General features: G+C 72.0%; 47 protein-coding genes and 2 pseudogenes (2 of these 49 running past the window's edge). 30 read left to right on the forward strand and 19 right to left on the reverse strand.

The window, feature by feature from the left end; genetic code table 11:
* Positions 1-1,905 carry the 5' portion of a WD40/YVTN/BNR-like repeat-containing protein gene (locus ACYQ77_RS27150; RefSeq protein ID WP_459716148.1) on the reverse strand. It extends 435 nt beyond the left edge of the window, so 1,905 of the gene's 2,340 nt are visible here — the first part of the coding sequence; its start codon is at positions 1,903-1,905; the stop codon falls past the left edge of the window.
* Between the two features lie 120 nt (positions 1,906-2,025).
* Here ACYQ77_RS27150 and ACYQ77_RS27155 point away from each other — a divergent pair, with 120 nt between their 5' ends.
* Complete coding sequence (locus ACYQ77_RS27155) at positions 2,026-2,490, forward strand: hypothetical protein (protein WP_459716149.1); 465 nt, start codon at positions 2,026-2,028, stop codon at positions 2,488-2,490.
* A 1-nt stretch (position 2,491) separates the two neighbouring features.
* Here ACYQ77_RS27155 and ACYQ77_RS27160 read toward each other — a convergent pair whose 3' ends face one another.
* Both ACYQ77_RS27160 and ACYQ77_RS27165 read right to left on the reverse strand, forming a co-directional pair.
* The gene (locus tag ACYQ77_RS27160; protein ID WP_459716151.1) at positions 2,492-3,049 is read right to left on the reverse strand and encodes a dihydrofolate reductase family protein; all 558 of its coding nucleotides are present in this window, start codon (positions 3,047-3,049) and stop codon (positions 2,492-2,494) included.
* Between the two features lie 81 nt (positions 3,050-3,130).
* Positions 3,131-4,456 carry an aminotransferase-like domain-containing protein gene (locus ACYQ77_RS27165; protein ID WP_459716153.1) on the reverse strand — a complete coding sequence of 442 codons (1,326 nt, stop codon included), beginning with the start codon at positions 4,454-4,456 and terminating at the stop codon, positions 3,131-3,133.
* 87 nt (positions 4,457-4,543) lie between these two features.
* Between ACYQ77_RS27165 and ACYQ77_RS27170 the strand changes: the two genes are divergently transcribed.
* Positions 4,544-5,332, forward strand: a complete 789-nt coding sequence (locus tag ACYQ77_RS27170) for an alpha/beta fold hydrolase (RefSeq protein ID WP_459716154.1) — start codon at positions 4,544-4,546, stop codon at positions 5,330-5,332.
* A complete protein-coding gene (locus tag ACYQ77_RS27175) occupies positions 5,329-6,054 on the forward strand; it encodes an SDR family NAD(P)-dependent oxidoreductase (RefSeq protein WP_459716156.1) in 726 nt (241 codons plus the stop codon). Before ACYQ77_RS27170 ends, ACYQ77_RS27175 begins: the two co-directional genes overlap by 4 nt.
* 48 nt (positions 6,055-6,102) lie before the next feature.
* Here ACYQ77_RS27175 and ACYQ77_RS27180 read toward each other — a convergent pair whose 3' ends face one another.
* The gene (locus ACYQ77_RS27180) at positions 6,103-8,244 is read right to left on the reverse strand and encodes a DUF6351 family protein (protein WP_459716157.1); all 2,142 of its coding nucleotides are present in this window, start codon (positions 8,242-8,244) and stop codon (positions 6,103-6,105) included.
* A gap of 296 nt (positions 8,245-8,540) precedes the next feature.
* Here ACYQ77_RS27180 and ACYQ77_RS27185 point away from each other — a divergent pair, with 296 nt between their 5' ends.
* From ACYQ77_RS27185 to ACYQ77_RS27210, 6 genes are all read left to right on the forward strand, one after another.
* Positions 8,541-8,954: a hypothetical protein gene (locus tag ACYQ77_RS27185; protein WP_459716159.1), complete on the forward strand. Its 414-nt coding sequence runs from the start codon at positions 8,541-8,543 to the stop codon at positions 8,952-8,954.
* 3 nt (positions 8,955-8,957) lie between these two features.
* A complete protein-coding gene (locus ACYQ77_RS27190; RefSeq protein ID WP_459716160.1) occupies positions 8,958-9,599 on the forward strand; it encodes a DUF3558 domain-containing protein in 642 nt (213 codons plus the stop codon).
* 2 nt (positions 9,600-9,601) lie between these two features.
* Positions 9,602-10,840 carry a hypothetical protein gene (locus ACYQ77_RS27195; RefSeq protein ID WP_459716162.1) on the forward strand — a complete coding sequence of 413 codons (1,239 nt, stop codon included), beginning with the start codon at positions 9,602-9,604 and terminating at the stop codon, positions 10,838-10,840.
* Between the two features lie 141 nt (positions 10,841-10,981).
* Positions 10,982-11,389 (forward strand): hypothetical protein, encoded by a 408-nt coding sequence (locus ACYQ77_RS27200; RefSeq protein ID WP_459716163.1) that lies wholly within the window; start codon positions 10,982-10,984, stop codon positions 11,387-11,389.
* Positions 11,367-12,038, forward strand: a complete 672-nt coding sequence (locus ACYQ77_RS27205) for a DUF3558 domain-containing protein (protein ID WP_459716165.1) — start codon at positions 11,367-11,369, stop codon at positions 12,036-12,038. Before ACYQ77_RS27200 ends, ACYQ77_RS27205 begins: the two co-directional genes overlap by 23 nt.
* A gap of 2 nt (positions 12,039-12,040) precedes the next feature.
* Positions 12,041-13,273, forward strand: coding sequence for a hypothetical protein (locus tag ACYQ77_RS27210; RefSeq protein WP_459716167.1), 1,233 nt, complete (start codon positions 12,041-12,043; stop codon positions 13,271-13,273).
* Positions 13,274-13,327: 54 nt separating this feature from the next.
* Here ACYQ77_RS27210 and ACYQ77_RS27215 read toward each other — a convergent pair whose 3' ends face one another.
* The gene (locus tag ACYQ77_RS27215; protein ID WP_459716168.1) at positions 13,328-14,077 is read right to left on the reverse strand and encodes a ZIP family metal transporter; all 750 of its coding nucleotides are present in this window, start codon (positions 14,075-14,077) and stop codon (positions 13,328-13,330) included.
* Between the two features lie 177 nt (positions 14,078-14,254).
* On the opposite strand from ACYQ77_RS27215, the gene ACYQ77_RS27220 reads away from it, so the two are divergent.
* From ACYQ77_RS27220 to ACYQ77_RS27240, 5 genes are read left to right on the forward strand one after another with little or no spacing between them, the layout of a single operon-like run.
* Entirely contained in the window at positions 14,255-15,874 is a 1,620-nt protein-coding gene (locus ACYQ77_RS27220; RefSeq protein ID WP_459716170.1) for an ABC transporter substrate-binding protein, read from the forward strand.
* A complete protein-coding gene (locus tag ACYQ77_RS27225) occupies positions 15,871-16,827 on the forward strand; it encodes an ABC transporter permease (RefSeq protein WP_459716172.1) in 957 nt (318 codons plus the stop codon). Before ACYQ77_RS27220 ends, ACYQ77_RS27225 begins: the two co-directional genes overlap by 4 nt.
* A complete protein-coding gene (locus ACYQ77_RS27230) occupies positions 16,827-18,773 on the forward strand; it encodes a dipeptide/oligopeptide/nickel ABC transporter permease/ATP-binding protein (protein WP_459716462.1) in 1,947 nt (648 codons plus the stop codon). The genes ACYQ77_RS27225 and ACYQ77_RS27230 overlap by 1 nt, the downstream gene beginning before the upstream one ends.
* The gene (locus tag ACYQ77_RS27235) at positions 18,760-19,719 is read left to right on the forward strand and encodes an oligopeptide/dipeptide ABC transporter ATP-binding protein (protein ID WP_459716173.1); all 960 of its coding nucleotides are present in this window, start codon (positions 18,760-18,762) and stop codon (positions 19,717-19,719) included. Before ACYQ77_RS27230 ends, ACYQ77_RS27235 begins: the two co-directional genes overlap by 14 nt.
* An 11-nt stretch (positions 19,720-19,730) precedes the next feature.
* Positions 19,731-22,670, forward strand: a complete 2,940-nt coding sequence (locus tag ACYQ77_RS27240; protein WP_459716175.1) for an exo-alpha-sialidase — start codon at positions 19,731-19,733, stop codon at positions 22,668-22,670.
* Between the two features lie 136 nt (positions 22,671-22,806).
* Here ACYQ77_RS27240 and ACYQ77_RS27245 read toward each other — a convergent pair whose 3' ends face one another.
* The gene (locus ACYQ77_RS27245; RefSeq protein WP_459716176.1) at positions 22,807-24,792 is read right to left on the reverse strand and encodes a beta-galactosidase; all 1,986 of its coding nucleotides are present in this window, start codon (positions 24,790-24,792) and stop codon (positions 22,807-22,809) included.
* 97 nt (positions 24,793-24,889) lie between these two features.
* Between ACYQ77_RS27245 and ACYQ77_RS27250 the strand changes: the two genes are divergently transcribed.
* From ACYQ77_RS27250 to ACYQ77_RS27265, 4 genes are all read left to right on the forward strand, one after another.
* Positions 24,890-25,792, forward strand: a complete 903-nt coding sequence (locus tag ACYQ77_RS27250; protein WP_459716178.1) for a dihydrodipicolinate synthase family protein — start codon at positions 24,890-24,892, stop codon at positions 25,790-25,792.
* 21 nt (positions 25,793-25,813) lie between these two features.
* On the forward strand, positions 25,814-26,530 hold the full coding sequence (locus ACYQ77_RS27255) for a FadR/GntR family transcriptional regulator (protein ID WP_459716179.1): 717 nt from the start codon (positions 25,814-25,816) through the stop codon (positions 26,528-26,530).
* A 601-nt stretch (positions 26,531-27,131) separates the two neighbouring features.
* On the forward strand, positions 27,132-27,443 hold the full coding sequence (locus ACYQ77_RS27260) for a hypothetical protein (RefSeq protein ID WP_459716181.1): 312 nt from the start codon (positions 27,132-27,134) through the stop codon (positions 27,441-27,443).
* On the forward strand, positions 27,440-27,994 hold the full coding sequence (locus tag ACYQ77_RS27265; protein WP_459716182.1) for a D-alanyl-D-alanine carboxypeptidase family protein: 555 nt from the start codon (positions 27,440-27,442) through the stop codon (positions 27,992-27,994). Before ACYQ77_RS27260 ends, ACYQ77_RS27265 begins: the two co-directional genes overlap by 4 nt.
* A 2-nt stretch (positions 27,995-27,996) precedes the next feature.
* Here the strand turns inward: ACYQ77_RS27265 and ACYQ77_RS27270 are convergent, their stop codons facing one another.
* The 9 genes and pseudogenes from ACYQ77_RS27270 to ACYQ77_RS27310 form a co-directional block, all read right to left on the reverse strand.
* Positions 27,997-29,583: a PucR family transcriptional regulator gene (locus ACYQ77_RS27270; RefSeq protein WP_459716184.1), complete on the reverse strand. Its 1,587-nt coding sequence runs from the start codon at positions 29,581-29,583 to the stop codon at positions 27,997-27,999.
* Between the two features lie 16 nt (positions 29,584-29,599).
* Complete coding sequence (gene menC / locus ACYQ77_RS27275; protein WP_459716186.1) at positions 29,600-30,712, reverse strand: o-succinylbenzoate synthase; 1,113 nt, start codon at positions 30,710-30,712, stop codon at positions 29,600-29,602.
* A complete protein-coding gene (locus ACYQ77_RS27280) occupies positions 30,709-31,554 on the reverse strand; it encodes a GNAT family N-acetyltransferase (protein WP_459716188.1) in 846 nt (281 codons plus the stop codon). The genes menC and ACYQ77_RS27280 overlap by 4 nt, the downstream gene beginning before the upstream one ends.
* Positions 31,551-32,660, reverse strand: a complete 1,110-nt coding sequence (locus ACYQ77_RS27285) for a M20 family metallopeptidase (protein WP_459716190.1) — start codon at positions 32,658-32,660, stop codon at positions 31,551-31,553. Before ACYQ77_RS27285 ends, ACYQ77_RS27280 begins: the two co-directional genes overlap by 4 nt.
* Before the next feature lies 1 nt (position 32,661).
* The gene (locus tag ACYQ77_RS27290; RefSeq protein WP_459716191.1) at positions 32,662-35,955 is read right to left on the reverse strand and encodes a serine hydrolase; all 3,294 of its coding nucleotides are present in this window, start codon (positions 35,953-35,955) and stop codon (positions 32,662-32,664) included.
* A gap of 17 nt (positions 35,956-35,972) precedes the next feature.
* Positions 35,973-36,680 (reverse strand): annotated as a pseudogene (locus ACYQ77_RS27295) (ABC transporter ATP-binding protein); the annotation flags it as partial.
* Positions 36,680-38,509: a dipeptide/oligopeptide/nickel ABC transporter permease/ATP-binding protein gene (locus tag ACYQ77_RS27300; protein ID WP_459716193.1), complete on the reverse strand. Its 1,830-nt coding sequence runs from the start codon at positions 38,507-38,509 to the stop codon at positions 36,680-36,682. The pseudogene ACYQ77_RS27295 and the gene ACYQ77_RS27300, both read right to left, overlap by 1 nt.
* Position 38,510: 1 nt before the next feature.
* Positions 38,511-39,488: an ABC transporter permease gene (locus ACYQ77_RS27305; protein ID WP_459716194.1), complete on the reverse strand. Its 978-nt coding sequence runs from the start codon at positions 39,486-39,488 to the stop codon at positions 38,511-38,513.
* On the reverse strand, positions 39,488-41,023 hold the full coding sequence (locus ACYQ77_RS27310; RefSeq protein WP_459716195.1) for an ABC transporter substrate-binding protein: 1,536 nt from the start codon (positions 41,021-41,023) through the stop codon (positions 39,488-39,490). Before ACYQ77_RS27310 ends, ACYQ77_RS27305 begins: the two co-directional genes overlap by 1 nt.
* Positions 41,024-41,362: 339 nt before the next feature.
* Here ACYQ77_RS27310 and ACYQ77_RS27315 point away from each other — a divergent pair.
* The 3 genes and pseudogenes from ACYQ77_RS27315 to ACYQ77_RS27325 all read left to right on the forward strand — a co-directional run.
* A pseudogene (locus ACYQ77_RS27315) lies at positions 41,363-42,166 on the forward strand (S1 family peptidase); the annotation flags it as partial.
* Positions 42,167-42,238: 72 nt separating this feature from the next.
* Entirely contained in the window at positions 42,239-42,529 is a 291-nt protein-coding gene (locus ACYQ77_RS27320; protein ID WP_459716464.1) for a proprotein convertase P-domain-containing protein, read from the forward strand.
* Between the two features lie 105 nt (positions 42,530-42,634).
* Positions 42,635-43,036 carry a hypothetical protein gene (locus tag ACYQ77_RS27325; RefSeq protein ID WP_459716197.1) on the forward strand — a complete coding sequence of 134 codons (402 nt, stop codon included), beginning with the start codon at positions 42,635-42,637 and terminating at the stop codon, positions 43,034-43,036.
* Positions 43,037-43,050: 14 nt separating this feature from the next.
* Here the strand turns inward: ACYQ77_RS27325 and ACYQ77_RS27330 are convergent, their stop codons facing one another.
* From ACYQ77_RS27330 to ACYQ77_RS27345, 4 genes are all read right to left on the reverse strand, one after another.
* Positions 43,051-43,767 carry a hypothetical protein gene (locus tag ACYQ77_RS27330; protein ID WP_459716198.1) on the reverse strand — a complete coding sequence of 239 codons (717 nt, stop codon included), beginning with the start codon at positions 43,765-43,767 and terminating at the stop codon, positions 43,051-43,053.
* A 100-nt stretch (positions 43,768-43,867) separates the two neighbouring features.
* Entirely contained in the window at positions 43,868-45,295 is a 1,428-nt protein-coding gene (locus ACYQ77_RS27335; protein ID WP_459716199.1) for an ATP-binding protein, read from the reverse strand.
* Positions 45,292-46,947 (reverse strand): NAD(P)/FAD-dependent oxidoreductase, encoded by a 1,656-nt coding sequence (locus tag ACYQ77_RS27340; RefSeq protein ID WP_459716465.1) that lies wholly within the window; start codon positions 46,945-46,947, stop codon positions 45,292-45,294. Before ACYQ77_RS27340 ends, ACYQ77_RS27335 begins: the two co-directional genes overlap by 4 nt.
* Positions 46,948-46,959: 12 nt before the next feature.
* Complete coding sequence (locus ACYQ77_RS27345) at positions 46,960-47,217, reverse strand: ubiquitin carboxyl-terminal hydrolase 14 (protein ID WP_459716201.1); 258 nt, start codon at positions 47,215-47,217, stop codon at positions 46,960-46,962.
* Between the two features lie 680 nt (positions 47,218-47,897).
* Here ACYQ77_RS27345 and ACYQ77_RS27350 point away from each other — a divergent pair.
* The 9 genes from ACYQ77_RS27350 to ACYQ77_RS27390 all read left to right on the forward strand — a co-directional run.
* The gene (locus ACYQ77_RS27350) at positions 47,898-48,893 is read left to right on the forward strand and encodes a LacI family DNA-binding transcriptional regulator (protein WP_459716203.1); all 996 of its coding nucleotides are present in this window, start codon (positions 47,898-47,900) and stop codon (positions 48,891-48,893) included.
* Positions 48,890-49,789 (forward strand): carbohydrate ABC transporter permease, encoded by a 900-nt coding sequence (locus ACYQ77_RS27355; protein ID WP_459716205.1) that lies wholly within the window; start codon positions 48,890-48,892, stop codon positions 49,787-49,789. The genes ACYQ77_RS27350 and ACYQ77_RS27355 overlap by 4 nt, the downstream gene beginning before the upstream one ends.
* The gene (locus ACYQ77_RS27360; protein ID WP_459716207.1) at positions 49,786-50,676 is read left to right on the forward strand and encodes a carbohydrate ABC transporter permease; all 891 of its coding nucleotides are present in this window, start codon (positions 49,786-49,788) and stop codon (positions 50,674-50,676) included. Before ACYQ77_RS27355 ends, ACYQ77_RS27360 begins: the two co-directional genes overlap by 4 nt.
* 20 nt (positions 50,677-50,696) lie before the next feature.
* Positions 50,697-51,989, forward strand: coding sequence for an ABC transporter substrate-binding protein (locus ACYQ77_RS27365; protein ID WP_459716209.1), 1,293 nt, complete (start codon positions 50,697-50,699; stop codon positions 51,987-51,989).
* An 81-nt stretch (positions 51,990-52,070) separates the two neighbouring features.
* Complete coding sequence (locus ACYQ77_RS27370) at positions 52,071-53,201, forward strand: ADP-ribosylglycohydrolase family protein (protein ID WP_459716210.1); 1,131 nt, start codon at positions 52,071-52,073, stop codon at positions 53,199-53,201.
* The gene (locus tag ACYQ77_RS27375; protein WP_459716467.1) at positions 53,201-54,553 is read left to right on the forward strand and encodes an ADP-ribosylglycohydrolase family protein; all 1,353 of its coding nucleotides are present in this window, start codon (positions 53,201-53,203) and stop codon (positions 54,551-54,553) included. The genes ACYQ77_RS27370 and ACYQ77_RS27375 overlap by 1 nt, the downstream gene beginning before the upstream one ends.
* 133 nt (positions 54,554-54,686) lie before the next feature.
* On the forward strand, positions 54,687-55,544 hold the full coding sequence (locus tag ACYQ77_RS27380; protein ID WP_459716212.1) for a ribokinase: 858 nt from the start codon (positions 54,687-54,689) through the stop codon (positions 55,542-55,544).
* A complete protein-coding gene (locus tag ACYQ77_RS27385; protein ID WP_459716214.1) occupies positions 55,510-57,525 on the forward strand; it encodes a formylglycine-generating enzyme family protein in 2,016 nt (671 codons plus the stop codon). Before ACYQ77_RS27380 ends, ACYQ77_RS27385 begins: the two co-directional genes overlap by 35 nt.
* Positions 57,522-57,671, forward strand: partial view of a CaiB/BaiF CoA transferase family protein gene (locus tag ACYQ77_RS27390; protein WP_459716216.1) — the start only. 1,026 nt of this gene lie beyond the right edge of the window; 150 of the gene's 1,176 nt are visible here — the first part of the coding sequence; the start codon lies at positions 57,522-57,524; its stop codon lies beyond the right edge, outside the window. Before ACYQ77_RS27385 ends, ACYQ77_RS27390 begins: the two co-directional genes overlap by 4 nt.

A 57,671-nucleotide genomic window follows, 5' to 3' on the forward strand; every position in this document is an offset into this window, starting at 1 on the left:
CGCGGCCATCGCGTTGCGGCTCACCCACACCAGTCCGCTGTCCGTGCCCGCGTACACGAGGTTCGGGTCGTCCGGTGTGGTGCCGATCGCCGTGATCGTGCCGAAGCCGGGCGCCCGCGGCTCGGTGCCCTCGGTGAGGTCCGGGCTGATCCGCTGCCACACCCGCTGACCGGGGTCGGTGTTGATCCGGTTCACGAACTCGCTGCCGCCGAACAGGAACCGCGGGTCGGCCGCGAACTCGAGCGGCGCCACCCAGTTCTTGCGGGCGCCCGGGATCGTCATGCCGAATCCCGCACCGTCGACGAAGCCGCGGCAGCCGCCGTTCTGCGAGCAGCCGTAGTACTTGCGGTCGTTCGTCGGGTCGATGCGGTTCATCATCCCGTCGCCGCCGACGAAGCCGAACCAGTCGCCGTTGACGGTGTTGTCGTTCGCCCACGACTTGAGCGAGCCGTTGTCCTGCGAGCCGGCGTTGACCCGCGCGCCGTCCTGGACGGAGACGTCCATGGCGTAGAACTGAGTCACGGCCAGGTGCGGCGTCTTCGCCCACAGGCCACGTGCGGCGCCGTTCTCGTTGGACCAGTAGAAACCGCCGTCGTTGCCCAGGTACACCTTGCCGGGCGTGAACGGGTCCCACTCGAGGCCGTGCTGGTCGGCGTGCGGCGTCTGCGAGGTGACCCAGGTGAGGCCGCCGTCCTTGCTCTCCGCGAGGCTCACGCCCGCGACGAACACGTGTGCGGGATCCGCCGGGTCGACGTACACGCGGCCGAACCACCAGGCGAACCCGCCGCTGATGCTCTGCAGCGTGCCACCGCTGGTCGGACCGACCGGCGTCCACGTGGCACCCGCGTCGGTGCTGGTGAAGAAGCCGTTGAAGTTGCCGCCCGCGGTGCTGGAGATGAGGTACGCGCGGTTGGGGTCGGTGTCGGAGAAGTCGACGCCCATGCGGCCGACGTAGGTCGCGGTGACCGGCTGCCCCTCGACGTCGACGCTCTGCGGGAGCGGCGGGTTGTGGATGTTGGTCCACGTGCGGCCGCCGTCGGTGGAGCGGTACAGGAAGGAGTTCTTGCCGTAGATGCGCGACTTCTCGTCCCGGATCTTGTCCCACGTGGTGGCGAGCATGATGTCCGGGTTCGACTTGTTGATCGTCACGTCGATCGCGCCGGTGGCGGCGCTGTCCGGGACGATGACGCGGGTCCAGGTGCGGCCGCCGTTCTCGGTCATGAACAGGCCGCGGGTCGGTTCGGTGTCGTGCAGCGCGCCCATGACGGCGACGAACACGCGGTCGTCGTCGCGGGGGTCGATCACGATCTGGCCGACGGTGTCGCCGGACTGGAGGCCGACGTTCTGCCAGGTCTCGCCACCGTCGGTGGACTTGTAGACGCCCTTGCCGTAGTAGGCGGAGCCGCCGCCGTGGTCGGGTTCGCCGGTGCCAGCCCAGACGACGCCCCGGGAGTCCACCGCGACCGCGCCCATCGACTGGGGCAGCTGGTCGTCCCACGCGGTGGCGAAGGTCGCGCCCGCGTCGTCACTGCGCCACAGCCCGCCCGTGCCGGTCGCGATGTAGACGACGTTCGGTGTGGTGGGGTCGGCGGCGATGTCGCGGATGCGGCCGCCGATGTTGCTCGGGCCCAGCTGCTGCCACACCTGGTCGGTGGCCGGCGAGCCCATGGCCGCCGTGCCCATCTGCTCGGACTGCGCGATCGCCTCGGTGATCGCGGCGTCCGGGATCGTCCCGTCGGGGTTGGCGCGCTGGAGGTACATCCACTCCTCCGCGCCGAGCGGGTCGGCGGCCGGCGCGCCCACGGGTGCCGCTTCGGCGCCGTACTCCCGGTCGGCGACGACGCCCGCACCCAGGAGGACCACCAGTGCCGCGGCCACGATGGGGACAGGTCTTTTCTTGCGCAAAGCGGTTCCTCCTCGGGTGAGCCGTACCCCGCGTCACGGTAACACCCGAGAAGTCCGATTCGTCTGCCTCCGAATGGCCGCTGTTTTCCCTGTTTTCCCAGCGCTGCCTAGAGTTGCGCCATGGTCGCACGTGGACTCGCACTGTCCGTGGTGGTGGCGTCGCTGCTCGTCACCCCGGGCTGCTCGACCGGGGACGGCGCCGCGGCGTGCCCCGAACCGGCCGCCGCCCCGGCGGCCGAGACCGCGCTCATGCCCGACGGGCTGTCGTTCGACCGGATCGGCACGGTCACGCACGTCGTCAGCACGGACGGGCACGTCACCGTGCAGGCGGTCACGGACAAGCCGATCGACGAGGTCACGGTCCTGATCCAGGACGCGGTGACCGCCGCGGGCTACCGCCCGGCGGGCATGGACAACGAGGGCTTCGAGGCGGAGGTCTTCTTCACCGCCGGGGACTACGCGGCGGGACAGGCCCTGGTCCGCGAGGGCGACTGCGAAGGTCGCTGGGACGTCGACCTGGTGCTGGTCGAACCCGGCGCGGTGCCGTCGACGACGACGAGCACGACGAGCACCACCCCGTCGTAGGTCACCCCACGACGAACCGCAGGTGCGTCACGTCGCGGTCCTCCAGCCGCCGCACCAGCCGCAGCTCGACGTGCCCGGTGTCCTCGAACAGCCGCCGCCCGGCGCCGAGCAGCACGGGGACGAGGTGGATCTCCATCTCGTCGAGCAGGCCCGCGCGCAGCAACGACCGCGCCGCCCCCGCGCCGTGCACCATCACCGCGCGGTCCCCGGCCGCCGCCCGCGCGCCTGCGACGCACTCGGCCACGTCGGTGAAGAACCGGGCGCTGCCGGGCGGCACGTCACCGGGGTCGACGTGGTGGGTCAGCACGTGGATCGGCACGCCGTCGTGGTGGTCGCCCTGCCAGCGGCCGGCCAGCTCGAAGGTCCGCCGCCCCGAGATCAGGGCGCCGGTCGCCAGCGCCTCCCGGTACACCTGCCCGCTGGGGCCGTCGCCCATCCGGTCGTCGAGCCAGTTGAACAACCGCCCGCCGCCGCGGCCGAGCTCCTGCCCGGGACGGTCGTCCGGGCCCGCGATGTACCCGTCCAGCGACATCGACATGTACAGGACCACCTTGGCCATGACGTCAGCTCCTCACGTGTCGGCATACCTCGCCGACGCGTCGAACGACCCGGCCCGGGATCGACACGTGCGCCGGAACTCCTAGTCCACCGTGGTGTCCTCGGGGCGGGTGCGGGCGAGTTTCGCCAGCGTGTCCAGCGTGGCCGCCAGCACCTCGGGCGGCGGGGCGGACAGCGCGAGCCGCACCGCGTTGGGCGCGCGGCCCTGGCCCGCCGCGAACGCGGCGGCGGGGGTGACGGCGATGCCGAGGCGGGCGGCCGCCGCGACGAACGTCTCCGCGCGCCACGGTTCCGGCAGCTCCCACCAGCAGTGGAACGCGCCGGGGTCGGCGTGGACGGTGCACCCCGCGAGGCGTTCGGCGACCAGGCGCTGGCGGGCGGCGGCGTCGGCGCGCTTGGCGGTCACGATCTTCTCGACGGTCCCGTCGGCCGTGCACCGGGTCGCCGCCTCCAGCGCGAACCTCGTCGCCGCCCACCCGCCCGAGCGGATCGCGCCCGCGACCGCGTCCACGGCCCCGGGCGGGGGCACCAGGTAGCCGAGTGAGAGCCCGGGGGCGATCCGCTTCGACATGCTGTCCACCAGCGTGACCCGGTCGGGGGCGTACGCGGCGAGCGGGGGCCGGTCGTCGCGCAGGAACGTGTAGATGCCGTCCTCGATCGCGGGCAGCGCGCGGTCCGCCAGCACGTCGGCCAGTTCGGCGCGGCGCGTCTCGGACATGCTGACGCCCAGCGGGTTGTGCAGTGTCGGCTGGACGTAGACCGCGCGGACGTTCGCCGCGCGCACCGCCGACGGCAGCACGCCGTCCGCGTCCATCTCCAACGGCACCACCGTGACCCCGAGCCGCGCGGCCACGGCCTTCACCACGGGGTACGTCATCGCCTCCACGCCGAGACGGCCGCCGACCGGCACCAGTGCGGCGACGGCGGCGGCGATGGCCTGCCTGCCGTTGCCCGTGAACAGGATCGCGGCCGGGTCCGGGGTCCAGCCGGTGCGGCTGAGCAGCGTCACCGCGGCCGCGCGTGCTGCCGGGGTGCCGTCGACGGCCACGGGCCACAGGGTGTCGGCCAGCGCGTCCGGGCGGACCAGGCGCGTGAGGCTCGCCGACAGCAGTTCCGCCTGGTCCGGCAGCAGCGGGAAGTTCAGCTCCAGGTCCACGCGCGCGGTCGCGGGTTCGGCCAGCGCCGGTTCGGGTGCGGGCGCGCCGGCGCGGACGAACGTGCCGCGGCCCACCTCCCCCACCGCGAGGCCGCGGCGCACCAGCTCGCGGTACACCCGCGCGGCGGTCGACGCGGCGATGCCGTGCTGCCGGGCGAACCTGCGCTGCGGCGGCAGCTGGTCCCCCGCGCGCAGCCGGCCCGCGGCGATGTCGTCGGCGACGCGGTCGGCGATCAGGCGGTAGTCGTCCACGGTTCCCCATATTGCACCGAGAGCATTGTTTTGATTGCACTGACATTTTGCACCGAATAGCCTCGGTACGGCAAGGGAGGAGCACCCATGAGCACCGCTGCCGTCAACGGCATCACCATCGGCTACGACGACGAGGGCGTCGGCGACGACGTCCTGGTCCTCGTGCACGGACACCCGTTCGACCGGTCCATGTGGCGGCCGCAGCTCGCGTACGCCCGTGACCTCGGCTGGCGCGTGATCGCCGCCGACCTGCGCGGCTACGGCGAGTCGACCGTCGTGCCGGGCGTGACGCCGCTGTCGACGTTCGCCGAGGACGTCGCCGCGCTGGCCGACCACCTCGGCGCCGGGCGGTTCGTGCTCGGCGGGCTGTCGATGGGCGGGCAGATCGTGCTCGAGTGCGTGCGGCAGTTCCCGGACCGCGTCCGCGGGCTGGTGCTGGCGGACACGTTCGCGCAGGCCGAGACGCCCGAGGGCCGCACGGTGCGCAACGACATGGCCGACCGCCTGCTGCGCGAGGGCATGGCCGGCTACGCCGAGGAGGTGCGGTGGAAGATGGTGGCGCGGCGCAACCCCGACGTGGCCGGGTTCGTGGCGCGGATGATGCTGGCGGCGCCACCGGAAGGCGCGGCCGCCGCGTTGCGGGGCCGGGCGGAGCGCCCCGACTACACCCCGGTACTCGCGGAGATCACCGTGCCGACGCTGGTGGTCGTGGGCGCTGACGACGAGTTCACCCCGGTCGCCGACGCCGAGTACCTGCACGACCGCATCGCGGGCTCGACGCTGCGGGTGGTCGACGGAGCAGCGCACATGCCGAACCTGGAGCGCCCCGCCGAGTTCAACGCGGCCCTCGCGACGCTGCTGGGGCGGGTCCGATGAGCCCGGCCGTGTTCGTGACCGGCGCCAGCAGCGGTTTCGGCGCCGCGATCGCCCGCCGGTTCGCCGCCGAGGGCGCGACCGTGTTCGCCGCCGCGCGCCGCGCCGACCGGATTCCCGCGCACGAGCGGATCCGGCCGGTCGCGCTCGACGTGCGGGACGCCGGCGCCGTGCGCGCGGTGGTCGGCGGGCTGCCCGCGATCGACGTGCTCGTCAACAACGCCGGTCTCGCGAAAGGGCTCGAACCGGCGCAGCGGGCCGACCTCGCGGACTGGGACGACATGCTCGACACCAACTGCCGCGGTCTTGTGCACTGCACCCGCGCGGTCCTGCCGGGGATGGTGGCGCGCGGCCGCGGCCATGTGATCAACCTCGGTTCGGTGGCGGGCACGTACCCGTACCCCGGCGGCAACGTCTACGGCGCGACGAAGGCGTTCGTGCGGCAGTTCAGCCTGAACCTGCGCAGCGACCTGCACGGCACCGGCGTGCGCGTGACGTGCGTCGAGCCGGGGATGTGCGAGGGCACGGAGTTCTCGGTGGTCCGGTTCGGCGGTGACACGGACCGCGCGGCCGCGGTGTACGAGGGCATGCGGGCGCTCACGGCCGACGACATCGCCGAGACCGTCCACTGGGCGGCGGCGCAGCCACCGCACGTCAACGTGAACACGATCGAGCTGATGCCGGTCGCGCAGTCGTCCGGTCCGTTCGAGGTGCACCGGGGATAGCGCGACGCACGTGCCCGCCGCGGGTGCCGGTCCGCGTGCACGCCGCGGTCATCGCAGCGAACGCGGCCTGCCCACGTCGGGCCTGCGGTAGTCGCAGACCCCGGTCGGGAAGATCTGCTCCAGCCGCGCGCGCTCGGCCGCGCTGGGCCGCCACGACCCGTACACGCCGCGGTCGATCGCCGTGTCCACCGGCTGCAGCGCGCACTTGTAGTGCTGCTCGTCGAACGGGCCGCCCGCGACCGTGCGGGACGTGCCGTGGATCGGGAACCGCCGCGTGCACGGGCCGGCGGGGCCGCGGTCGATGATGCCGCGCCAGGCGTCCTTGCCGCGGTACAGCAGGGTGCCGTCGGTGGCGAAGCAGCTGTCGACGGCGGCGGCCGGCTTGGCGGCCGCGACACCGCGCGACGGGTGCGCACGCAGGTTCGCCATCCACTCGTCCATCACGGCGAGCGCCATCGGGGTCTGGTCGAACGCGCGGGCCGGGCGGGCGTCGGTGAACCAGACGACCTGGTTGGCGGCGGTCCCCTTCGCGTCGAGCATGCGCTGGCGCGAGGCGAACGACTGCCGCGCGTTGTGCATGTCCAGCTCGGCGTCGAGGTAGTGCCGCCAGTCGATGACCGGGATGTCGATCTTCCCGTCGAACACGAGCCCGGACCGGTAGGCGGCCTTCATGGCGGCGACGCTGCCCTCGGTGCGCGGCCGCACCCCGTCGGCGTTCTTCGGGGTGATGTTCCGCGCGCTCCAGACGTCCACGTCGGCCGGGCAGGCCTGGGTGACGAACGGGCACCCCTCCCGCACGGCGTCCTCGGGTTGCTTCCACCCGCCGACGTCGGCGTTGAGGTCGAGGAACTCCGCGGGCGTGAGGTCGCCGTCGACCAGCGCCTTCAGCCCGTACTGGACGCCGACGTTGTCCCAGGTGGACCGGGCGTAGCCGGTCTCGGGGTCGCGGCCGTAGACGTTGACGGCGTCGTTCCAGTGCGTCCACTCCACGGCGGCCTGCTGCTCGGGCGTGATCCCGGGCGCGGTGCCGTACTTCGGGTTGAGCGCCAGCGGCGACAGCCCGCGCCACCCGTTGACGCACTCACTCGACCCCGGCGTCGCGAGCCAGGGCGTGAGCTGCGCGTACGGGTTGGCGACGGTGTCCGAGGCGGCCAGCCCCTCGATGAGGGTGCGGTTGGTCCACTGCCGCCACCGGGAGGTGGGGTCGGCGAGGACCTTCTGGTCCATCCAGCGTTCGAGCAGCTCGCAGTCGCCGACGTGGATGGTCTGGGTGACCATGTCGGGGTAGGAGTACTGCGGGATCGCGGCGTCGAGCAGGCCCCGGTGGTTCTGCCCGTACACGTACTGCTGGATCCCGCCCCCGGACCCGCCGAGCCCGACGGTGTAGAGGGGGTCGCCGTACTCGGTGACGAAGCGGGACTTGACCATCATGGCGGTCTCCCCGCCGAGCACCAGGTTGTAGTGCGTGTTGGTCTTGGTCCCGGTCGACCAGGCGATCGCGTACCCCTCGCCGAGCCCGTACACGTAGCGGGACTCGCTCTGGTTGTTGGAGCCCTGGTAGTGCCCGATCGCCACCCCGCCACCGAAGTAGTAGATGAGCTTGCGGTTCCAGTGCGGCAGCGCCGCGGGCCCGGTGCCCTCCGGATCAAGCACGGCGATCGTGTAGATGAAGCGGTTGATGGTCCCGCGTTCCCAGCGGATCACGAAGTCGAGGCCGCTTGGCGTGGTCGCCATGTCCGCGGGCCGTGGCGCCGACGCGTCGTAGGGCCGCCAGGTGTTCGCGGTGCTCCGGTAGTAGCGCCCGGCACGCGTGGCGAGGGAACAGTCGTCGTCGAGGAAGGGCCCTGCGAGGTCGAAGCCCGCGAGGTGCGCCGGGGTGGAGCAGAAGAAGTCGGGCTGCCGCGGCCCGGAGAACATCGGCCCCGTGACGGGGTGGTTGGTGAGCCTGATCCCGGCCCGATCCCGCGGCACAGCGGCGGTCACGGTGCTCTCCCCGAGAGGAAGACCCCGCACGACGCCCTCGAGCGCGTGCGGCACCTGGTCGTCGGGCACGAAGTGGTCGGTCACGTCGGTGCCGTTCACCCGCACAGTGATGTCGTCGAGCGACGCCGACCGGGGGACGACCACCCGCAACCGGGCAGCGCCACCGCTGACGTACTGCGCGGGCCCGGACAAGGTCTCGATCCGCAACCCGTGCCGGTGAGGCGTCCCATCCGCGACGGCCGCACCAGCGGCCAAACAAGCGAAAACGGTAGCCACAACAGCGATACGACGCCTCATCGCGTCCTCCCCAGGGTGTGGGCGGCTACGCAACGCTATGCACGACGACACGCGTCGTCAATGCTTGTCGTGAAACCGATTCGCACTCCGCAGGACATCGTCCTTGCTCGCAATCCCCCGCCGCGACGAACACGCATGTCGTATCCTCGACTACGGAGCGTTCCGAACCGTCAACGCTCCGATGACAAGGGGGAGCGACCAGCACGATGAACAGGCAACAGCACCGTCACGCCATCTCGGCCGAGCTGTCCGGCTGGTTCAGCAGCACGAGCACCGAGAGTTCCTCGGCGACCGGCAGCTTCGCCTTCACCGAGGACCAGATCCGCGCGGTCGTGACGAACTACCTCGACCTGGCCGACAGCTACAACGAGGCGATCGACAAGGCCGGCCGGATGACCATCGTCGAAGGCCCCGGGCTGGATTTCGCCAGCGACGCCTTCGCCAGCGCGGCCAACCGGTCGGGGAAATCCCTCATCGAGTCCTTCCAGCAAGCCCGGGACTACTGCACCGAGCAGGCCCAGTTGGCCCAGAACGCCCTGGACGACTATCTGGGCGTGGAGCACACGAACGTCACCGAGATCAACAAGCAGGGCCCTCAGGGTCCCCAGGCCGGGATCTGAGGCATGCGCATCCGTCGTTCGGCGCCGTTGGTCGCCATTCTCTGCCTCATCGTCACGGGCTGCACCACCACGAGCCGAGGCGAACCCGCGCCGGCCACCACGACGGAGACCAGCACCGCGGACTCCACGCCACCGTCCACACACGACGACGGCGAGGTGCCGAATCACGGTGCGCCCAAGGTGGCGGTGCCTTACGAGGACACGGATCGTTTCGAGCAGGACCCGTGTGCCGTCCTGACCGCCGGGCAAGCTGAGGATCTCAACCTGCCGACCACCGGCGAGCCCGACGACATTCCCTACGGAGTGGGCTGCAAGTGGCGCAACCCCGACACTCGCGGTCAGGTGACCATTTCGTTGCTCACCGGCAACGACCAGGGGCTCAGTGCTGTCTACGCCGCGGATCAGCGCGGGGACCTCGCATATCTCACCCCGTTGCCGGACATCGACGGCCACCCAGCGGTGGCGAGCGACGTCGAGGATCGGCGATCGGCGGGAACCTGCGTCGTCGATGTCGGTCTGACCGACGAACTGCTGCTGGGTGTTGCCCTGCACCTGTCCAAGGCGAATGTCGGGCAGAGAGAACCGTGTGAGGTCGCCGCGGATGTGGCCGGAATGGCGCTGCGGACGATGAAGGACGGCGCGTAGTCATGGGCAACTGGTTCACTGGCATGACGCCGCACGAGATCTATCAAGCGCTGACGACAGGCCCCGGCAGCGACAAGCTCGACAACGCGCAGGCGGCGGCCAAGATCCTGTGGGAGGACGAGGCCGAACGGGCGGACTTGATTCGCAGGCAGGGTGAGTTGATCCGGTCCGCCTGGCAGGGATCCGCGAGCGATGGGGCGTTCGGAGCCGCTCAGCCCCTCGCGGCGTCCGCGCTGAACAGGGTCGACGAACTGGCTCGTGCCGAGGATCTGCTGGACCGGCAGAGCGGCTCTTTCAACCGGGCGAAGAACGACGTCCGGCCGGTGCCGGAGGCCCCGCCGAGCATCGACCTCACCGACCCGGCGGTGGTGTTCACGGACTACGAGAAGGAGATTGTCGCCTACCAGGCGGACGCAGACCACAACATCGACGTCTTCCGCGGTTACGACGACGCCAGCAACTACAACGAGACGAACATCCCGGAGCGGTATTCGTCCGTAGCCGCGGCAGGCAGCGCCATCAGTGTGGTCGCCGATGACACCCCGCCCGAGGACACCGATGACCACATCGAGGCGCGGGAGCGCGAGCAACAACCGAGGCCAGGGGGCGAGTCCGGTCCCTACGGCGGGTACGCCGGGCCGTACGGCGGCCCCGGCCCCGGTGCCTCCCCGGTCAGTGGACCCCCGCCGGTCAGTGGCCCCGTTCCCGACCCGTCGCTCCCGCAGCAGACCACGCCCAGCACCTACGTACCGCCCTCGACCAACCCGCCGGGCTGGCTGCCGCCCGATCCCCACCAACCGGCACCGGGCCCCAGCCAGCCTGGCTACGTCCCCGGCCTCCCGGTCAGCGGCGTCACCAGTGGCTCGCCCGGCCCAAGCGGACGTGGTGGCTACGGGCCGGGCAGCGGCTACGGCCCACGCGGCGGCTACGGACCGGGCAGCCCGGGAGGCAGTGGCGGTCCCGGCCCCGGCGGACGCGGCCCAGTCCTCGGCCCCGGTCCCGCCGCGGGCGCACTCGCAGCCGAGGAAGCAGCAGCACGACGCGCGGCGGCGGCCGCGGCGCGAGGTGGCGCTCATGGCGCCATGACCGGAGCACCCGTCGGCACCGGCCGCGGCAAGGGCGACGAAGACGAAGAACACCAACGAAAAGTCCTCATCGAAGCCGACGGCGAAGACCTGTTCGGCAGCGACGTGCTCACCGCCCCCCAGGTCATCGGCGACGACGAATACGAGGACGACTGACCCGGTGCACCCCGCGCCGCCGCATCGACCAGCGAGCCCTCCCCCTGCGGCAGAAACGCGCTGATCCGCCCGCACCGCGAACACGGATGTCGTATGCTCGGCTACCGAGCGTTCAGGGGTTGAGCAGGGGGAACACGCGGGATGGACAGCCAGGGCCACCAGGACCGCATTCGAGACCAGCTGTCCATGTTCGGCACGGGCAGCACCGAGGGCACGGTGACCGGCGGCAGTTTCGCCTTCAGCGAGGCGGACATGGTGCGGATCAGGGACAACTGGCTCGACCTCGCGGAGAGCTACCGCACCTCGATGGACAACGCCAACCGCATGGCGCGGATCAAGCCACCGGCCGACGACATGGCCAGCGTGTTTCACGCCAACGCGGCGAACCGGTCCGGCGAGTCGTACCAGAACTACCTGGAACACAACCGTGCCTACTGCGAACAGCAAGCTCAGCTGTTCCACGACGCACTTGCCGACTACCGGGGCGTCGAACACACCAACGTCCTCGAGATCGAGCGGGCCTCGGATGGCCCGCAACATGGGGCTTGACAGCATGCGCATCCGACATTCCCTGGTTCTCACGAGCCTGCTCGGTCTCGTTGTCGCCGCCGGTTGCACGACCACCAGCGAGGGCGAGCCCCGACCGGCCGACACGGGAGCGGCGACGTCCGGCCCGACTTCCGGTGCCTCCGGCGACGATGACGAGCTGCCGTTCGCCGGTGCGCCAGAGGTGGATGATCCGCTGGACACCTCGCGGTACGAACAGGACCCGTGCGCGTCGATCACTGCCGAGCAAGCACAGCAGGATCTCAACCTGCCGCCGGCCGGCCGGCCGATGGACAACGTCGCTCTCGGAGTCGGCTGCGAGTGGAAGAACAACGACACGCGGGCGTACCTGCACATCGTGTTCGTTGTGGACGATCCCCGCGGTCTGAGCCCGGAATACGAGGTCAACGAAAAGGGCGGCTGGGACTTCTTCGAGGAACTCCCCGAGATCGAGGGATACCCGGCAATCGCGAGGGACCGGCCCGACGATCGCAGCCGCGGGTACTGCACTGTCGTGGTGGGGGTCGCCGACGACATGTCGTTCGAATCGACGCTTCAACTACGCGGCTCCAACATCGGGAAGAAGGACCCGTGTGAGATGGCGGCGTTCGCCGCGGGTCTCGCGTTGCGGACGATGAAGGAGGGGGCGTAGCCGTGGGCAAGTGGGTCAAGCACGACATGTCGGCGCACGACATCTACGAGTACTTCGCCAACGGGCGCGGCACCTCCTGGCTCGACGAGGGACAGGACGCCACCCGCGCAGAGTGGGATCTGGAACTCGAGCGCGCGAAGATGATCCACAAGCAGGGAGAACTGATTCGCGGCGGCTGGCAGGGGTCGGCCAGTGACGGTGCGTTCGGGGCCGCCCAGCCGCTCGCCGATTCCGCACAACACGGCGCTGACCTGCTGAGCCGGGCCGAGGATCTGCTCGACCGGCAGAGTGGGTCGTTCCACCGGGCGGCGAACAGCGTCACCCCGGTGCCGGAGGAGCCACCCGGCATCGATCTCACCGATCCGGCGGCCGTGTTCAGCGACTACGAGGCCCAGGTCGTGGCCTACCAGTCGCAGGTGCACCACAACATGGACGTCTACGGCGTCTACGACGGCGCCAGCGAGTACAACGAGACGAACATGCCCGGCGAGTACACGACCGTCAACCACGCGGGCGGCAACGACATCACCGTGACCTCGGGCGAGCCCACCGACACCGGGGACCACATCGAGGCGCGGGAGCGCGACCAACCGAGGACCGGCGGCGACCCCGGCCCGTACGGCGGGCCAAGCGGGCCGTACGGGCCGAGCGGGCCGTACACCGGGCCGAGCGGCCCCGGCAGTCCAGGGCCCGGGCCGGGCAGCCCGGTCAGCGGGCCGGTCCACAACCCGTCCCAGCCGCAGCAGACCACCCCCAGCACCTACGTCCCGCCCCCGGTCACCCCTCCCGGGCAGTACCCGCCGAACCCGTACCAGCCCGTGCCCAACCCCGGTCAGCCCGGCTACGGCCCCGGAGTCCCCGTCGGCGGCGCGGGCCCGGCAGGACGCGGCGGCTACGGCCCGGGCAGCGGGTACGGACCCCGCGGCGGCAATCCTGGCCCCGGCGGCACCCCGGGCCCCGGCGGGCGTGCACCCGCCCTCGGACCCGGTCCCGCCGCGGGGGCACTCGCCGCCGAGGAAGCCGCCGCACGGCGGGCTGCCGCGGCCGCTGCCGTCACCCGGGGTGGCACGTCCGGTGTGGCGGGCGCTCCGATGGGCGCGGGCCGCGGCAAGGGTGACGAGGACGAAGAGCACCAGCGCAAGGTCCTCATCGAGACCGACGGTGAGGACGTGTTCGGCAGTGACGTCCTGACCGCGCCGCAGGTCATCGGCGACGACGACTACGAGGACGACTGACCACGACCGCTCACCGCTTCGCCGGGCGTGCGGCGCGCGGGGAGCCCGCCTGGCTCACACGTGGGACAGGGCGAACGACACCAGGAACCCCGCCACCGTGATCAAGCCGATCAGCAGGTGGGCGTCCTCGAAGGCCTCCGGGATCATCGTGTCGGTGATCATGGCCAGGATGGCGCCGCCCGCGAGGGCGGTCACCGCCGCCAGCACTGCCGGGGACGCGCCGCCGAGCACGGCGTAACCGAACATCGCGGCCAGACCGCTCACGACCGCGATCCCCGTCCACAGACCGAACACGTACGCCTTCGACCGGCCCGCCCTGCGCATGCCGGCCGCACTCGACAGGCCCTCCGGCACGTTGCTGATGAACACCGCCGCCACCGTCACGACGCTCACCGCGCCGCCGCCGAGCAGGCTGGTGCCGATCACCATCGACTCCGGGACGCCGTCCAGCAGCGCGCCGAGGGCGATGGCGGTGCCCGAACCGGACTGGTCGGACTCCGACGGCTGCTGGCCGCCGGACCGCTTGCGGTGCCGGGCACCGCGCCGCGCCAGGAGCACGTTCGCGCCCGTGTAGAGCACGGCACCCACCACGGCGCCGAGTGCCGTCGGGGTGAGGCCGCCCCGCTCGTGGGCCTCCGCGATCAGTTCGAACGAGACCGCGGACAGCAGCACGCCGCTGCCGAACGCCATCACGCTCGCCAGCACCTTCGCGGGCACGCGCACCAGGAAGCCGATCAGCGCGCCGACCACCAGGGCGGCGCCCGCGAGCAGGCCCCACCCTCCCGCCACCAGAACGTCGGGCATGGCCACGATCGTCCCACGGTGCGGGACGGGTCGCGCGACGACACCGTGTTTCCGTTGTGCGGCAACGATGTGTCACCGGCACTTGACCTGCCGCCGACGCGGCCATATGGTTCCCCCATTCATAGGACATCCCATGTCCTATGTCGTCCGATGACGTACGTGTGCTCAGGAGGTGCGGTGTCCAGAACTCCGCCCGGGTCCGGTCAGCCCTTCAACCGGCGGGACATGTTGCGCTTCACCGGCCTCGCCGGCGTCGCCGCCGCCTTCTCGTCCAGTCTCGCCGCGTGTGGCGGTCCCGCCTCCACGAACGCGACCGGGGACACCGCCGAGTCGATCACCGCGGTGATCGGGTACGGCAACAACCAGACGTGGGATCCGCTGCAGACGGCCTCCGCCTTCTCGATGGCGGCCATCCTGCACACCTACGAGTCGCTTGTGGAGGGTGACCCGATCACCCGCGAGCCGTACGCCGGGCTCGCGAAGGAACTGCCAGGCGACGTCTCCGGCACGTCCATCACGTTCGAGCTGCGCGACGGCGCGACGTGGCACGACGGCAAGCCGGTCACCGCCGACGACGTCGTGTTCACCTACGCCCGCGCGCTGGACCCGGAGGAGAACGTGCTCGTCCGCACGTTCCTCACGCCGTGGCTCACCGAGGTGCGGAAGGTCGACGAGAAGACCGTCGAGTTCGTCCTCGCGCAGCCGTTCCCCTATGCGCTGCAACGCATCCAGACCGTGAAGATCTGCCCGAAGCACGTCTTCGACGGCGGCTGGGACGCGGCGGTGTCCGGCAAGGTCGTCGGCTCCGGGCCCTACAAGGTGGTCGAGCAGGCGCCGCTGTCGCACACGCGCTTCGAGAAGTTCGCCGACTACAACGGTCCGCGCCCGGCGGTCTACAAGACGATGCTGTGGAACTCGATCGTCGAAGCGTCGCCGCGGGTCGCGAAGATCTCCGGCGCCAAGCCCGCCGCGCAGATCGTGGAGAACATCCCCGCGGCCAACGCCGACCAGCTGGCCAAGGACGGCAGGAAGGTCGAGTTCGCCGACGGCGGCAACAACCTGTGGCTGATGTTCAACACCACGCACGCGCCGTTCGACAACAAGCTGGTGCGGCAGGCACTGCACCACGCGGTGGACCGCGACAAGATGATCCAGGTCGGCCTCAAGGGCAAGGGCTCGCCGGGCACCTCGTTCATCAACCCGAAGCTGCCGGTGTCGCAGGCCGCCGCGAACGACCTCGGCTACGACCCGGACAAGGCGAAGGACCTGCTGCGCCAGGCCGGGATCGCGAAGCTCTCCGTCACACTGTCCACGACGAACACCACGCTCGTCGCCGACTGCGTGAACGTGATCAAGGAGGGCTGGGACGCGATCGGCGTGACGACCACGTTGGACACGCAGGACACCAAGGCGCTGTTCTCCAAGCTCGACGGCGGGTTCGACTTCCAGGTCGTCGCGACCACGCAGAACGCGGAGCAGTTCGGCAACGACCCCGACCTGCTGGTCCGCTACTACTACGCGGGCGCCGGCGTCGGGGCGAAGTACGCCAAGTGGTCCGGTCCCGACCAGGAGAAGCTGATCGCCCTGCTCGACGAGGCCGCCGCCGAACCCGACGAGGGCAAGCGCGAGGGGCTCACCAAACAGGTCCTGGACATGCTCGCCGACCAGGCCGTGGTGTACCCGCTGGTGTTCACGCAGCTCGGCACCGCGTGGGACCCGGACGCCATCTCGGGGGTGCGCGCACAGGGCTACCCGGGCATCAACCTCAACCAGGCGAAGCCGGGAGCGTCAGCTTGATCATCCTGCGGATGCTGCTCGGGCGCGTCCTGTCGCTCGTGCCGCTGCTGTTGGGCGTCACGTTGTTCGTGTTCATCGTGATGCGCTTCTCCCCCGTCGACCCGGCCCTCGCGGCCTTCGACGGCGCGAACGCCACCGATGAGCAGCTCGAGCAGTTCCGCAGGGAGAACGGGCTCCTCGACCCGTGGCCCGTCCAGTACGGACGGTTCGTGTGGAACCTGCTGCACGGCGACTTCGGCGTCAGCATCATCACCAAGCAGTCGGTGGCGGACACCATCACCACCGCCCTGCCGCTCACCGTGCAGCTGACGCTGATGGGCGTGGTCATCGCGATCGTCGTGTCGCTGCTGCTGGGCATCACGTCCGCGGTGTTCCGGGACCGGTGGCCCGACCAGGTGATCCGCATCGTGTCGCTCGCCGGGGTCGCGGCGCCCGCGTTCTGGATCGCGCTGCTGCTCGTGCAGTGGCTGGCCGTCGGCGAGGGCCTGTTCCCCACCAGCGGGTACGTCAGCCCGCAGGACTCGTTCTCCGGCTGGCTCAACTCGATGACGCTGCCCGCGATCGCGCTCGCCATGCCGGTCGCGGCGCAGCTCACCAGGGTGATCCGCACCTCGATGGTGGAAGAGCTGGACAAGGACTACGTGCGCACCGCCCGTGGCGGCGGGCTGCCGCCGATCGTGGTGGTGGGCCGCAACGTGCTGCGGAACGCGCTGGTCACGCCGCTCACGGTGCTGGGCCTGCGGGTCGGCTACCTGCTCGGCGGCGCGGTCGTCATCGAGACGATGTTCGCGTTGCCGGGCCTCGGGCAGAACATGATCCAGGCCGTCAACGACGGCGACACCTCGAAGGTGCAGGGCTTCGTGATCACCATCGCGATCGGCTTCGTGCTGGTCAACCTGATCGTCGACATCCTCTACGTGATCGCCAACCCGCGCCTGCGGAGCCACTCGTGATGCGCCGGGGCCTCGCCGAGCGGCTCAGCAAGGGCGCGTCGTTCCGGAAGCTGGGCGTCACGTCGTGGATCGCGCTGGGGATCCTCGTGCTGCTGGCGCTGGCGGCGGTGTTCGCGCCGCTGGTCGCCACGCACGACCCGTACCTGACGGGCAGCGACGTGTCCGGGCCGGGCGGCGAGCACTGGTTCGGCACCGACTCGTCCGGCCGCGACATCTACACGCGCCTGATCTGGGGCGCCCGCTGGTCGCTCGCGGTCGGCCTCGGCGCGATCGCCATCGCGCTGGTGGCCGGTGCGCTGATCGGCGCGCTCGCGGCCACGTCGAACCGCCGCGTCGGCGAGACGATCATGCGGGTGCTCGACGTGGTCATGGCGTTCCCCGGCGTCGCGCTGGCCGCGGTGCTGGTGGCGGTGTTCGGCCGCGGGCTGATCGTGCTGATCCTCGCGCTCGCGTTCCTCTACATGCCGTCGATGGCGCGGGTGGTGCGCGCGAACGTGCTCGCGCAGTACGGCGAGGACTACGTGGCGGCCGAGCGGATCATCGGCGCCAAGCGGTTCTTCATCCTCACCCGGCACGTCGCCGTGAACTGCGCGGCGCCGATCCTGGTGTTCTGCACGGTGATGGTGGCGGACGCGATCGTGTTCGAGGCGTCGCTGTCGTTCATCGGCGCCGGCATCCAGGCACCGGACCCGTCGTGGGGCGCGGTCCTCGCGAACGGCAAGGAGCTGGTGCTGACCGGCGGCTGGTGGGCGACCCTGTTCCCCGGCCTGCTGATCCTGATCACGGTGCTGGCGCTGAACGTGCTGTCCGAGGGCATCTCCGACGCGTGGGCCACGCCGTCCGCGCGCCGTGCCAGGGCGGGCCGGGCGGCGAAGAAGGCCGCGGAGGCGCCGCCCGAGGACCGCACCGAGCCCGTGCTGCCGATCGCGGGCCTGCGGGAGGCCGGTGAGCGGCTCGCCGCCCACGCCCGCGACCTGCGCGACCGGGACGCTGTGCTCGACGTGGCACACCTGTCGATCTCGTTCGCCGACCGCCACAACGGCACGCGCGTGGTGGACGACGTGTCCTTCTCCGTGCGATCGGGCGAGGTACTGGGCCTGATCGGCGAGTCCGGCTGCGGCAAGACCATCACCTCGCTCGCGGTGATGGGCCTGCTGCCGGACACGGCCCGGGTCCAGGGGCAGATCCGGTTCGCGCGGCAGGACCTGCTCGCGCTGAGCCCACGCAGGCGCCGCCGCTACCTCGGCCACGACCTCGCGATGATCTACCAGGACGCGCTGAGTTCGCTGAACCCGGCGATGACGATCCGCGGCCAGCTCAAGCAGTTCACCCGGCGCGGCGGCACCCGCACGCCCGAGGAACTGCTCGAACTGGTGAACCTGGACCCGGGCCGCACGCTGCGGTCCTACCCGCACGAACTGTCCGGCGGGCAACGACAACGCGTGCTGATCGCGATGGCGTTGTCCCGCAGCCCCAAGCTGATCGTCGCGGACGAGCCGACCACCGCGCTCGACGTGACCGTGCAGGCGCAGATCATGAAGCTGCTGCTGCGGCTGCAGGAGGAACTCGGCTTCGCGTTGATCCTCGTGTCGCACGACCTGGCGCTGGTGTCCGAAGTGGCCGACCGCGTGGTGGTCATGTACGGCGGGCAGGTCGCGGAGACCGGGGCCATCGCGCAGGTCGTGGGCTCGCCGCGGCACCACTACACGCGTGGCCTGCTGTCCGCGGTGCTGTCACTGGAGGAGAACGCGGACCGGCTCACCCAGATCAAGGGCGTGGTCCCCTCCCCCGCCGATTTCGCGCCCGGCTGCCGGTTCTCCGACCGGTGCCCCGCCGTGCGAGCGGTGTGCCGGGCGGAACGGCCACCCGTGGTCGGCGAGGGCGTCCACCTGACCGCGTGCCACTTCCCCGCCGAGGAACTGGTGGTGTCCCGTGAGTCTGCTTGAGCTCGATGGCGTCCACGTCGTGCACCGGATCCGGGCCCGCCGGTTGTTCGGGCACGACAACGTGTACGCGCTCACCGACGCGCACCTCACCCTCGACCCGGGCGAGACCGTCGGCGTGGTCGGTGAGTCCGGCTGCGGCAAGTCCACGCTGGCGAAGGTCATCGTGGGCCTGCAGAAGCCGACCCGCGGCGTGGTCCGGTACGAGGGCGAGTCGCTGTGGGACATGTCCGCAGGCGAACGGGCCCGGAAGTTCGGGCGCGACGTCGGCATGGTGTTCCAGGACCCGACCACCGCGCTCAACCGGCGCCTGTCGGTCGCGCGGGTGATCCGCGACCCGCTCGACGTGCACTCCGACGGCACGCCCACCGACCGCGACGAGCGGGTGCGCGAGCTGATGTCGCTGGTCGGCCTCCCGGAGAGCGTCGCGGACGCCGTGCCGGGGCAGCTGTCCGGCGGGCAGCGGCAGCGCGTCGCGATCGCCCGCGCGCTCGCGTTGCGGCCGAAGCTGCTCGTCGCCGACGAACCCACGTCCGCGCTGGACGTGTCCGTCCGGGCGCAGATCCTCAACCTGCTCATCGACCTGCGCGAACGGCTGGGGCTCGCGATGGTGTTCGTGTCGCACGACATCCAGACCGTCCGCAAGATGAGCGACCGCATCGTCACGATGTACCTGGGCCGGATCGTCGAGGAGGCGCCCGCGGTCGCGGTGCCCGCCGCGACGCACCACCCGTACATGCGTGCCCTGTTCTCCGCGACGCCGAGCCTCAAGCACGCCGTCGAACCCATCGTCCTTTCTGGACCCGTGCCGTCGGCGACCGACCCGCCGAGCGGCTGCAACTTCCGCACCCGCTGCTGGAAGGCGACCGACGAGTGCGCGGCCGGACTGCCGCCGCTCGCCACCGCCGGAGCGGGGCACACCTATCGCTGCATTCACCCCGAGTCGTAGAGGACTGAGTAGTGAAAGCACTTCTGACCGGTCTCTTATCCGTCGCCCTCGCGGCAGGCCTGACGCAGTCCGTGTCCGCGGAACCCCAGGCCCCGGCACCCGCGTTCGAGCAGCAGACGCTGTTCAAGGCGGCCGAGGAGCAGGGCTACTCCTGCTTCCGCATCCCCGCGATCGTCAAGTCGAAGAAGAACACGCTGCTCGCGTTCGCCGAGGGCCGCGTCGACAACTGCGGCGACACCGGCGACATCGACGTGGTCCTCAAGCGCAGCACCGACGGCGGCCGCACCTGGTCGCCGCTGCAGCTGGTCAACGAGGGCGCCGGTGACACGCACGGCAACCCGGTGCCGGTCGTCGACCGCGTCACCGGTCGGATCTTCCTGTTCACCACGTACAACGCGGGCCGCGACGACGCCGGCCCGTGCGACACGCCGTGTGCGCGGACCCCGCACCTGCAGTACAGCGACGACGACGGCGCCACCTGGTCGGCGCCGGTGGACGTGAGCGCGCAGGTCACGAAGCCCGAGTGGGACTGGTGGGTGGCCACCGGCCCGGTGCACGGCATCCAGCTCACCAAGGGCCGCCACGCGGGCAGGCTCGTGTTCGGCATCAGCGGTGAGGCCAGCGACGGCACCGCTGCCTACGCCAACGACGCCGCGCTCGTCTACAGCGACGACCACGGCCGCACCTGGCACGTCGGCGCGACCGGCCGCATCGACTTCCCCAAGGGCGGCACGTTCACCCAGAAGCCGCAGGAGATCACGGTCACCGAGCTGGCCGACGGGTCGGTGTACGCCGGTGCCCGCGACCAGGGCGGCACCGCGGTCGGCAACCGGTCGTACGCGGTCAGCCGCGACGGCGGGAACACCTTCTCGACACCGTGGACCACGATCCCGGACCTCGTGACGCCGACCGTGCAGGGCGCGGTGCTGCACCTCGACCGGCCCGGGCCGGACCGCACGCTGTTCTCGTCGCCGTCCGACACCGACCGGCGCCGCTGGATGATGATCCGCTCGTCGTGGGACGGCGCCCGCACCTGGGAGAGCGCCGAGCAGGGCAGGAGGATCACGTCCGACTGGTCCGGCTACTCGGACATGGTGCAGATCAGCTCCACCCGTGAGCGCAACGCCGAGATCGGCCTGCTGTACGAGGGCGGCCCGGTCGACGCCCGCGACGAGATCCGCTTCGCCCGCTTCACCGAGGACCACCTGGGCGGCCGCGCCCCCGTCGGCCCGACCACGCCGGACACGTCGTCGTCGAAGGCCGACGCGTACGCACTCGGCGGCGCCACGCTCACCGGCGGCAGGTTCGGCGGCGGCATCGACCTCGACGGCGTCGACGACTACCTGCGCGTCCCGTACGACAGCGCGCAGCTGCCCGGCGACGGCGACCTGACGTTCACCACGTGGTTCCGCTACGGCGCCACCAGCGGCTCGCACGCGCTCGCCTGGCTGGGCGGCATGGGCTCGACCGCGCCGCAGCTGTGGCTGCGTGGCGAACCCGCGAGCAAGCGCCTGGTCGCCCTGATGACCACGGCCAAGGGCACCACCCAGATCACCACGACGTCGGCCTACAACGACAACCAGTGGCACCACCTCGCCCTGCAGCGCGCGAACGGCACGCTGCGGCTGGTCGTGGACGGCACGGAGGTCGCGTCCGCGGCGGCCGTCGCCGGGTCGGTCAGCGAGCGGGTCGCGTGGCAGATCCACCTCGGCGAGCGGCAGGACTACCAGCAGCGGTTCGACGGCACGCTCGACGAGCCGCGCCTGTACCGCCGCGCGCTGACCGCGGCCGAACTGGACGCGATCCGCACGACCAACGCGGACGTGCCGGCCGGGCAGGTGATGCGGTTGCCGCTCGACAAGCTCAAGGGCACCGACGGCACGTGCACGTCCGTCCCGTTCACCTCGGGCACCGAGGGCTACCACACGTTCCGCATCCCGGCCGTGGTCGAGGCGAAGGACGGCACCGTGCTGGCGTTCGCCGAGGGCCGCGTGGAGTCGGCGGGTGACAGTGGCGCGATCCGCGTGGTGCAGAAGCGGTCCGCCGACGGCGGCTGCACGTGGGGCCCGCTGACCGTGGTGTCCGACAACGGCGACGCGACCGCGGGCAACCCCGCGCCGATCGTGCGCCGGAACGGCGAGATCGTGCTGCTGACCACGCGCAACGGGCGGGTCAGCGAGAAGGAGATCATGTCCGGCACGGTGTCGCCGGAGGACAGCCGCCGCGTGTTCGTGCAGCGCTCGGCCGACCACGGCCGCACGTGGTCACCGGAACGCGAGATCACCGACGTCGCGAAGAAGCCGTACTGGCGCTGGTACGCCACCGGCCCGGGCCACGCGATCGAGCTGCGCAACGGCAGGCTGGTGGTGCCCGCGAACCACTCGTCGGCGCCGCAGGCGGGTTCGCCGGACGTCGGCAACGAGGCGAAGTACTACGGCGGCCACGACCTGATCAGCGACGACGGCGGCCGCACGTGGCGGATCGGGTTCAGCGAGGAGCGCACCGACCCGGGCATCGCGGCGAACGAGACGACGGTGGCGCAGCTGCCGGACGGGCGGCTGTACTTCAACAGCCGCAACCAGGGCGCCACGGGCAACCGGGTCGACGCGTACAGCACCGACGGCGGCTCGACGCTGGCCGCGCCGTACGCGCCGCAGCCCGGCCTGACGATGCCGAAGGTGCAGGGCAGCGTGCTGCAGACGGTGCGGCCCGACCTGCTGCTGTTCTCCGGCCCGTCCGAGCCCGCCGCCCGCAGGAACCTCGCGATCCGCGCCAGCTCCGACGGCGGCAGGACGTGGCGGCAGGCGCTGCTGGTGTCCCAGGCGCCCGCCGCCTACTCCGACCTCGTGCAGCTGACCGGGTCCACCGTCGGGTTGCTGTACGAGACCGGCGTGTCCGGCACCTACGAGACGATCACGTTCCGGCAGCTGCCGATGCGTGGCCTGGACTGAGATGCCGGCACGAGCCGCTCGAACCGCCTGCTGCCCGGGAGCCGACCTCCCGGGCAGCAGGCCCGTGCCGGGGTCCGGGCCGGGCGGGCGGTGCCCTGCGCTCGTGCGCGGGCCGTCGTGTCCGGAACGGCGCCGTTCAGGACACGACGCGGGCGACCAGCACTCCGCGCCCGGCGAGCCGCTCCTGTCCCTGGAGCGGCTCGCCGGTGAGCGCGTCGGTCGCACCCGCCGGGACCGGCACGGTCACCTCGTTCTCGTTGTGGTTCAACAGGAACAGCCACGCACCGCGGCGGACCGCCTCGACCCCGGCCGGTGCGCCGGGCAGCACCGGGGACACCCCGGCGTCGTCGAGCACGCGGGCCACGACCGACGCCAGTGCCGCCGCGTCGGGCCGGGTCGCCAGGTAGGTGGCGACCCCGTCGCCGAACGCGTGCCGGGTGATCGCCGGGCGGCCGGCCAGCTCCCCGGTGAAGGTGTCCAGCACCTCGGCGCCCGCCACGGTGATCCACTCCGACCACAGCGTCCCGGTGCCGCCGGAGCCGAGGTCGACGCTGCCGCCCGCGGGCAGCGGCCAGAACTCGTCGACCGTCAGCCCCAGCAGCTCGCGGAACGGCCCGGGGTACCCGCCGAGGTGCACCCGCTCGTGCCCGTCGACGATGCCGGAGAAGAACGACATGAGCAGGTGCCCGCCCCCGCGGACGTACTCGACGAGCCGCTCCGCCACCTCGGCGTCCACCGCGTACAGGTTCGGCACCACCACGAGCTTGTAGCGCGACAGGTCGACGGTCGGCGCGACCACGTCCACCGCCACCCCGGCGTTCCACAGTGGACGGTAGTGCGCGAGGTCCACCTCCTCGAGCGAGAGGTCCGACGCGGGCAGCGCCGCGCCCTGCAACGCCCAGCCGCTCGACCAGTCCGTCACGAGCGCCACGTCGGCGTCCACCCCGGACCCGAGCACCGGCTCGAGCCGGGCCAGTTCGGCGCCCAGCGCGGCGGTCTCCTCGAACACCCGGTGTGCCGGACCCGCGTGCGGCACGATCGCCGAGTGGAACTTCTCCGCGCCACCGCGGGACTGCCGCCACTGGAAGTACATGACCGCGTCCGCGCCACGCGCCACCGCCTGGTAGCTCCACAGCCGCATCTCCCCCGGCGCCTTGGGCGCGTTGCGTGCCCGCCAGTTCACCGCACTCGGCGCTTGTTCCAGCAGCAGCCACGGCCTGCCGTGCAGCGCCCGCATCCGGTCGTAGGTGAACGCGGCCTGCACGACGGTGTCGCGGTCGTGCGGGTCCGGGTAGGAGTCGTAGGACACGACGTCCAGGTGCGGCGCCCAGTCCGCCACGTCGACGCGGTGCCACGCGCCGACGAAGTTCGTCGTCGCGGGCACGTCCGGGGTGTGGCGGCGCAGGATCTCCTTCTCGGCCAGGTAGCACTCGAGCAGTGCGCGCGAGGAGAACCGCTTGTAGTCGAGGACGTGCGCGGGGTTGAGGAACGTCGGTGCCGTGCGCGGCGGCTGGATCTCGGCGAAGTCGCCGTAGCGCTGGGACCAGAACGTCGTGGACCACGCGTCGTTGAGCGCGTCCACGGTGCCGTACCGGTCGGCGAGCCAGGCCCGGAACGCCGCTGCGGAGACGTCGCAGAAGCACTCCGGCACGTGGCAGCCGTACTCGTTGCCGACGTGCCACATGGCGAGTGCCGGGTGGCCCGCGTACCGGGCGGCGATCGCCTCGACCAGCCGGGCCGCGTGCTCCCGGTAGACCGGGCTGGACGGGCAGTAGTGCTGCCTGGCCCCGGGCCAGAGCACCGTCCCGTCCGCGCGACGGGGCAGCGTCTCCGGGTGCTCGTGGGCGAGCCACGGCGGCGGCGACGCGGTCATGGTGGCGAGGCAGGCGCCGATCCCGTTGGCGGACAGCAGGTCCATGACCCGGTCCAGCCACGCGAAGTCGTACGCGCCCGGCGCCGGCTCGGTGGCCGCCCAGCCGAAGATGCCCACGGAGACCATCGAGACACCGGCGGTCTTCATGAGCGCCATGTCCTCGTCCCACACGGACTCCGGCCACTGTTCGGGGTTGTAGTCGGCGCCGAACCCGAAACGCCCGAGGCGGTGCCGCACGACTGATTCCACGACGATCCTCTCTGCTCTCACCAGACATAGGACATAGGACGTAGGATGTCGTCCGGACGGTATGCCGAGCCGACACCGGTCCGCAAGGGAGAACGCTTTGACCAAGCTCCACGGCGTGGTGCCACCCGTGTGCACGCCACTGACCCCGGAACGCGAACTCGACGTGCCCTCGCTGGAGCGCCTCGCCGCGTTCCTCATCGAGGCGGGCGTGCACGGGTTGTTCGTCACCGGGTCGACCGGTGAGGTCGCCTACCTGCCCGACGAGACGCGGTACCGCGCGCTGGAGGTGGTCGCTGGCGTGGCGGCCGGCCAGGTGCCGGTGCTCGCCGGGATCATCGACACCACCACCCCGCGCGTCGTCGAGCACGCGAAGGCGTCGAAGGGCGCGGACGCACTGGTGGCGACCGCGCCCTTCTACGCGCCGACGGCGCCCGCCGAGTTCGCGGGGCACTTCCGCGCCATCCGCGCCGCGGTCGACCTGCCACTCGTGGCCTACGACATCCCGGTGTCGGTCGGCCACAAGCTGCCTGCCGACGTGGTCCTGGAACTGGCCGAGGACGGCACGTTCGCCGCGCTGAAGGACTCCAGCGGCGACCTCGACGGCCTGCGCGCCGTGCTGGAACGCACCGATGACCTGGTCTGCTTCTCGGGTTCGGAGACGCTCGCCGACCTCGGGTTGTTCATCGGCGCGCACGGCCTCGTGCCCGGCATCGGCAACGTCGACCCGCACGGCTACCTGCGCCTGTACGAGGCGGCGCGGCGCGGCGACTGGGCCGCGGCGAAGGCCGAGCAGCTGCGGTTGCGCAGGCTGTTCCGGCTCATCAACGTCGGCGACGCGCGCGGCATGGGCCGGTACTCGTCGGCCATCGGCGCGTTCAAGGAGGGGCTCGTGGCCCGCGGCGTGATCACCGGCGGCACGACCAGCGCACCGATGATCCCGTTGAACGACGCGGAACGCGCGGCGGTGCGGCAGCATCTCGCCGAAGCCGGTCTGCTCTAAGGTAGCGCGTTGGAGGTCCCCGTGACAGAGCAGCACACCCCGGCCAAACTGGCCACGAGGATGAGCAGGGCGATCCGCGACGAGATCACCGCGCTCATCCTCGCCCGCGGCCTGCGCTCGGGCGACCCGCTGCCGACCGAGACCGAGCTGGTCGAGGCGCTGGGGGTGAGCCGCAACTCCATCCGTGAGGCGCTGAAGGCGTTGCAGGCGCTCGACATCGTCGAGATCCGCCACGGCTACGGCACCTATGTCGGCAGGCTGTCGCTCGACCCGCTCGCCGACGGGCTGACCTTCCGCGCACTGCACGACATCGGCCGTGACCTGCGGTCCATGGAGGAGATCCTCGAGGTCCGCGAGGCCCTCGAGGCCGCGCTCATCCGCCGTGTCGCCGCGACCGTGCCGGAGGAGGACCTCGCCGCCCTCGACGAGGTCACGAGGCGGATGAACGAGCGCGCCAAGGCGGGCGACACGTTCGCCGAGGAGGACCGCGAGTTCCACGAGATCCTGTACCGGTCGTTGAACAACGCGCTCGTGACGCAGCTGCTGCGCGCGTTCTGGGACGTGTTCCACCGGGTCAACCACCGGCTCGGCGTGACCGATCCCAACCCGGTGCTGACGGCACGCCGCCACCGGGCGATCGTCACCGCGTTGCGGAAGCGGGACGTGGCGCGGGCCGAGCACGCCATGGAGGAGCACTTCCGCAACCTCGACGCCCGGATCGCGCAGTTGCGGACCTAGTTTCTCGGGGCTGCCGGTTCCTGGGGTCGCCGGTTCTTGGGGCAGCCCGGTGGCGCGGCCCGTTGCGGGGGCTGCCCTGGCCGGTTTGCGACCCGCAAGGCGTCGGCGGGCGACCCGCTCCGCGGGCCGGGCGCGCAGCGCACGCGGCCAGCCCCGCAGGGCATGCCCCGGCCGACCTGCCTCCCGCAAGGCGACGCCGGGCCGCCCACTCCGGAGGCCGGACGCAGAACACCCCGGCCAGCCCCGCAGGGCATGCACACCACCGCAACGCCACCCCGTTGCCGAGGCCGCCCCCGACCCACTTGCCTCCCGCACAGCGTCCCCGGGCGCACAACGCTGTCGCCCGCGGCGAGTCCCGCGGGCGACAGCGTTGCGGCGGCCTCCTCCGCACACCGAGCACGCAGCGCCCGTGGTGATCCTCGCCCAGATGGTGTCGCGTGTAACCCGATGCGCGGGATGGCGCGCAGCGTCCTCGTCGACTAGCGCCCTGCAAGGCGACGCCGCCACCCAAGCCGCACCAGGGCCGATGGGAAGCAACAGGCAACGTGGCCACCCCGTCAGGCGTCCACCTCTCGGATCTCCCGGGAAAGGACACCTGACTGTGCGGAACAGACCCATGCCCGCGCCGCCCACGCCCTTCGAGGTCGGCGTGGCGGCGGTCGTCTCGGTGCCGTTCGGTGTCGCGAGCCTGTTCGTCGGCGGGCTGGTGGCGTTCCTCGTGCTTCCGATGACCGCGTCGGCGATGCTGGTGGTGCTGCCCGCGCTCCTGTACGCGGCAGCCGCGGCCGGCGTCTGGCTCCTCGTCCGCGGCGGCCTCGCCGCGAAGGGGTTCGGGGCGGGTGTGCTGGTCGGCTGGGTGCTGCTCGCGTTCTGGTCGTCGGGGTTGAGCACCGGGTTCGGGGGCCCGTCGTGAGGTGGCGGATCATCGCGCTCGTCGCCGTGGTGGTGGTGGCGGCGGCCGGGGCGGTGGTGGTCGCGGTGCCGCTCGCCACGGACATTGTCGCCGGGCGGGGGCTCGCGGTGCTCGAGGACGTGCCCGGGCCGGAGACCGGGCCCGAGTGCCCGGCCGACGCGCGGTACGTCGACGAGGAACCGGACGGTCTGCGGCCCGACGTGCTCGCTGCGTGGCGGGAGCTGCGGGCCGCGGCGGAGCGGGACGGCGTGCGGGTCTGCGTGAACGACGGCAAGCGCAGCAACGCGCAGCAGCAGCGCGAGTTCGACGAGGCCGTCGAGAAGTTCGGCACCGAGGAGCTCGCCGCCGACTACGTGCTGCCGCCCGAGAAGTCCCACCACGTCAAGGGGTTCGCCGTCGACGTGCAGCCGTGGGCCGCCGCGGAGTGGGTGGCGGAGAACGGCCAGGGGTACGGGTGGTGCCGCCGGTACGACAACGAGTACTGGCACTTCGAGTACGACCCGGACTACACCGCCGGCTGCCCCGGCATGCTGCCCGACGCCACCAGCTGACGTCAGGGCCGCACCGGGGACACCACCCGCAGCTGCAGCATCGCCGCGAACCGGGCTTCCGGGTCGGTCAGGTCGAGCCCGCCCACCTCCGCGAGCCTGCGCAGCCGGTACCGGAACGTGTTCGGGTGCACGTACAGCGCGGCCGCCGCGGCGATCACGTCGCCGAACGCGTCCAGCCACGCCCGCAGGGTGGCGACGAGGTTCGTGCCGTGTTCCTCGTCGTAGGCGAGCAGGCGCGCCACCGGGCCGCTCGGCCGGTCGCCCCGCGCCGCCACCAGGTCCCGCAGCTCCAGCACCAGCGCCTCGGTGTGCACGTCCTCCAGCCGCGCCACCCGTCGGCCACCGCCCGCCCGCAACACCCGCAGCGCCCGGTCGGCGCTCGCCCGCGACTCGGCGAGGCCCGCAGTGTCGTGGGCGACCGTGCCGACGGCGGCCACCGCCTGCCCGCGGTCGCCGACGCGGTCGAGGAAGTCACCGGCGATGCGGACCGCCGCGTCCGCGTCCCGGCCCGGGACCAGGCCGTACGTGACATCGCCGACCAGCGCCGCCGCGCAGCGCGGGTGCACGGCCGCCAGGTGCATGGCGAGCGCGTCGGAGAGCCGCTGCCGCTCGGCCACGAGCGCGGCGTCGTCGGCGGGCTGGACCAGCGCGAGCGCCAGCACCACGACCGGCTGGTCGGCGAGCCCGAGCCGGTCCAGCGCCTCGCGCGCACCCGCCCCACCCTCCAGCGCGGTGCTGACCAGGTCGGTCCGCAGCCGCCGCGCCACGTCGGCGCCGGCGCGGATGCGCAGCATGTGCAGCGCCACCAGCCGGGACGCGTCGAGCAGCGCCTGCGTGCGTTCGTCGCCCAGCGGGCCGCGCACGGCCGCCCAGATCGAGCCGAGGACCTCGTCGCCCGCACGGACCGCGACCGCGACCCTCGGCACGTCGACCAGCCCCTCGAGGAACGGCGCGATGTACACCGGCCGCTCGCTGCGGTACAGCTCGCGGAACACGCCGCGCTCGGTCAGGATCTGCGAGTACCGCTCGGGCACCTGCCTGCCGAGGACCGTCTCGACCCGCGACTGGTCCGCCTCGTCCTGCCTGCCGGAGAACGCCAGCACCCGCGAGCTGCGGTCCTCGATGGTCACCGGCCCGTCCAGCAGCGCGGCGATCGCGTTGGCCAGGGCGAACAGGTCGCCGGACGGCATGCCGCCGAGCGTCTCCCCCGCCAGCTCGCCGACGTCGCCCTCGGCGAGCAGCGACCGCAGCAGCGCGGCGAGCTGCGCCCACGACGCGCCCCGGGTGAGCGCGAGCACGGCGACGTCCGGCAGCACACCGCCCAGGTCCGGCACCGGTGCCCGCAGCACCAGGCCGGCCGCCTCGTGCTTGGCGAGTTCGTCCAGCAACGAGACGATCTCGTCGCGGTCCCGCAGGCCGACGCCGAGCACGAGCGCGTGCCTGGGCAGGACGGGTTCGTCGACGGGGTCGTGGATGACGACGCCGCCCAGCTCGCCGACGCGGTCCACGTCGCCGTGCACGACGTCCAGGAGCGTCGCGCCGAGGTCGTCGAGCACGCGCCGCAGGCTGGCGCGGGGCCGCATGTTCATCGAGGTCAGCCTAGGTTCAGTCGGCCAGCGGGAGCCACTCGGTGGACGTGGTCACGGCCGCCAGCCGGTCCGGGTGCGGGGTGACGCCGACGCCGGGACCGGTCGGCACCGGCAGGTGCCCGTCGTCGAGGACGAACGGGTCGGTGACGTCGGTGCGGTAGTACCGGTCGGACGCGGACGTGTCACCCGGGAGCGTGAAGCCGGGGAGCGCGGCGAGCGCCACGTTCGCGGCGCGGCCCAGCCCGGTCTCCAGCATCCCGCCGCACCACACCGGCACGCCGTGCGCCGCGCAGACGTCGTGGATGCGCCGCGCCTCCAGGTAGCCGCCGACCCGGCCGGGCTTGACGTTGACGATCGAGCACGCGCCGAGGGTGATCGCGTCGGCGGCCGCCTTCGCCGAGGTGATCGACTCGTCGAGGCAGACCGGCGTGGTGAGCCGCTTCGCCAGTACGGCGTGCCCCAGCACGTCCTCCTCGTCGAGCGGCTGTTCGATCAGCAGCAGGCCGAACAGGTCGAGCCGCGCGAGGTGGCGGGCGTCGGCGACGGTGTACGCGGTGTTGGCGTCGACCTGCAGCAGCACGTCGTCGCCGAACCGCTCCCGCACCGCGCGCACCGGCTCGACGTCCCAGCCCGGCTGGATCTTGAGCTTGATCCGCAGGTACCCGGCGTCGAGGTAGCCGCCGACCGCGTCGAGCAGCGCACCGAGATCGGACATGATGCCGACGGACACCCCGCACGGCACCCGGTCGCGGACCGCGCCCAGCTCGCGGGCGAACGACCGGCCCTGCGCACGCAGTTCGGCGTCGAGCACGGCGGTCTCCAGCGCGGCCTTCGCCATCCGGTGCCCCCGGAACTGCCGCAGAGCGGGCGCGACCGCGGGCGCGTCGAGGCGCGGGAGCGCGGCCAGCGTGGGGATCAGGTACCGCCGGAGCACGTCGGCGGCGGCCGCCACGTACTCCGACGAGTACCGCGGGTCTGTCAGAGCAACGCACTCGCCCCAGCCCTCGGCGTCGTCGGTGACCACGCGCAGGAGCAGCACGTCCCGCTCGTGCTCGACGCCGAACGACGTGCGGAACGGCGCCACGAGCGGCATCGCGATCCGCCGCAGCTCGACACCCTGGAGTTTCATCGGCCCTCCCGCGTCACGACGTACCAGCCCGCGCGGTCGAACCCGGCGATCCGCCACCCGTCGGCGAGCAGCCCGCCGAGCACGTCCCGCACCGCGACCCGCCACTCCCGCGCACGAGGGGGATCGGCCGCGCGCATGCCCGCGATGTCCGGCGGCACGGCCACGAGCAGCGCCTCCCCCACCGTGACACCGGTCTCGGGCGCGCCGTCGGCGGTGCGGCCGAGCGCCACCACCGCGTGGCCGGGCACACCGGTGAACCCGCCGCGGTGGTGGAGGTTCCAGCGGACGAGCAGCCGGTCGGTGTCGTCGCCGCCGTTCACCACGTCGTGCATGCCACCGTAGAAGTTCGGCAGGTACTCGGTGGCGCGCGCGCCGAGCTTGCCGAGGTTGAACCACGCGTTGCGGGCGACCAGCGGGTCGAACGTCCACGCGATCTCGGTGACCCCGCGGCGCAGCGCCCACGCCCGCTGGTGCAGCTTGAGGGCGTACCCGACGCTGCGCCCCTCGGCCCGCACGGAGACGCCGGCGATGTGGCTGTGCATGGTGCCGTCGGCCGGCGCGCCGAAGAACCCGACGCACGCGCCGACGAGCCCGCCCGCGTCGAACGCGCCCGCGAGGTAGTTGCCCGCCTTGGTGAGCGCCCGCAGCAGTTCGGTGGTGACGAGCGGGCTCGCCGGGTCCGGCCGCCAGATCTCCTGGAACAACCCGCACACGGCGGTGAACTCGTCGATGGTCGTCAGCTCGCGGACGACCACCCCGGCGGCCAGGGCCGCCGCGTCCGCCGGTGCGGTGCTCACTTCGGTCACGGCGTCCATGCTCGCGACCTCGCCGTCGTTCGTCATGGTCGTGGCGAACCAGCCGAGGACGCCGGTTTCGTTGTCACGGCCAGGAGTTCGGCCAGCAGCGCCGACAGCAGCGCGGCCCTCGGTTCGAGTTCCGCGACGAGCACGTGCTCGTCGTCGGCGTGCGCGCCGCCGCCGACCGCACCGAGCCCGTCGAGGGTCGGCGTGCCCACCCCGGCGGTGAGGTTGCCGTCCGACCCGCCGCCGACCGCGACGCCCGCCAGCGGCGGATGCCCCAGTTCCGCGGCGATCCGCGCCGCGCGGGTGAACAGCGCCACCGACGCCGACGCGGCGAGCGGCGGCCGGTTGGCACCACCGCGCACGTCGACGCGGGTGCCGTACAGCACCGGGCGCAGCGCACGCATGCCCGCGTCGACCCGCTCCTGTTCCGCCGCGGTCCGCACCCGGACGTCCACGGCCACGGATCCCTTGGCGGACACGGTGTTCCGCGCGGTGCCCGCCGACATCAGCGTGGGTGTCACGGTCGTGCCGAGCACGGGGTCGGCGAGCGCCTCGATGGCCAGCACCTGGTGCGCCAGCTCGACGGTCGCGTTGTGGCCGCGTTCCGGTTCCAGCCCCGCGTGCGCGGCGCGGCCGGTCACCTCGACGTCGTACACGGACACGCCCTTGCGTTCGGTCTTGAGCGCACCGCCGGGCGCCGACGCCTCCAGCACCAGCGCCGCGCCTGCCGCGCGGGCCTCCTCCTCGACCAGGGCACGCGACCCCGGCGACCCGATCTCCTCGTCCCCGGTCACCAGCAGGGTGACGCCGGACCGGCCCGCCGCCACCTGGAAGGCCAGCGCCAGCCCGGCTTTCATGTCGAAGCAACCCGGCCCGCGCATGACCCCGTCGTCCACTGTGTACGGATGGGTGGCGAGGGAACCCAGCGGCCACACCGTGTCGTGGTGGCCGAGCAGCAGCACCCGGCCGGGGCCGTCGCCGAGCCGCCAGCGCAGGTGGACGCCGAGGCGCTCGGGTTCGGCCCCGAGCCGCCGCGTGCCCACCCGCGCCACCACGTCGGCGCTGCGCGCGAGTGCCGCCGGATCGGTCGACGGCGACTCGCAGCACACGAGTTCCTCGGTATCGGCCAGGAGATCCGCGAGCACGTCAGCCGACCTTCGGGGTCGCGCGCGCACCGAAGTGGAGGTACCGCTCGCCCGTGTCCAGCGAGTAGAACGTGACCGGGATCCACATCGTGTTCTCGTTCTCCCGCACCAGGTACAGGTCGTCGTCGACCGGGACCATGTCGTACTCCTGGTTGCGTTCCTCCGCCGGCAGGATCTCCGCCAGCGGGCCGGTCGCGGTGATGCGCAGGCGCGGCGCCTGCTCGCCCCGCAGCACCTCCATCAGCACGCTCGCCCGCTCGTACCGGCCGAGGTGCGGCGTGATGTCGGCGGTCACCGGCGCCGACGGCGGCGCGAGCGGCTCCGGCATGTCGACGTCCGCCAGCTCCGCGAAGATCTCCCGGTACAGGTCGGCGTAGAAGTCGCGGGTGTTGCCGCCGTTGGTGAGCAGGGTGACGGCGAGGCCCTCGTCCGGCAGCACGCGCAGGAACGCGGACTGGCCGATGGTGTTGCCGTCGTGGCCGACGAGCCGCCGCCCGCCCCACTCCATCCGGATCCAGCCGAGGCCCCACGAGTCGCCGAGGGTGTACTTGTCCGGCAGCTCGGCCTGCAGCGAGGTCATGGCGGCCGCGCTCTCCTCGGAGAGCAACCGGGTGCCGTCCGGCGTGACGCCGCCGGTCAGGTGCAGCCGCGCGAACATCAGCACGTCGCGGACGGTCGCGTTGATCAGCCCGGCGGGTCCGGCGGACCTCGGCAGCGCCCACGCGGGCGCGACGACGGGGGTCTCCTCGCCGGAGTGGCCGACGGCCGTGCGGTGCAGCATGGCCTCCTCCGGCAACGTGCCGGTGTGCGTGAGGCCCAGCGGTGCGAACAGCCGCTCCCGCATGGCCGCGTCCCAGGTCTTGCCGGTGAGCTTCTCGATCACGCGGCCGGCGAGGGTGAACCCGGAGTTGCAGTACGACCAGGTCGCGCCGAGCGGGTGGTTCTGCGCGACGTCCGCCAGCGCGGCGACGTACTTCTCGATGGCGTCGTCGCCGCGGCCGGTGTCGGTGAACACGTCGCCGTCGATGCCGCTGGTGTGCGTGAGCAGGTGCCGCATGGTCACCTTCTCCGTCACCGCCTGGTCGGCGAGCGTCAGCTCGGGCAGCACCTCGGACACCGGCGCGTCGAGGTCGAGCAGTCCCTCGTCGACGAGCTGCATGACGACGGTCGTGGTCCACACCTTGGAGATCGAGCCGATCTGGAACACCGAGTCCACTGTGGTCTCGACGCCGGTGTCGACGTTGAGCAGCCCGTGCGCGGCCCGCACCAGCTCGTCGTCGCGGCCGGTCCGCAGGATGCCGAGCGCGGCGCCGGGCACGTGGTGCTTCTTCGCGAGCGCGACGAGCCTGCGCTGCCAGTGCGCCGCGTCGATCTTCGGCCTGCGCGCGCCCGCCGCGTCACCGGCGTACTGCTCGACCCACTCGACGACCCTGCGGTTGAAGTCGATCCGGTGCGAGGGCGGGCCGTCGAGGATGAACAGGTGCGAGGCGCCCGGGTAGAGCACGAGCCGGGTCGGCACGCCCTGTTCGCGCAGCGCGGTGTGCCACTGCTCGGCCTGCCCGACCGGGCACCGCACGTCCGCGGCGCCGTGGATCACCAGCGTCGGCGTGCGGACGTCCTCGACCTTCGCGAGCGGCGACATCCCGGCGTACCGGGCGCGGTCGGCGTGCGGCAGGGCGCCCAGCTCGTAGGCGGCCAGCTCGTGGCCCGCGTCGGAGGTGCCCGCCATGCTGGTCAGGTCGGCGACCACGCCACCGGCGACGGCGGCGGCGAACCGGTCGTCGCGGCTGGTGAGGTAGCAGGTCATGAAGCCGCCGTAGCTGTAGCCGGCGACCGCGAGCCGCGCCGGGTCGGCGACGCCCTCGGCGACCAGCTGGTCGAGCGGCTCCAGGAAGTCCTTGGCGTCCGCGGTGCCCCACCCGCCGATGCCCGCGGTGTAGAACTCCTCGCCGTAGCCGTCGCTCGCCCTCGGGTTGAGCAGCAGCACGGTCCAGCCGAGCGCGGCCAGTTCCTGGTGGTAGACGTGCACCTCGTCGGCGCCGCCGTGCCACGCGTTGTGCGGGCCGCCGTGGATGTCGAGCAGCAGCGGGCCGGGCCCGGTGGTGGCCGGGTCACGGACGAGCCAGCCCTGCACGGTGGTGCCGTCGGAGATGGTGAACTCGCGTTCCTCGCGGACGAACAGCTCGACGCCGGTGTCCGTGTGGCTGGTGCGGACGGTCTCGGCACCGGTGGTGAGGTCGACGGTGACGATCTCACCGAACGAGGTCGGCGTGGTCAGCAGGATGGCGGCGGTGTCCCCGGCGACGGACAGCCCGCCGACGACCCGGCCCGCCCCCGCGACGACGGGACGAGGGGTGCCACCGTCCAGTGCCACCGTGTACAGGTGCGTGCAACCGCGGTCCCGCACGCAGAACAGGACACCGTCGCCGCCGAGCTGGGGCACGGCACCCGGGTAGCCGGGGCCGCCGGGCATGACGTTGCGGTCGAGTCCTGCTGTGAGATCGACCGTCGTCCCGCCGCTGACCTTGAGCAGGCGGGCGTGGCCGACGGGTGAGCCGGCCATGCCGACGACGAGGAACGTGTCCTCGTCGGCCCACGTGACGCGTGCGGCGATGCCGTCGGGCAGGGCCACCTGCTTCGGCGTGGTGTGCGGGGTGGCGACGTCGAGGACGTACAGCGGCGCGGTGGGCCGCAGGTCGGCGTCGGGTGCCGTGGCCGCGCCGTACGCGAGGCGGGTCGAGTCGGGCGACCACGCCGGTTCGCCCGCGTGCCAGTCGCCGTCGGTGACCTGCCGGGTCTCGCGGCTGTCGACGTCGAGGACGTGCAGGTGCTTGCGGATCGTGCCGAGGAACCCGGCGCCGTCGGCCTGGTAGCCGAGCCGGTCGCTGACGATCGGCGCGTTCTCCGTGCCGTCCCCGGTGTCGACGGGCGCCGCGAACGCGATCCGCCTGCCGTCCGGGCTCCAGTGCGGGGCGCCGGCGCCGAGCGGGAGGTCGGTGAGCCGCTCGGGTTCACCGCCGTCGGCGGGGAGCAGCCAGAGCTGCGCGGGACCGTCCTGCGCGCGCAGGAACGCGAGCGACCGGCCGTCCGGCGACCACGCGGGGGCGCTGTCCGCGGTGCCCCGGGTGAGCCGCCGCGCGCCGCCGTCGCCGGTCACCCAGACGGCACGGGTGTTGCGGTCGCCGTCGGCGTCCGCGGTGCGCAGGACGTAGGCGGTGCGCGTGCCGTCGGGAGACAGCGCGGGCTCCTCCGGGACGGCGAACGCGGTCAGGTCCTCGATGCGCTGGCGGGTCACCGGCGTCTCCCTTCGGTCGACGTGAGCAGCTCACGGGTGTAGGGGTCCTGGGGTTCGGTGAGCACGGCGTCCGCTGGCCCGTGCTCGACGATCCGTCCCCGGTACATCACGGCGATCGCGTCGCTCACGTACCGGACGACGGCGAGGTCGTGCGAGATGAACAGGATGGTGAGGTCGAGGGTCCGCTGCAGGTCGCGGACGAGGTTGAGCACCGCGCCCTGGATGGACACGTCGAGCGCGGAGGTGATCTCGTCGGCGATCAGCACCTCGGGCCGCCCAGCGAGCGCCCGCGCGATCGCCACGCGCTGGCGCTGCCCGCCGGACAGCTCGGCCGGGTAGCGGTGCGCGCGGTCGGGCAGGTCGACGAGTTCCAGCAGCCGCGCCACCTCGGCCCTGCGGTCGGTGCCGCGCGGCACGGCCTCGGCGATCGTGGCGCCGACCGTCATGCGCGGGTTCAGCGACGAGTACGGGTCCTGGAACACCATCCGCAGCGGCCTGCGGCCCCGCGTCGGCACCGGCGCCCCGTCGAGCGTGACCCGCCCGGCGGACAGCGGCACGAGCCCGACGGCGGCGCGCGCGAGCGTGGACTTGCCGGAGCCGGACTCGCCGACCAGCCCGACCACGGACCCGGCGGGCACGGTGAGGTCGACGCCGTCGACCGCGGTCACCCGGTGGCCGCGCGACCCGAACCGCACGGACACGTCCTCGAAGCGGAGTTCCCGCATCAGTTCACCTCCGCCGGGACGTCGGCGTGCCAGCAGGCGACGCGGGTGCCGGCACGCGCCACCAACTCCGGATCGTGCGCCGCGCACCGGGCGTCCGCCAGCGGGCAGCGGGGCGCGAACGCGCACCCCGGCGGCAGGTGCGCGGGATCGGCGGGCCTGCCGGGGATGACGGTCAGCGGCTGCGACCGGTCCGTCGACATGTCGGGGACCGCCGCGAGCAGCGCCTTCGTGTACGGGTGCCGCGCGCCGGTGCGCAGGTCGGCGGCGGGCAGGTCCTCGACGATCCGGCCCGCGTACATCACCAGCACCCGGTCGCACACCTGCTCCACCACCGTGATGTCGTGGCTGATCAACAACAGCCCCACGTCGTCGGCCGCGCGGATCGACGCGAGCAGGTCGAGCACCTGCCGCTGCACGGTCACGTCCAGCGCGGTCGTCGGCTCGTCCGCGACGATCAGCGCGGGGGTGCCCATCAGGCCCATGCCGATCATGGCGCGCTGCCGCATGCCGCCGGAGAACTCGTGCGGGTACTGCCGTGCCCGCCGCTCCGGGTCGGAGAGGCGGACGGCGGCCAGCCGGTCCACCGCCCGTGCCATGGCGGCGCGCCGGTCCATGCCCTCGTGGTGACGGGCGACCTCGGCGAGCTGCCTGCCGACGCGCATGGTCGGGTTGAACGAGGTCATCGGGTCCTGGAACACCATGGCGAGGGACGTGCCCAGGAGTCTTCTGTGTTCCCCCGCCCGCAGGTCCGCGCCGAGGAACGACAGCCGGTCCGCCTCGACCACCCCCGGCTCCGCCACGAGCCGGGACACCGCGAGCGCGGTCAGGCTCTTCCCGGACCCCGACTCCCCCACGATCCCGACCGCGTCCCCGCGTTGCATGGTGAAACCGACCCCGCGCACCGGGGTGGTGCCCGGGAAGCGCACGGTCAGGTCGTCCACGACGAGCATCGCCGAGTCGTCGGGCGCCGCGGTCACCTTCGGCGCGCGGCGGAACGGGACCTTGCCCGCGCCCAGCCGCCCGTCGAGCCCGACGGCCTTGGCGATCGCCTCGCCGAACAGGTTGAACGCGAGCCCCGCCACCACGACCGCGACACCGGGCGCGAGCGCGGCCTCCGGGTGCACGTAGATCGAGCCGAGGCCCTCGCCGAGCAGGCGGCCCCAGTCGTAGTCGGGTGGCTGGACGCCGAGCCCGAGGAACGAGAGCCCGGCGAACGCGAGCAGCGCGTTGCCGGCGGCCACGGTCGCGTTCACGACGAGGGGCTCGGCGACGTTGGGCAGCACGTGCCGGAACAGCACCCGCACCCGGCCGACGCCCGCGATCCGGGCGGCGGCCACGTAGTCGAGGCCCGCCACCCCGGCCACCATCGTGTGCGTGAGCCGCGCGAACCCGGGCGCGAGCGCGAGCCCGATCGCCAGCAGCCCGCCGGTGGTGCCGACCCCGAAGATCACCGCGAAGAACAGCGCGAGCAGCAGCCCAGGGAACGCGACCGCGATGTGCACGGCGGCCGTGACCACCCGGCCGGCCCGTGCGCCCAGCAGCAGCGGCGCGGTGCCGAGCAGGAGCCCGACCGCGACACCGAGTGCGGTCGCCAGCAGCGCGAGTTGCACAGAGAGACGGGTGGCGACCAGCACGCGGAAGAAGATGTCCCGGCCGAGCGCGTCGGTCCCCGCCCAGTGCCCGGCCGACGCGCCCTGCTGGATCATCCCGGTGTCGACGGCGTTCGCCGCGTCCGTCCACAGCAGCGGCGCGAGCACCGCGAGCAGCAGCACGACGAACACCGTGCCCGCGGCGGCCGCGCCGAGCGGGGTTCGCAGCACCCGGCGCACGTCAGCCCTCCCTGATCGTCGAGCGCGGGTCGAGCAGCGCGAGCGCGACGTCGACCACCAGGTTCACCACCAGCACGCCGATGCCGTAGACGAGCACGACGCCCTGCACCACCGCGTAGTCCTTGGCGAGGATCGACGACACGATCGTGCTGCCCAGGCCTGGCCACGCGAACACGTTCTCCACCAGCACGGTGCCCGCGACGAGCGCGCCGAGCAGCAGCCCGCCGAGCGTGATCGCCGCGGTGAGCGCGTTGGGCAGCGCGTGCCGGAAGTACACGGTCCTGGCGGGCAGCCGCTTCGCCCGCGCGGTGCGGACGTAGTCGGCGCGCAGCACGGTCAGCGTCTCCACCCGGATGATCCGCGCGAGGACCGCCGCGGGCGCCATGGCGAGCGCGACGACCGGCAGCACGTACGACGACGGCCCGTCCCGCCCGGCCACCGGCACCCACCCGAGGTTCACGCTGAAGATCCACACCAGCGCGACGGCCAGCAGGAACTCCGGGATCGCCGCGAGCACCACGCTCGTCGACGTGAAGCCGAGTTCGAGCGGGCGCCGCCGCCCGCCGCGGGTCAGCACCGCGAACCCCAGGCCGAGCGGCACGGACACCAGCACGGCCAGCGCGAACGCGAGGACCGCCAGCTCGACGGTCGCGGGCAGCCGGTCGCCGAGGATGTCCGACACCGGCAGCCCGGAGGTCATCGAGACGCCGAGGTCGCCGGTGCACAGGCCGCGCAGGTAGTCCAGGTACTGCTGCCACAGCGGCTGGTCCAGGCCGAGGGCCGCGCGCCGCGCGTCGACCAGCTGCTGCGTGGCCGTGGGGCCGAGCGCGGCCCGCACCGGGTCGCCGGGGATCAGGTGGATCATGCCGAACGCCGCGGTGACGAGCACCCACACCGACACGAGCAGCCTGCCGAACCGGCGTGCCGCGAACCGGGCCCACGGGTGGTGCACCGGCGGGTGGGAGACAGCGGCTGTCATCAGCCCACCATGCGGATCGACGACGGGTCGACGCTGCCCTGCGTCAGCTCGAACTCGGCGCCCTTGCCGAACACGGGGCGGTTGGCGTTGGCGAACGGCACCACGTCGGCCCGTTCGAACAGCGCTTTCTCCGCCTCGGTCCACGCGCCGCAGCCGTCGCTGCCCACGACCGCGGCCGCTTCCTTGGCCTTCGCGGTGTAGTCCGGGTTGTCGATGGCCGCGAAGTTGGTGCCGTTCGGTGCGGCCGGGCCGGACACGAACGGCACCGTCTGGCTGGGCAGCGACACGTTGAGCGGCACGATCGCGGCGTCCCACTGCAGCTGGCCCGCGACGAGCTGCCCCATCTCGGCGTCGGTGCCGCCCTTGAGCGTCACCTCGGCGCCCAGCTCGCCCCACACCTTCTGCAGCAGTTCCGCCCCGGCCTGCATGGTCGGGCCGATGGTCGTCGGGTAGAACAGCGTGATCTTCGGCTTGGCGGCGCCGAGGACCCGCTGCGCGGCGCCGGGGTCGTGCGCGGGCAGCGCGTCGGTCGCGGAGTCGTCGTCGCACGGGCCCATGCCGGGCGGCACCAGCCCGGTGGCGCGTTTCCCGTTGCCGCTGGTGACGACCTGGGTCAGCGCGTCGAGGTCGGCGCCCCGCACCAGTGCCGTGCGGATCTTCTCGTCGGCGCCCGGCAGCCCGGCCCGCTGGTTGAACCACAGCTCGCCGACGAGCGCCTGCACGTCCCGCTGGAACAGCCGCTGCCCGGTCAGGCGCTGCTGCTCGGGCCCGACGAACGGGGCCGCGTTGGCGCCGCCGGAGATCAGCAGGTTCGCCATGGTCGTCTCGTTCGCGACGATCTTGATCACGACCTGGTCCGGGAGGCCGCGCTGCTTCGCGTCCCAGTCCCCGGGTCCCCAGGCGTACTCCTCGCGGCGGGTGAGCGTGTAGTGGTCCCCGCCGACGGCCTCGGTGAGGGTGAACATGCCGGTGCCGTCCGCGCCCTGCTTGAGGACCGAGCGGTCGGCCATCCCCTTGGCGCACACGATGTGGAGGCTGCCGACGTTGCGGTCGAGGAACGCGTCGGGCGTGGGTGTGGTGACGGTGACCGTGCGGGCGGCGTCGTCCGCGGTGGCCTTCGCACCGGCCGGGACGTACACCCCGAGCCGCGAGGACGCGTTCTTGGGGTCACCGACGAAGTTGATGTTCGCCGCGACCTGGGTCGCGGTGAGCGTGGTGCCGTCGGCGCAGGTGACGTTGTCGCGGAGGGTGAAGGTCGCCTCCGTGGTGCTCGCCTCCCACTTCTCGGCCAGCCCCGCGACCACGTTGCCCTTCGCGTCGATGTTGACGAGGGAGTCGTAGAGGAAGCGGTCCACCTGCGTGGTCGCGGCGAGGGACGTGAAGTGCGGGTCCAGGTTGCCGGGATCGGTCCCCAGCACGAACGTGAACGTGCCGCCGTCGACCGGCGCTCTGCCGCCGCCGCCCGAGCCGCCCCCGCACGCGGTGAGGGACACGGCCAGCAGGCTTGCGGTGACGATCTTCCGGGTGGTCTTCATCGTGTGCCCTCCACGAGGTGTCCCCTTGAAAGCCGCAGCCTGCCGGGTGTCGAGACGCGTGTCTTTGTCGTGCGCTACCAGGCGGAGGCACCTTTGTCGTCCGATCCTCCGAACGGCCGCCGTGAAGCGCCGGGCCCGCGGGTCATCCCGGTTTGCTCCCAGTCGGCCGAACGGTGGTTGACCGGTTTGCAGTCTTGTGGCGGGGGCCTCTCACCAGGTGGAATCAACACGGAAGATCGCTTCGGTCACAGCCAGTGGCCGGCGCGCGCTCCCACCCTTTCTCGACACCCCTGCTGTCCGCGCGCACCCTGCTCGCGGACTGTCGAAAGGAACCCTGCTGTGAGAAGAACCTTGTCCGTCCTGCGGAGAGCCGCGCTGGTGACGGTGGGCGTCGCCGCCGCTCTCGGAGCCGCCGCGGGGCAGTCGGTGGCGGCACCCCCGCCCGCCGACGGTGACGACTTCACGCCCATGGTGGTCGGCGGTACCCGCGCCGCCCAGGGCGAGTTCCCGTTCATGGTGCGCCTGTCGATGGGCTGCGGCGGCGCGCTCTACAAGACCGACGTGGTCCTGACCGCCGCCCACTGCGTCGGCGCCACCGGCAACAACACCAGCATCGGCGTCACCGCGGGCGCCGTCGACCTGCAGGACCCGAACCGGATCACCCGCACCTCGACCTACGTCTACCGCGCCCCCGGCTACAACAACCCGAGCGGTGACGACTGGGCGCTGATCAAGCTGAACGCCCCGATCACCAACCAGGCCCTCCTGCCGATCGCCACCACCACCGCCTACGACAGCGGCACGTTCACCGTCGCGGGCTGGGGCGCCGCGACCGAGGGCGGCGGCCAGCAGCGCTACCTGCTGAAGGCCCAGGTGCCGTTCATCTCCGACTCGCAGTGCCAGTCCGCGTACAGCGAGCTGGTGCCCAGCGAGGAGATCTGCGCGGGCAACTGGTCCTCCGGCGGCGTCGACACCTGCCAGGGCGACTCCGGTAGCCCGATGTTCCGCCGCGACAACAACAACGCGTGGATCCAGGTCGGCATCGTCAGCTGGGGCTACGGCTGCGCCCGCCCGGAGAACCCGGGTGTCTACGCGCAGGTGAGCACGTTCGCCTCGGCCATCGCCACGGCGGCGGCGAACCTGCCGGGCGGTGGCACGCAGCCCGGCCGCACCTTCGAGAACCAGAACAACTACACGATCAACGACAACAGCACCGTGTCCAGCCCGATCTCGGTCACCAACGCCTCCGGTGCCGCGTCGTCGAGCGCCAGCATCGAGGTGCACATCGTCCACACCTACATCGGTGACCTGGTCGTCGACCTCGTCGCCCCGGACGGCAGCGTCTACAACCTGCTGAACCGCTCCGGTGGCAGCGCGGACAACGTGAACCAGACGTTCACGAGGAACCTGTCGAGCGAGACCGCCAACGGCACCTGGAACCTCCGCGTCCGCGACGCGGCCAGCGCCGACGTCGGCTACATCGACGGCTGGAAGATCACCCTGTAACCCCCGGTGGCGGCGGCCGTCTCCCGAGCGGAGGCGGCCGCCGCGCATAGTGGACAACTTGTGGACGTCCCATAACGACCGCGCGCCCGGGCACGAAGCACGGGCATGACCGACCCCGTGGACCGCCACCTCACCGCGGCACGCGCACTCGCCGAGGACACGGCGCTGCCCGACGGCGTCCGGGCGGAACTCGTGGTGCACAGCTGCCGCGAGGCGCTGGAAGCCGCGGCGCACCAACGGTTCCGCCGGATCCGCCTCGACCGCGGCGAGTCACACGAGGACGTCGAGGCCGCACTGTCCCGGGCCCGCAAAACCCACGCGAAGGTCGCACTGGCCGTCTTCGACGAACACGGCCGCGGCGGCGAGCTGTACCGCAGGCTCAACGAGACCCTCGGCGGCTGGGCCAGCAACGTGCTCCGAGCATGCAAGAACGGCGCCGACGCCGGGACCGACCTGCGCCGCCTGGTCACCAACACGGGCACCCTCGCCCGCTGGCTGACCGGGTGACGGGACTCCCCGCGCTATGGGAGAGGTGCGGCCGCCGGTTCTGTCCCGGGCCACGACCGCGGCGCCGGGCCGAACGCGCGCCGTGCGGCTCGGACCGCCAGGGCGGCGACGGTGGCGTTGGCGCCACCACCGATCACCGCGCCGATGCCGAACGGGACAACCCGGCCGAGCACGATGATCCCCTGCCTGGTCCCGTACCTGGTGACGAAGTTCTTGCCCAGGACCTTGTTGATCTGGCGCAGGGTCGCCATGGGCACCTTGCTGACGAGCTGGCGACCCCAGTGCTGACCGGTGCGTTCAGCGATCTTGCCGATGGTCGCGGAGCCCGACTGGCCGAGCATGATCCCCATGACGAGCGTCCGGCGGCGTTCGATCTCGTCCAGCCGAACACCGTGGACCTCGGCGACCGAGAGCACGAACAGCGTGCTCAGTTCGAGCGACGAGAACACCTCGCCCGCCGACAGCGCCACCGCGACCCCGGTACCGATCGCGGGCGCGGCCGCGGCACCCCCGACCGCGGCCCCCGTGCCCGCAAGGGCGCTGACGTACATCCGTTCCAGGGTCCGGACGACCTCCGCCGGTGTCGCGTCCGGGTTGCGCTGGCGCGCCCGGGCAATGTTCTTGCGCACCAACGGTGTCTGCAGGTCGATGGCCTTGTCCAGCAGGTCGAGGATCGGCTGGCCTCGGCCGCTCGACGCCGGTACCGGTCCTTCGAGGGCGTCAGCGGCCACACCGAACTCCTTGATTCGTCACGTCCTCGCACAGTCTCCCACCCGAACGGCCGGGCCCGGCCCTCGCGCGCGTTGCGAGGGCCGGGTTGTCGCACAGCCGTCAGCGTGCGTGCAGCGGTAGGCGGACCTGGAAGTGGGTGTCGCCCGGTTCGGAGACCACCCGCAGGTCGCCGCCGTGGCGGTTCACCACCACTCGCCACGAGACGTCGAGGCCAAGGCCCGTGCCCTGGCCGACGCCCTTCGTGGTGAAGAACGGTTCGAAGACGCGGCGGCGGAGTTCCGGTGGGACGCCGGGGCCGGTGTCGATGACCTCCACGAGTGCGTTGTCGCCGTCGCGGGTGGTGCGGACCGTGATCGTGCCGGTGCCGTCGCCGTGGCCGGTGATCGCGCCGACGGCGTTGTCGATCAGGTTGGTCCACACCTGGTTCAGCTCCGCGGCGTACGCGGGCACGTGCGGCAGCGTCTTGTCGTAGTCCTTCACGATCCGCACGCCCGCCGGGATCTTGCCCGCCAGCATCACCAGCGTCGCGTCCAGGCCCTCGTGCAGGTCGACCTCCTGGTGCGGGGTGCGGTCGAGCTGCGAGTACTGCTTCGCGGCGCCGACCAGCGCGGAGATCCGCTTCGTGCTCTCCTTCACCTCGGTCAGCAGGTTCTCGGTCTCGACCGTGTACGACAGCCACCGCAGCGCCGGGTTCAGGAACCCCGGATCGACCACATTGGACAGCTCGTCCAGGTCGGACGTCGTGATGCCCGCCGCCACGAAGACCGGGGCCAGGTCCCAGCCGCCGGACACGTCGTGCTCGTCGAACCAGTCACCCAGCTCGTCCTCGCGGTCGGCCACCTGCATCGGCGTCAGCTCGTCCGCGTGCGCCATCCGCTCGATGAACTTGTCCTGGATCTTCGTCAGCCGGTGCAGCTGGATGCCGTCGAAGTGGCCGTCCGCGAGCAGGCCCAGCTTGTGGCGCATGCCCGCGAACCGCTCCCGCAGCGTCTCCGTCGCCCGCACGGCCGCGGCCGCCGGGTTGTTCAGCTCGTGCGTGAGGCCGGCGGTCAGCTTGCCCAGCGCCAGCAGCCGCTCCCGCTGGCCGACCAGCTCGTCGGCGTTGCGGATGCCGACGAACATGCCCTGCAGCAGGTGCACGGCCATCGGGAACCACTGCCGGAACTTCGCGGCGAAGTCGGTCGCCGGGAGCGCGAGGAACTCGGCGTCGGTGACCGCGCGGACCGTCGCGCCGTACTTCTGGTCCACCTGGTCGCCCAGGTAGAACTGGGTGGCGCCGGAGTAGACGCCCGGCTGGTCGCTGCGCGTCACCTCGACCTCGTCGCCGCGCACCGTCCGGACCATGGACAGCGTGCCCGACAGCAGCACGTAGAAGCACTCCGCGGGCTCGCCCTCGACCGACACCGCCGCGCCGGCCTGGTAGGACACGACGTCGCTGTTGGCCGCGACCCACGCGAGCTGCTCGTCGGTCAGGTCCGCGAACAGGAACAGTTCGCGGAGCCTGGCCGGTTCGATGGTCGTCGTCACTGTTCCTCCAGGTACCGGTGCACCAGGGTGACCGCCATCGCGCCCTCCCCCACCGCCGACGCGACCCGCTTCACCGACTGGGCTCGCACGTCCCCGGCCACGAACACGCCCGGCACGCTCGACTCCAGGTAGAAGGGGTCCCGGTCCAGTGTCCACCCCGACGGCCGCTGCCCGTCGGTGAGCAGGTCCGGGCCGGTCCACACGAACCCGCGCTCGTCGCGCTGGACGACGCCGTCGAGCCAGTCCGTCTGCGGCTGCGCGCCGATGAAGATGAACAGGTGGCCCGTGTCGACGAACTCGGTCGTGCCGTCGGCGTGGTCGAGCCGGATCGACTCGAGGTGGTCGTCGCCGCACGCCTGGCCGACCGTGGTGCGCGTCCTGACGTGCACGTTCGGGATCGACTCGAGCTGCTGGATCAGGTAGTGCGACATGGAGGCGTGCAGCGACTCGCCCCGCACCACCAGCGTGACCGACCGCGCGTGCTTCGAGAAGAACACCGCCGCCTGCCCGGCCGAGTTGGCGCCGCCGACGATGTAGACGTCGGTGCCCGCGCACTCGGGCGCCTCGGTGTTGGCCGAGCCGTAGTAGACGCCGCGGCCGGTCAGCTCGTGGCAGCCGGGTGCGGTGAGGCTGCGGTAGGACACGCCGGTCGCGAGGATCACGGCGTGCGCGGCGATCGTGCTGCCGTCGCCGAACCGGACGACCCGCGCCGAACCCTGCACCTCCAGCGCCACGACGTCCCGGGCGGTCAGCATCTCCGCGCCGAACTTCACGGCCTGCCGCCGCGCCCGGTCGGTGAGCTGCGCGCCGGACACGCCGTCGGGGAAGCCGAGGTAGTTCTCGATGCGGGAGCTCTGCCCGGCCTGGCCGCCGGCGGCCTGCCGTTCGACGAGTACCGTCCGCAGCCCCTCCGACGCGCCGTACACCGCCGAGCCGAGCCCGGCGGGCCCGCCGCCGACGACGATCAGGTCGTAGAAGTCGGTGGCCGGGTCGACGGTGAGCCCGACCGCCGCGGCGATCTCCGCGTCGGACGGCGCGAGCAGCGGCCGCCCGTCTGCGGTGATCACGACGGGGATCTCGGTGGGGTCGGCGGCCGCCGCGTCGAGCAGCCTGCGGCCCTCGGGGTCGTCGATGCTGTAGTAGCGGTACGGGACGGCGTTGCGCGCGAGGAAGTCGCGGGCCGCGAAGGTGGGCGCCGACCAGCGGTGACCCACGATCTTGATCTCCTCGACGGCGGACTCGCCGGACGCGCGCCAGGTCTCGATCAGCGCGTCGACCACCGGGTAGAGCTTCTCCTCCGGCGGGTCCCACGGCTTGAGCAGGTAGTGGTCGACGTCGACCAGGTTGATCGCCTGGATGGCCGCGTCGGTGTCGGCGTAGGCGGTCAGCAGCGCGCGGCGGGCACGCGGGAACAGGTCCATGGCCTGCTCGAGGAACTCGATGCCGTTCATCTCCGGCATCCGGTAGTCGGCGAGCATGGCGGCCACCTGCTCGCCGCGGAGCTTCAGTTCCTTCAGCGCGTCCAGGGCCTCCTTGCCCGAGGACGCCCGCACGACCCGGTGCCCTTCGCCGTAGCGGCGGCGCAGGTCACGCGCCACGGCGCGGGACACACCGGGATCGTCGTCGACGGTCAGCAACACCGGCTTGTTCACGGGCTTGTTCACTCACACTGCCACTTCGTCGACGAAGCACCAGCGCCAGTCCTCGCCCGGCTCGAAGGACTGGATGACGGGGTGTCCGGTTTCGCGGTAGTGCGCGCTCGCGTGCTTGGCCGGGGAGGAGTCGCAGCAGCCGACGTGCCCGCAGACCAGGCACTCGCGGAGGTGGACCCAGCGGCCGCCCGCCGCCAGGCAATCGGAACAGCCCTCCGTGGAGGACGGTGTCACGTCGCGGATCTCGGCGACGTGCGTGCATTCAGCCATGTCACCATCTTGCACTCGCGTCGCGAGTGGGCAACAGCAGCGTGCCGTGGTTGGCCGGGTTGTCCACAGGTGGGGTGGTTGTCCACAGGTGGGCCTTGTGCCCCCGGGGTTGTCGGTGGGTACCGGTAGACTGGACAGCGGGGTGCCCCCGGGAGTGGTGGGGGCTGCCCGTACGTACTGGGGGCGCGGTTCCTTTCGGTTTTCGCAGGTCAGCCGCGTTTGCGGCGGTCTGTGTGCCCGGGCTTTGTGGTTGACCTTGCCTGGGTTTTCCCTCCGGGGGGTCCTCGCCGGACGGGCTGGTCTCCGGGATGGCGGGGGTCTTGCACGGGGCTGGGTTGGCAAGGACTGGTGTCCGTGGCTGCCTGCCATCCCGTCGACCTCCCGGAGGGCTATCACACCGCGTCAAGGGGGCCCGGCGGCTTTGGGCATCGGGTTGGTTCGTGCTTCGGGCCCCCTTGACACGGCGTGATCGGGCTTCGCCAGGTCGACGGGATGGCAGGCAGGCAGTTCTTGTGTGGTGAGCTGCGCTCTTCCTTTCGTGTGCTGTCTGTCCACTTGTGACGCGCACGTTACGAACGTGCCTTGCCAACCTTCGCGGTCGGACGTACAGTCCCGGCTGTAAACGTTCTCGTAAACGTTTACAGTCCATTTGAGACCTTTCGATGACGCGAGGGAAACCCATGGCAGAGGCTCGGAAGTCGACGCTCTGGCTGGTTGCCGAGCGGGCCGGGGTTTCGATCGCTTCCGTGTCCCGGGTCATGAACGGGCAGCCCGCCTCACAGCGGGTGACCGAGCGGGTGCGGGCCGCTGCCGCGGAGCTGGGTTACGTGCCCGACGCGACCGCGCGGTCGCTCAAGGTCGGGAAGACCGAGCAGATCGCGCTCGCCGTCGCCGACGTCGGGAACCCCGTCTACGTCGGGATGATGCACGAGATCTCCCGGGTGGTGACCAAGGCCGGCTACCGGCTGGTGCTGTCCTCCACCGGGGCGGATCCCAAGGACCAGATCGACCTGCTCGTCGGGTTGAACCGGGGGTTCGCCGACGGGCTCATCCTCAGCCCGCTGCGCGCGCCCGAGGAACTGGGTGCGCAGCTCAAGGCGAGTCGCTTCCCCATCGTGATCATCGGTGCCGTGCCGCCCGGTGTCGAACTGGACAACGTCCGTGCCGACTCCGTTGCCGGCATGGGGCTCGCCGTGAACCACCTCGCCGGGCAGGGGCGGACGAACATCGCCTTCGTCAACGGGCCCGTCGACACCACGCCCGGTGCGGCGCGGCGGAACGGTTACCTCACCGCCCTCGACGCCCTCGGCCGGGCGCCCGGTCCCCAGGTCAGCGCCCGCGACTTCACCTACCAGGCCGGGCTCAAGGCCGCGGCCGCCCTCCTGGACAAGGAGACCCCCGACGCCATCGTGTGCGCCAACGACCTCCTCGCCATCGCCGCGCTCAACGTCGCCACGCGCCGGGGGCTGCGGATCCCCGACGACGTCGCGATCGTCGGGATGGACGACACCGACATCGCCGATCTCGCCAACCCGGCCATCACGAGCGTGAACCTCGGTGCCACCAAGCGGGCCCGGACGGCGGCGAAGCTCCTGCTCCGCCGTCTCGACAAACCCGACGCACCACTGCGCAGCGTCGTCATCGAGCCCACGCTGACCGTGCGGGAGTCGTCATGACGACCATCGTGCGCCGCAAGCGCGGGCGTGGTGACGGGCGGGACGCCTGGCTGCTCGTCCTCCCCGCGCTGATCCCCGTCGTGCTGATCAGCGTCTACCCGCTCGTGCAGGGCATCCTGCTCGGGTTCACCGACGCCGAGGCCGGGCTCAACCAGGTCACGCACTTCAACGGCCTGGACAACTACGAGAAGCTGCTGCACAACGAGCTGTTCTGGGCCAGCTTCCGCATCGGCCTGATCTGGGCGTTCAGCGTCACGATCATCCAGTTCCTCGCCTCGCTGGGGCTCGCGCTGCTGCTCAACGCCGACCTGCGGCTGCGCTGGCTCGCCCGCACCCTCGCGCTCGTGCCGTGGGCCATGCCGCCGGTCGTCATCGCGATCATGTGGCGGCTCATGCTCAACCCGACGTACGGGCCGGTCAACGAAACGCTGCGCACGCTCGGCCTGCCCGGCGACGTCAACTGGCTCGGCGACTTCTCGACGGCACTGCCCGCGGTGATCGTCGTCGGGGTGTGGGCGGGCATGCCGCAGACCACGATCACGTTGCTGGCGGGTCTGCAGAACGTGTCCGGCGACCTGCACGAGGCCGCCGCCATCGACGGCGCCGGCACGTGGCAGCGGTTCTGGCACGTCACGCTGCCCGCGTTGCGGCCGGTGATCGCCGCGATCACCTCGCTCGACCTCATCTGGAACTTCAACTCGTTCGCACTGGTCTTCGTGCTCACCGCGGGCGGGCCGGGCGGCAAGACGATGCTGCCGATGCTGTTCGCCTACAACGAGGCGTTCCGGTACGGCAACTTCGGGTACGCGGCCGCGCTCGGCAACGTCATGGTCGTCGTCATCGCCGCGTTCCTCTTCTTCTACCTGCGCGGCCAGGCAAGGAGCCGGGAGTCATGACGCAGACACTCACCAGGCCCGCGCAGGAGAAGACGGCGGTCGTGGCGCCCGTGAACCGCACGCGGTCGTACGCGCGGCCGCTGCAGTACCTCGCGCTGCTCTGCTACGTGGTCTTCCTCAGCTTCCCGTTGCTGTTCCTGCTGTCGACGTCGTTGAAGACACCGCGGCAACTGCAGTCGGGGGACGCGTCGTTCGTCCCGGACAGTCTCACGTGGCGCAACTTCTCCGACGCCATCAGCAAGGCGAACCTGGTGCAGGCGGCCGGGAACAGCCTGTACGTGGCCGTGCTGACGACCGTGATCGTCACGGTCCTGTCACTGCCCGCCGCGTACGCGCTCGCCCGGTTCAAGACCAAGCTGCGCGGCCTCGCGACCGGTTGGATCCTGCTCTCCCAGGTGTTCCCGTTCATCCTGATCGTGATCCCGGTCTTCCTGGTGCTCAAGCAGATCGGGCTCGTCAACAACCCGCTCGGCCTCGTCCTGGTCTACACGGTCTGGTGCATGCCGTTCGCGCTGTGGATGCTGCGCGGCTACGTCGCCGCGATCCCCGTCGAACTGGAGGAGGCGGGCGCGATCGACGGCGCGAGCAAGCTGCGTGTGCTGCGGTCGATCGTGCTGCCGCTGCTCGCGCCGGGCCTCGTCGCGACGAGCCTGTTCACGTTCATCTCGTCGTGGAACGAGTTCTTCTTCGCCCTGGTGCTGATCCAGGACCCGGGCCTGCAGACCCTGCCCCTGACCCTCGCGCGCTTCGTCGGCGCGGAGGGCCAGGTCCAGCTCGGACAGCTCGCGGCGGCCTCGCTGCTCGCGACCGTGCCGAGCCTCGTGTTCTTCCTGTTCATCCAGCGTCGTCTCACCTCCGGGCTGATGAGCGGCGCCGTCAAGGGCTGACGAAGTAGAAGGAGATATCCATGAAGCGAAAGGCGTTGCTCGGCATCGGTGCCGCCGCGGCCTTGCTGCTCTCCGGCTGTGCGCTGAACGGCGGCGAGAGCAACGACGAGGGCGGGTCCGCGGAAGGGCAGGTCACGCTCACGTTCCAGAGCCTGGCCTACCAGGACTCCACGGTCGCGGCGACGAAGGAGATCGTCGACGCCTGGAACAAGGACAACCCGGACATCCAGATCAAGCTGACGCAGGGCACGTGGGACAACGTGCACGACCAGCTGGTCACGCAGTTCCAGGGCGGCACCGCGCCGGACATCATCCACGACGAGTCCAGCGACATCATGGGTTTCGCCGAGCAGGGCTACCTGGCCGACATCGGCGAGTACCTGAGCCAGGACGTCAAGGACGCGGTCAGCGAGGACGTCTGGGACACCGTCACCACCGCGGACGGCAAGGTCGTCGCCGCGCCGACGCTGCTGCAGACGTACGTGGTGTTCGCGAACACGGACGCGTTCAAGGCAGCGGGTGTCGAGGTGCCGTCCGGTGACCAGCTGTCGTGGGACGACCTGCAGGCGGCCGCGAAGAAGCTCGCCACGGGCGGCAAGTTCGGTGTCGGCTGGGGTCTCAAGCAGCCGACCGCCGCGATCATGAACACGGCGCTGGGCTACGACGGCACGTTCTTCGAGACCAAGGACGACGGCACGGCCACGATCGACGTCGGTGACGGCGAGGTCGCGGTGGCCCAGAAGATCCACGCGATGGCCTACCAGGACAAGTCGCTCGACCCGGTGACGTTGACGCAGTCCGGCACGGACGTGCTGCCCGGCTTCCTGAACGGCAAGTACGCCATGTACGTCGGCGGCAACTTCCTCGCCCAGCAGATCACCGAGTCGGCGCCCGACACCTTCACGTGGACGGTCCTGCCCCCGCTCGCCGGTTCGGCGGGCCCGGCGCAGGCGGCGAACCCGCAGACCATGTCGGTGTCCGCGCAGAGCAAGGCGCCCGAGCAGGCCGCGAAGTTCATCGACTACTTCATGAACGCGGAGAACCAGGCGAAGCTCGCGCAGGGCGACTGGCTGATCCCCGCGTCCGCCCCGGCCCGTGACAAGGTCGCCGAGCAGGCCAAGGACACCCCGGTGTGGGAGCCGCTGCTGAAGACCGGTGAGGACCTCAAGGGCGCGCCGTTCCAGAAGGCGAAGAACTACCCGCAGTGGAAGGACCAGTACGCGACCCCGGCGCTGCAGCAGTACTTCGCCAACTCGATCAGCCTCGACGACCTGAAGAAGCAGCTGACGGACGGCTGGCAGTCGCTCGGCTGACGCTCGTGCCGTGAAAGGCGCGTCGACGGCGCTCGATGCCGGTGAAGCGCCTTTCACGGCACCTCCTGGAGGGGAGATTCCATGCTTGAGGACAAGGCGACGGGGGCGTTGGCGGGGGCGGCCGTGGCCGACGCGCTCGGTGGCGCGGCGGAGGGCAACACGCCCGAGGCCATCCAGGAGCGGTACGACGGGTTCATCGAGGGGATCGTGCCGCCGTTCAACCTCGACTGGCGGCACGCGCGCCCGATCGCGCCGTACCACAAGGGCGACGGGCACGTCACCGACGACACCCTGATGACCACGGCACTCGTCGAGGTCTACGACACCGTCCGCGACCACCTGGACGCGTACGCCATCGCCGACCACCTCGTGCCGCTGCTCATCGGGGAACGCCGCTGGATCCCCGAGCTGGAGACGGAGACGATCCTGCTCCAGCGGATCTTCCTCGCGGAGAAGTGGCTGGTCGCGCGCCTGCACTACGGGCACATCGACCCGCGTGAGGCCGGCGTCGGCAACATCGTGAACTGCGGCGCCGCCATGTACGCGGCGCCCATCGGGATCGCCAACGCTGGCTCGCCGACCGGCGCGTACGCCGAGGCGATCGACGTGGCCGGCGCGCACCAGTCCAGCTACGGGCGCGAGGCCGCCGGCGTGTACGCGGCGTGCGTCGCGGAGGCCATGCGGCCGGAGGCGACGGTGTCGTCGGTGGTCGACGTCGCGCTGTCGGTGGCGAAGGACGGGACGCGGGACGCGATCGAGGCGGTGACGTCGGCGGCGCGCTCGCTGTCGGACTGGCGCACCTCGCTCGCCGCGATCCGGGCCGCGGTCGAGCCCTACGACACGGTCGGCCCGCACTACCGGCAGCCCGCGCGGGACGCCAGGATTCCCAGCCGCACCAAGTCGATCGAGGAGCTGCCGGTGGCGCTCGGCATGCTCGTCGTCGCGGGCGGGGACTACCGGGAGACCGTGCTGGGCGCGGTGAACTACGGCCGCGACTCGGACTCGATCGCGGTGATGGGCGGCTCGATCGCGGGTGCGCTCGGGGGACGCGCGACCGTGCCGGCCGAGTGGGTCACGCAGGTCAGCGAGGCCAGCAGGCTGGACGTCACGGCGACCGGCCCGACGATGGCCGCGGTCGCCAGGGACGTCTGGGCCAAGGACCAGGCGCGGTTCGAGCAGCGGGCCAAGCTGTTCGGCACGGAGGCGGCGTGATGCTGCGTCTCACGTGGACACAGCCGGAGGACCTGGTGCCGCACGCGTTCGCGGCGGCCAGGGCCGACGGCATCGACGTGACCGACCTGGCCGGCCGGTGGACGGCGGCGGGCGGCTCGTTGCACGCGCCCGGATCGGGCGCCACGAAGGATCCCGCTCCCCCGGCGCTGCGCACGCTCGCCCGCGAGCTGCTGTCGCAGGTGGACGACCGGGAGGCGCCCGCCGCGCTGCGAGCCGCCGAACCCGACGGGCTGGCCGAGATCCTCGCGCAGGCGCGACCGGTGACCGTCCCGCCGCCAGGCCAGGACCTGGCGGACCGCGTGCACGGCGCGTGGCTCGGGCGGGCCGCCGGGTGCCTGCTCGGCAAGCCCGTCGAGAAGATCCCGCGTGACGGCATCCGCGCCATCGCCCAGTCCACCGGCAACTGGCCGATCTCCCGGTACTTCACCGAGGTCGGCCTCGACGGTGAGATCGCCGAGCGGTACCCGTGGAACCGGCGCAGCCGCCCGACCAGCCTGCTCGAGAACATCGACGGGATGCCCGAGGACGACGACCTCAACTACCCGCTGATCGCCCTCGGCCTGCTGGAGGAGCACGGCGACGGGTTCACCACCGACCACGTCGCGCAGTCGTGGCTCGACAACCTGCCGGGCGGCCGCGTGTTCACCGCCGAGCGGATCGCGTACCGGAACCTCCTGGACGGCTACGAACCGGACGTGGCGGGCCAGGTCGGCAACCCGTTCCGTGACTGGATCGGCGCGCAGATCCGCACCGACGTGTACGGCTGGACCCACCCGGGTGATCCGGTGACCGCGGCGCGTCTCGCGTGGACGGACGCCCGCCTGTCCCACGGCCGCAACGGCGTGTACGGCGCGATGTTCGCGGCCGCCGCCTGCTCGGCGGCGGTGGTCACGGACTCCGTGCGCGCGGTCGTCGAGGCCGGGTTGTCCGTCGTACCACCGGAATCCCGGTTCACCGAGGCGCTCACCATGGGCTGGGAACTCGGCGCGCTGCCCACCGAGCAGGCCCTGGACCGGATCTACGCGCGTTACGGCGACCTGCACTGGGTGCACGTGCTCAACAACGCCGCCACGCTGGGCTACGCCCTGGCCCACGGGAACGGCGACTACGCCACCACGATCACCACGGCCGTCACCGGCGGCTGGGACACCGACTCGACCGGTGCCACGGCGGGGTCGATCGCGGGTGCGCTGACCGGCGCGAAGGGCCTGCCGCCGGAGTGGGTGATCCCGCTGCGCAACCGGCTCGCGTCGAGCATCCCGGGGTTCGACGGCATCGGGTTCGACGAGCTCGCCCGCCGCACGCTGGCGCTCGTAAGGTCGGAGTCATGAGCGTCGCGCGAGCGAACGACGGAGCGGCCGCCGTCTGGACCGACGAGCACGGAGATTCCTGCGCGAGGAACGAGCCCAGGAATCTGCGCGCGCAGGAGGGAAGACGGCGGTTGAGCGGAGGAGCGCAGCGAGCATGAGTGTCACAGTCGTGGGCAGTGGCAATGTGGACCTGGTCAGCCAGGTCGAGCGGATTCCGTCGCCGGGTGAGACCGTGCTGTCCACCGGTTTCGCCACCCACGCCGGCGGCAAGGGCAACAACCAGGCCACCGCCGCCGCCCGCGCGGGCGCGACGACCACGTTCGTCGGCGCGTTCGGCGACGACGACAACGGCGCCCGCCTGCGGCAGAGCCTCACCGACTCCGGGGTCCGGCCGCTGGTCCGCACGTCGACCGAGCCGACCGGCACCGCGATGATCACCGTCGCCCCGACCGGCGAGAACGCGATCGTGGTCAACGCGGGCGCCAACGCCACGCTCACCGATCTCACGCCCGAGGAGCGGTCCGCGATCGCGGGCGCCGACCTCGTCCTGATGCAGCTCGAGATCCCGCTCGAGACCGTCACCGCCGCCGCGAGGATCGCGAGCGGACGGGTCGTGCTGAACGCCGCGCCCGCCCGGTCGCTCCCCGACGAGCTGCTCGCGCACGTCGACCTGCTGGTCGTCAACGAACACGAGGCCGCGTTCCTCGGCGGCAGCGACCACCTCCTGACCATGGTGCCCGCGCTCGTCGTCACCCTCGGCGCGAAGGGCGCGCTGGTCCGCACGAGCGACACCACGACCGAGGTGCCCGGCATCGCCGTCGACGTCGTCGACACCACCGGTGCGGGCGACACCTTCTGCGGCGCGCTCGTCGCGGCGCTGGACGAGCGCAGGCAGCTCGACGACGCGGTCCGGTTCGCGACCGTCGCGTCGGCGCTGTCGGTGCGCCGCGCGGGCGCCGTGCCTGCCATCCCCACCCGTGAGGAGATCGACGATTTCCACCCGAACGACTGAACGGACCGACCCGGACGAGGCGAGCACGAACCAGTTCAACCCGCTGGTGCCGCGCCCGATCGACCTGCCGACCACCCTCCCGCTCGACGAGCCGCTCGACCCCGAGGCCGGCGACATCGCCAAGGTCTTCGCCGCCCCGGACGACCCCGCCGACTGGCCCGCGTGGCGCGCGGCGCTCGCCCGGTGGCGCGACGAGGCGCACACGCGGCTGAACTACGACGGCGCGATCTACGAGCGCGCGGCGACCCGCTGGACCGCCTCCTGCTACAGCGTCGCCCTGCTGTGGCTGTGGGACGAGCGCCTGTACGACCGTGCCGGGAACCGGTTCGACGTGGCCGGGTTCCTCGACAGGACCGCGGACCACGGCGGCTTCGACGGGGTCGTGCTGTGGCACGCCTACCCGATCATCGGCATCGACGACCGCAACCAGTTCGACTTCTACCGCGACGTGCCCGGCCTGCGGGACGTGGTGGCGGCGTTCCAGTCGCGGGGCATCAGGGTGTTCCTCGACTACAACCCGTGGGACACCGGCACGCGGCGCGCGCAGCACGACGACGCGACCGAGCTGGCCCTGCTCGCGAGGGAGCTGGGCGCCGACGGCATGTTCCTGGACACCATGAAGGAGGGCGACTCGCGCCTGGTGTCCGCGCTGCTGGAGAACCACCCGCCGCAGGTCCTCGAGGGCGAGTCGCGGCTGCCGAACGCCCGCATCGTCGACCACCAGCTCAGCTGGGCGCAGTGGTTCGCCGACAGCACCGCCCCCGGCGTGCAGCGGGCGCGCTGGTTCGAGCGGCGGCACATGACCCACCAGACGCGGCGCTGGAACCGCGACCACAGCGACGAGCTGCAGTCGGCGTTCATGAACGGCACCGGCATGCTCGTGTGGGACGCGGTGTTCGGCGTCTGGGTCGGCTGGAACGAACGTGACAAGGCGACGCTGCGGCGGATGCTGCGGGTGCAGCGGGCGCTCACGGCGCTGTTCGTGCACGGCGAGTGGACGCCGCTGACCGACGCGTCGGAGGAGGCGATCGCGGCGGGCGTGTACGCGTCCCGGTTCGCGGGCACCTCGGGCCTGACGGTGTGGACGCTGGTCAACCGCGGTCACACCGACTTCACGGGGCGGGCGCTGACCGCGACCACCGGCGGTACCGCGTGGTTCGACCTCACCTCGGGTGCCCGTCTCGGCCACGGCACGTCGGCGCCCCCGGTGACCGTGCCCGCGCGCGGGGTCGCGGCCGTCCTCGCGGTCGACGGCCCGGAACCGTCCTGGCTGCCCGGTCTGCTCGCCGCCGCGGCGGCCGACCGGGGCGCGACCGACGCGACCTTCCCGGCACGGACCGCCGTGCGCGTGGCCCCGCCTTCGACCAGTGGACGGCCTCGAGGGGTGACCGTCCGCGTCGAAGGCGGGCCGCGCACGCTGCCGATGACGTACCGGCGCCGGGAGACGGGCACCTACCAGGGCGCGCCGTACGTGGAGGAGTGGAAGCCGCTGCCGCCGCGGCTGCACGACCCGCGCGAGGACGTGCTGACGGTGACTGTCGCGGACGTGGCCGTCGCCGCGTCCGAGGTGACGAACGCCGAGTTCGCGGGGTTCCTCGCCGCGACCGGTCACCCGTCCTCGTGGTCACCCGGCGCGGACGACGCCCCGGCGACCATGGTCGGCCTCGCCGACGCGCGGGCGTACGCGGCGTGGGTCGGCGGCAGGCTGCCGACGGAGTTCGAGTGGCAGGTCGCGGCGGGGTCGCCGGAGTTCCGGCGCGCCACTCCCCTGGTGTGGAACTGGACGGAGAGCGAGCACAGCGACGGGATCACCCGGTTCGTGATGCTGAAGGGCGGCAGCGACCACGTGTGCACCGGCTCCGACTGGTACGTCGACGGCGGTCCGCGGGAACCGTCGTTCAGCCTGAAGTTCCTGCTGCCGGGCCTGGGTGTGGACCGCTCGCCCAACATCGGGTTCCGGGTGGCGTGGGAGGTGCGATGAGCGGACCACTGGCAGGCATCCGCGTCCTGGACGTGTCGACGCTGTTCGCGGGACCGCTCGCGGCGACGTTCCTCGGCGACTTCGGCGCGGACGTGATCAAGGTCGAGCACCCGCGCAAGCCGGACGCGGCCCGCGGGCACGGCCCG

It is taken from the genome of Actinophytocola sp. KF-1 (assembly GCF_054661535.1).

Excerpts from the sequence above, each read along its gene's own strand:
- ACYQ77_RS27155 (WP_459716149.1), top strand. The coding sequence starts at position 2,026 with ATGGTCGCACGTGGACTCGCACTGTCCGTGGTGGTGGCGTCGCTGCTC.
- ACYQ77_RS27160 (WP_459716151.1), bottom strand. The coding sequence starts at position 3,049 with ATGGCCAAGGTGGTCCTGTACATGTCGATGTCGCTGGACGGGTACATC.
- ACYQ77_RS27170 (WP_459716154.1), top strand. The coding sequence starts at position 4,544 with ATGAGCACCGCTGCCGTCAACGGCATCACCATCGGCTACGACGACGAG.
- ACYQ77_RS27175 (WP_459716156.1), top strand. The coding sequence starts at position 5,329 with ATGAGCCCGGCCGTGTTCGTGACCGGCGCCAGCAGCGGTTTCGGCGCC.
- ACYQ77_RS27185 (WP_459716159.1), top strand. The coding sequence starts at position 8,541 with ATGAACAGGCAACAGCACCGTCACGCCATCTCGGCCGAGCTGTCCGGC.
- ACYQ77_RS27190 (WP_459716160.1), top strand. The coding sequence starts at position 8,958 with ATGCGCATCCGTCGTTCGGCGCCGTTGGTCGCCATTCTCTGCCTCATC.
- ACYQ77_RS27195 (WP_459716162.1), top strand. The coding sequence starts at position 9,602 with ATGGGCAACTGGTTCACTGGCATGACGCCGCACGAGATCTATCAAGCG.
- ACYQ77_RS27200 (WP_459716163.1), top strand. The coding sequence starts at position 10,982 with ATGGACAGCCAGGGCCACCAGGACCGCATTCGAGACCAGCTGTCCATG.
- ACYQ77_RS27205 (WP_459716165.1), top strand. The coding sequence starts at position 11,367 with ATGGCCCGCAACATGGGGCTTGACAGCATGCGCATCCGACATTCCCTG.
- ACYQ77_RS27215 (WP_459716168.1), bottom strand. The coding sequence starts at position 14,077 with ATGCCCGACGTTCTGGTGGCGGGAGGGTGGGGCCTGCTCGCGGGCGCC.
- ACYQ77_RS27230 (WP_459716462.1), top strand. The coding sequence starts at position 16,827 with ATGCGCCGGGGCCTCGCCGAGCGGCTCAGCAAGGGCGCGTCGTTCCGG.
- ACYQ77_RS27270 (WP_459716184.1), bottom strand. The coding sequence starts at position 29,583 with ATGAACATGCGGCCCCGCGCCAGCCTGCGGCGCGTGCTCGACGACCTC.
- menC (WP_459716186.1), bottom strand. The coding sequence starts at position 30,712 with ATGAAACTCCAGGGTGTCGAGCTGCGGCGGATCGCGATGCCGCTCGTG.
- ACYQ77_RS27280 (WP_459716188.1), bottom strand. The coding sequence starts at position 31,554 with ATGACGAACGACGGCGAGGTCGCGAGCATGGACGCCGTGACCGAAGTG.
- ACYQ77_RS27305 (WP_459716194.1), bottom strand. The coding sequence starts at position 39,488 with ATGACAGCCGCTGTCTCCCACCCGCCGGTGCACCACCCGTGGGCCCGG.
- ACYQ77_RS27310 (WP_459716195.1), bottom strand. The coding sequence starts at position 41,023 with ATGAAGACCACCCGGAAGATCGTCACCGCAAGCCTGCTGGCCGTGTCC.
- ACYQ77_RS27325 (WP_459716197.1), top strand. The coding sequence starts at position 42,635 with ATGACCGACCCCGTGGACCGCCACCTCACCGCGGCACGCGCACTCGCC.
- ACYQ77_RS27345 (WP_459716201.1), bottom strand. The coding sequence starts at position 47,217 with ATGGCTGAATGCACGCACGTCGCCGAGATCCGCGACGTGACACCGTCC.
- ACYQ77_RS27350 (WP_459716203.1), top strand. The coding sequence starts at position 47,898 with ATGGCAGAGGCTCGGAAGTCGACGCTCTGGCTGGTTGCCGAGCGGGCC.
- ACYQ77_RS27355 (WP_459716205.1), top strand. The coding sequence starts at position 48,890 with ATGACGACCATCGTGCGCCGCAAGCGCGGGCGTGGTGACGGGCGGGAC.
- ACYQ77_RS27360 (WP_459716207.1), top strand. The coding sequence starts at position 49,786 with ATGACGCAGACACTCACCAGGCCCGCGCAGGAGAAGACGGCGGTCGTG.
- ACYQ77_RS27365 (WP_459716209.1), top strand. The coding sequence starts at position 50,697 with ATGAAGCGAAAGGCGTTGCTCGGCATCGGTGCCGCCGCGGCCTTGCTG.
- ACYQ77_RS27370 (WP_459716210.1), top strand. The coding sequence starts at position 52,071 with ATGCTTGAGGACAAGGCGACGGGGGCGTTGGCGGGGGCGGCCGTGGCC.
- ACYQ77_RS27375 (WP_459716467.1), top strand. The coding sequence starts at position 53,201 with ATGCTGCGTCTCACGTGGACACAGCCGGAGGACCTGGTGCCGCACGCG.
- ACYQ77_RS27380 (WP_459716212.1), top strand. The coding sequence starts at position 54,687 with ATGAGTGTCACAGTCGTGGGCAGTGGCAATGTGGACCTGGTCAGCCAG.